Source organism: Acetobacter sp. (assembly GCF_052102375.1).
GTDB lineage: Bacteria > Pseudomonadota > Alphaproteobacteria > Acetobacterales > Acetobacteraceae > Acetobacter.
Genome location: NZ_JBQDXI010000011.1, coordinates 1 through 55,712 on the forward strand (window position 1 = coordinate 1; position 55,712 = coordinate 55,712).

General features: G+C 55.9%; 53 protein-coding genes (1 of these 53 running past the window's edge). 29 read left to right on the forward strand and 24 right to left on the reverse strand.

Going from position 1 to position 55,712, the window contains the following annotated elements; all coding sequences use genetic code 11:
- Positions 1-189 precede the first annotated feature (189 nt).
- Together ACTIDN_RS06565 and panC are read right to left on the reverse strand one after the other, a co-directional pair.
- Entirely contained in the window at positions 190-543 is a 354-nt protein-coding gene (locus ACTIDN_RS06565; RefSeq protein WP_441376435.1) for a RidA family protein, read from the reverse strand.
- Positions 544-577: 34 nt separating this feature from the next.
- Positions 578-1,417, reverse strand: coding sequence for a pantoate--beta-alanine ligase (panC, locus tag ACTIDN_RS06570; RefSeq protein WP_441376436.1), 840 nt, complete (start codon positions 1,415-1,417; stop codon positions 578-580).
- A 136-nt stretch (positions 1,418-1,553) separates the two neighbouring features.
- Here panC and cobG point away from each other — a divergent pair, with 136 nt between their 5' ends.
- The 4 genes from cobG to cobJ are packed head-to-tail and all read left to right on the forward strand — an operon-like array spanning position 1,554 to position 5,021.
- Positions 1,554-2,891 carry a precorrin-3B synthase gene (gene cobG / locus ACTIDN_RS06575; protein ID WP_441376437.1) on the forward strand — a complete coding sequence of 446 codons (1,338 nt, stop codon included), beginning with the start codon at positions 1,554-1,556 and terminating at the stop codon, positions 2,889-2,891.
- 3 nt (positions 2,892-2,894) lie between these two features.
- The gene (locus tag ACTIDN_RS06580; RefSeq protein WP_441376438.1) at positions 2,895-3,536 is read left to right on the forward strand and encodes a precorrin-8X methylmutase; all 642 of its coding nucleotides are present in this window, start codon (positions 2,895-2,897) and stop codon (positions 3,534-3,536) included.
- A 1-nt stretch (position 3,537) separates the two neighbouring features.
- Positions 3,538-4,263, forward strand: coding sequence for a precorrin-2 C(20)-methyltransferase (locus ACTIDN_RS06585; protein ID WP_415507634.1), 726 nt, complete (start codon positions 3,538-3,540; stop codon positions 4,261-4,263).
- Positions 4,260-5,021, forward strand: coding sequence for a precorrin-3B C(17)-methyltransferase (cobJ, locus tag ACTIDN_RS06590; protein ID WP_441376439.1), 762 nt, complete (start codon positions 4,260-4,262; stop codon positions 5,019-5,021). Before ACTIDN_RS06585 ends, cobJ begins: the two co-directional genes overlap by 4 nt.
- Here cobJ and ACTIDN_RS06595 read toward each other — a convergent pair.
- Complete coding sequence (locus tag ACTIDN_RS06595) at positions 4,991-5,788, reverse strand: cobalt-precorrin-6A reductase (protein WP_441376491.1); 798 nt, start codon at positions 5,786-5,788, stop codon at positions 4,991-4,993. The two genes, cobJ and ACTIDN_RS06595, sit on opposite strands and share 31 nt — an antisense overlap.
- Before the next feature lie 110 nt (positions 5,789-5,898).
- On the opposite strand from ACTIDN_RS06595, the gene cbiE reads away from it, so the two are divergent.
- The 3 genes from cbiE to cobM are packed head-to-tail and all read left to right on the forward strand — an operon-like array spanning position 5,899 to position 8,281.
- On the forward strand, positions 5,899-7,134 hold the full coding sequence (cbiE, locus tag ACTIDN_RS06600) for a precorrin-6y C5,15-methyltransferase (decarboxylating) subunit CbiE (protein ID WP_441376440.1): 1,236 nt from the start codon (positions 5,899-5,901) through the stop codon (positions 7,132-7,134).
- Positions 7,131-7,511: a cobalamin biosynthesis protein gene (locus tag ACTIDN_RS06605; protein WP_441376441.1), complete on the forward strand. Its 381-nt coding sequence runs from the start codon at positions 7,131-7,133 to the stop codon at positions 7,509-7,511. Before cbiE ends, ACTIDN_RS06605 begins: the two co-directional genes overlap by 4 nt.
- On the forward strand, positions 7,508-8,281 hold the full coding sequence (gene cobM / locus ACTIDN_RS06610) for a precorrin-4 C(11)-methyltransferase (protein WP_441376442.1): 774 nt from the start codon (positions 7,508-7,510) through the stop codon (positions 8,279-8,281). Before ACTIDN_RS06605 ends, cobM begins: the two co-directional genes overlap by 4 nt.
- On the opposite strand, the gene ACTIDN_RS06615 is transcribed toward cobM, so the two are convergent.
- Positions 8,250-9,356, reverse strand: a complete 1,107-nt coding sequence (locus ACTIDN_RS06615) for a cobalt-precorrin-5B (C(1))-methyltransferase (RefSeq protein ID WP_441376443.1) — start codon at positions 9,354-9,356, stop codon at positions 8,250-8,252. The two genes, cobM and ACTIDN_RS06615, sit on opposite strands and share 32 nt — an antisense overlap.
- Positions 9,357-9,476: 120 nt before the next feature.
- Between ACTIDN_RS06615 and dnaE the strand changes: the two genes are divergently transcribed.
- The 8 genes from dnaE (at position 9,477) to recO (ending at position 19,739) form a co-directional block, all read left to right on the forward strand.
- Positions 9,477-12,896 (forward strand): DNA polymerase III subunit alpha, encoded by a 3,420-nt coding sequence (gene dnaE / locus ACTIDN_RS06620; protein ID WP_441376444.1) that lies wholly within the window; start codon positions 9,477-9,479, stop codon positions 12,894-12,896.
- Positions 12,897-12,910: 14 nt separating this feature from the next.
- Positions 12,911-14,308: an aminodeoxychorismate synthase component I gene (gene pabB / locus ACTIDN_RS06625; RefSeq protein ID WP_441376445.1), complete on the forward strand. Its 1,398-nt coding sequence runs from the start codon at positions 12,911-12,913 to the stop codon at positions 14,306-14,308.
- Entirely contained in the window at positions 14,305-15,120 is an 816-nt protein-coding gene (locus tag ACTIDN_RS06630) for an aminotransferase class IV (protein WP_441376446.1), read from the forward strand. The genes pabB and ACTIDN_RS06630 overlap by 4 nt, the downstream gene beginning before the upstream one ends.
- A 67-nt stretch (positions 15,121-15,187) precedes the next feature.
- Positions 15,188-15,556, forward strand: coding sequence for a hypothetical protein (locus ACTIDN_RS06635; RefSeq protein ID WP_441376447.1), 369 nt, complete (start codon positions 15,188-15,190; stop codon positions 15,554-15,556).
- A 264-nt stretch (positions 15,557-15,820) separates the two neighbouring features.
- Positions 15,821-16,921 (forward strand): Rieske 2Fe-2S domain-containing protein, encoded by a 1,101-nt coding sequence (locus ACTIDN_RS06640; protein ID WP_441376448.1) that lies wholly within the window; start codon positions 15,821-15,823, stop codon positions 16,919-16,921.
- A 158-nt stretch (positions 16,922-17,079) separates the two neighbouring features.
- Positions 17,080-17,874: a 30S ribosomal protein S2 gene (gene rpsB / locus ACTIDN_RS06645; protein WP_048837975.1), complete on the forward strand. Its 795-nt coding sequence runs from the start codon at positions 17,080-17,082 to the stop codon at positions 17,872-17,874.
- Positions 17,875-17,997: 123 nt separating this feature from the next.
- Entirely contained in the window at positions 17,998-18,903 is a 906-nt protein-coding gene (tsf, locus tag ACTIDN_RS06650) for a translation elongation factor Ts (protein WP_048837976.1), read from the forward strand.
- Between the two features lie 23 nt (positions 18,904-18,926).
- Entirely contained in the window at positions 18,927-19,739 is an 813-nt protein-coding gene (gene recO, locus ACTIDN_RS06655) for a DNA repair protein RecO (RefSeq protein ID WP_441376449.1), read from the forward strand.
- Positions 19,740-19,742: 3 nt separating this feature from the next.
- Here recO and ACTIDN_RS06660 read toward each other — a convergent pair whose 3' ends face one another.
- Both ACTIDN_RS06660 and ACTIDN_RS06665 read right to left on the reverse strand, forming a co-directional pair.
- Positions 19,743-20,702: an alpha/beta hydrolase gene (locus ACTIDN_RS06660; RefSeq protein ID WP_441376450.1), complete on the reverse strand. Its 960-nt coding sequence runs from the start codon at positions 20,700-20,702 to the stop codon at positions 19,743-19,745.
- A gap of 171 nt (positions 20,703-20,873) precedes the next feature.
- The gene (locus ACTIDN_RS06665; RefSeq protein WP_441376451.1) at positions 20,874-21,179 is read right to left on the reverse strand and encodes a hypothetical protein; all 306 of its coding nucleotides are present in this window, start codon (positions 21,177-21,179) and stop codon (positions 20,874-20,876) included.
- A 236-nt stretch (positions 21,180-21,415) separates the two neighbouring features.
- Between ACTIDN_RS06665 and parC the strand changes: the two genes are divergently transcribed.
- Positions 21,416-23,626 carry a DNA topoisomerase IV subunit A gene (gene parC / locus ACTIDN_RS06670; protein ID WP_441376452.1) on the forward strand — a complete coding sequence of 737 codons (2,211 nt, stop codon included), beginning with the start codon at positions 21,416-21,418 and terminating at the stop codon, positions 23,624-23,626.
- A gap of 130 nt (positions 23,627-23,756) precedes the next feature.
- Complete coding sequence (gene arfB, locus ACTIDN_RS06675; protein WP_441376453.1) at positions 23,757-24,179, forward strand: alternative ribosome rescue aminoacyl-tRNA hydrolase ArfB; 423 nt, start codon at positions 23,757-23,759, stop codon at positions 24,177-24,179.
- A gap of 21 nt (positions 24,180-24,200) precedes the next feature.
- Here the strand turns inward: arfB and ACTIDN_RS06680 are convergent, their stop codons facing one another.
- The 4 genes from ACTIDN_RS06680 to ACTIDN_RS06695 all read right to left on the reverse strand — a co-directional run bounded on the left by ACTIDN_RS06680 (position 24,201) and on the right by ACTIDN_RS06695 (position 28,296).
- The gene (locus tag ACTIDN_RS06680; RefSeq protein WP_441376454.1) at positions 24,201-24,710 is read right to left on the reverse strand and encodes a hypothetical protein; all 510 of its coding nucleotides are present in this window, start codon (positions 24,708-24,710) and stop codon (positions 24,201-24,203) included.
- A 56-nt stretch (positions 24,711-24,766) separates the two neighbouring features.
- Positions 24,767-25,510, reverse strand: coding sequence for an arginyltransferase (locus ACTIDN_RS06685; RefSeq protein WP_415507616.1), 744 nt, complete (start codon positions 25,508-25,510; stop codon positions 24,767-24,769).
- 169 nt (positions 25,511-25,679) lie between these two features.
- Entirely contained in the window at positions 25,680-26,684 is a 1,005-nt protein-coding gene (gene hemB, locus ACTIDN_RS06690; protein WP_048837983.1) for a porphobilinogen synthase, read from the reverse strand.
- Between the two features lie 145 nt (positions 26,685-26,829).
- Positions 26,830-28,296, reverse strand: a complete 1,467-nt coding sequence (locus ACTIDN_RS06695; RefSeq protein WP_441376455.1) for an amino acid permease — start codon at positions 28,294-28,296, stop codon at positions 26,830-26,832.
- A 183-nt stretch (positions 28,297-28,479) separates the two neighbouring features.
- On the opposite strand from ACTIDN_RS06695, the gene glyA reads away from it, so the two are divergent.
- Both glyA and ACTIDN_RS06705 read left to right on the forward strand, forming a co-directional pair.
- Complete coding sequence (glyA, locus tag ACTIDN_RS06700) at positions 28,480-29,769, forward strand: serine hydroxymethyltransferase (protein ID WP_441376456.1); 1,290 nt, start codon at positions 28,480-28,482, stop codon at positions 29,767-29,769.
- Positions 29,770-29,985: 216 nt separating this feature from the next.
- Entirely contained in the window at positions 29,986-31,152 is a 1,167-nt protein-coding gene (locus ACTIDN_RS06705) for an acyltransferase family protein (RefSeq protein WP_441376457.1), read from the forward strand.
- Here the strand turns inward: ACTIDN_RS06705 and ACTIDN_RS06710 are convergent.
- Genes ACTIDN_RS06710 through ACTIDN_RS06720 form a run of 3 tightly spaced genes read right to left on the reverse strand, consistent with a single transcriptional unit; the run spans position 31,124 to position 33,672 of the window.
- The gene (locus tag ACTIDN_RS06710) at positions 31,124-32,170 is read right to left on the reverse strand and encodes a peptidase M14 (protein ID WP_441376458.1); all 1,047 of its coding nucleotides are present in this window, start codon (positions 32,168-32,170) and stop codon (positions 31,124-31,126) included. The two genes, ACTIDN_RS06705 and ACTIDN_RS06710, sit on opposite strands and share 29 nt — an antisense overlap.
- Positions 32,167-32,307: a hypothetical protein gene (locus ACTIDN_RS06715; protein WP_441376459.1), complete on the reverse strand. Its 141-nt coding sequence runs from the start codon at positions 32,305-32,307 to the stop codon at positions 32,167-32,169. The genes ACTIDN_RS06710 and ACTIDN_RS06715 overlap by 4 nt, the downstream gene beginning before the upstream one ends.
- Before the next feature lie 57 nt (positions 32,308-32,364).
- On the reverse strand, positions 32,365-33,672 hold the full coding sequence (locus tag ACTIDN_RS06720; protein WP_441376460.1) for a DEAD/DEAH box helicase: 1,308 nt from the start codon (positions 33,670-33,672) through the stop codon (positions 32,365-32,367).
- Between ACTIDN_RS06720 and ACTIDN_RS06725 the strand changes: the two genes are divergently transcribed.
- On the forward strand, positions 33,673-34,698 hold the full coding sequence (locus ACTIDN_RS06725; protein WP_441376461.1) for a mitochondrial fission ELM1 family protein: 1,026 nt from the start codon (positions 33,673-33,675) through the stop codon (positions 34,696-34,698).
- Between the two features lie 22 nt (positions 34,699-34,720).
- Here the strand turns inward: ACTIDN_RS06725 and ACTIDN_RS06730 are convergent, their stop codons facing one another.
- Both ACTIDN_RS06730 and serB read right to left on the reverse strand, forming a co-directional pair.
- The gene (locus ACTIDN_RS06730) at positions 34,721-34,915 is read right to left on the reverse strand and encodes a hypothetical protein (protein WP_048837987.1); all 195 of its coding nucleotides are present in this window, start codon (positions 34,913-34,915) and stop codon (positions 34,721-34,723) included.
- Between the two features lie 10 nt (positions 34,916-34,925).
- On the reverse strand, positions 34,926-35,813 hold the full coding sequence (gene serB / locus ACTIDN_RS06735; protein WP_441376462.1) for a phosphoserine phosphatase SerB: 888 nt from the start codon (positions 35,811-35,813) through the stop codon (positions 34,926-34,928).
- Between the two features lie 28 nt (positions 35,814-35,841).
- On the opposite strand from serB, the gene miaA reads away from it, so the two are divergent.
- From miaA to sodC, 6 genes are all read left to right on the forward strand, one after another.
- Entirely contained in the window at positions 35,842-36,861 is a 1,020-nt protein-coding gene (miaA, locus tag ACTIDN_RS06740; RefSeq protein WP_441376463.1) for a tRNA (adenosine(37)-N6)-dimethylallyltransferase MiaA, read from the forward strand.
- A 37-nt stretch (positions 36,862-36,898) separates the two neighbouring features.
- Positions 36,899-38,713: a biosynthetic-type acetolactate synthase large subunit gene (ilvB, locus tag ACTIDN_RS06745; protein ID WP_441376464.1), complete on the forward strand. Its 1,815-nt coding sequence runs from the start codon at positions 36,899-36,901 to the stop codon at positions 38,711-38,713.
- 71 nt (positions 38,714-38,784) lie between these two features.
- Positions 38,785-39,303: an acetolactate synthase small subunit gene (gene ilvN, locus ACTIDN_RS06750; RefSeq protein ID WP_048837991.1), complete on the forward strand. Its 519-nt coding sequence runs from the start codon at positions 38,785-38,787 to the stop codon at positions 39,301-39,303.
- Between the two features lie 50 nt (positions 39,304-39,353).
- Positions 39,354-40,373, forward strand: a complete 1,020-nt coding sequence (gene ilvC, locus ACTIDN_RS06755; RefSeq protein WP_441376465.1) for a ketol-acid reductoisomerase — start codon at positions 39,354-39,356, stop codon at positions 40,371-40,373.
- 134 nt (positions 40,374-40,507) lie between these two features.
- Entirely contained in the window at positions 40,508-41,488 is a 981-nt protein-coding gene (locus ACTIDN_RS06760; protein WP_441376466.1) for a threonine ammonia-lyase, read from the forward strand.
- Between the two features lie 173 nt (positions 41,489-41,661).
- Positions 41,662-42,189 (forward strand): superoxide dismutase[Cu-Zn], encoded by a 528-nt coding sequence (gene sodC, locus ACTIDN_RS06765; protein ID WP_415507604.1) that lies wholly within the window; start codon positions 41,662-41,664, stop codon positions 42,187-42,189.
- A 57-nt stretch (positions 42,190-42,246) separates the two neighbouring features.
- On the opposite strand, the gene ACTIDN_RS06770 is transcribed toward sodC, so the two are convergent.
- The 5 genes from ACTIDN_RS06770 to ACTIDN_RS06790 all read right to left on the reverse strand — a co-directional run bounded on the left by ACTIDN_RS06770 (position 42,247) and on the right by ACTIDN_RS06790 (position 48,230).
- On the reverse strand, positions 42,247-43,530 hold the full coding sequence (locus ACTIDN_RS06770; protein WP_441376467.1) for a lipoprotein pyruvate-formate lyase: 1,284 nt from the start codon (positions 43,528-43,530) through the stop codon (positions 42,247-42,249).
- Positions 43,531-43,690: 160 nt separating this feature from the next.
- Complete coding sequence (gltX, locus tag ACTIDN_RS06775; protein WP_415507602.1) at positions 43,691-45,028, reverse strand: glutamate--tRNA ligase; 1,338 nt, start codon at positions 45,026-45,028, stop codon at positions 43,691-43,693.
- A gap of 100 nt (positions 45,029-45,128) precedes the next feature.
- The gene (locus ACTIDN_RS06780; protein WP_415507601.1) at positions 45,129-45,545 is read right to left on the reverse strand and encodes a hypothetical protein; all 417 of its coding nucleotides are present in this window, start codon (positions 45,543-45,545) and stop codon (positions 45,129-45,131) included.
- Entirely contained in the window at positions 45,542-46,744 is a 1,203-nt protein-coding gene (locus tag ACTIDN_RS06785; protein WP_415507600.1) for a nicotinate phosphoribosyltransferase, read from the reverse strand. The genes ACTIDN_RS06780 and ACTIDN_RS06785 overlap by 4 nt, the downstream gene beginning before the upstream one ends.
- 106 nt (positions 46,745-46,850) lie before the next feature.
- On the reverse strand, positions 46,851-48,230 hold the full coding sequence (locus ACTIDN_RS06790; RefSeq protein WP_441376468.1) for a class II 3-deoxy-7-phosphoheptulonate synthase: 1,380 nt from the start codon (positions 48,228-48,230) through the stop codon (positions 46,851-46,853).
- A 403-nt stretch (positions 48,231-48,633) separates the two neighbouring features.
- On the opposite strand from ACTIDN_RS06790, the gene ACTIDN_RS06795 reads away from it, so the two are divergent.
- Complete coding sequence (locus ACTIDN_RS06795; protein WP_415507598.1) at positions 48,634-49,041, forward strand: hypothetical protein; 408 nt, start codon at positions 48,634-48,636, stop codon at positions 49,039-49,041.
- Positions 49,042-49,091: 50 nt separating this feature from the next.
- Here ACTIDN_RS06795 and ACTIDN_RS06800 read toward each other — a convergent pair whose 3' ends face one another.
- A complete protein-coding gene (locus ACTIDN_RS06800; protein WP_441376469.1) occupies positions 49,092-49,697 on the reverse strand; it encodes an IMPACT family protein in 606 nt (201 codons plus the stop codon).
- 133 nt (positions 49,698-49,830) lie between these two features.
- Between ACTIDN_RS06800 and uraD the strand changes: the two genes are divergently transcribed.
- Positions 49,831-50,352, forward strand: a complete 522-nt coding sequence (gene uraD / locus ACTIDN_RS06805) for a 2-oxo-4-hydroxy-4-carboxy-5-ureidoimidazoline decarboxylase (protein ID WP_415507596.1) — start codon at positions 49,831-49,833, stop codon at positions 50,350-50,352.
- 133 nt (positions 50,353-50,485) lie between these two features.
- Positions 50,486-50,884 (forward strand): hypothetical protein, encoded by a 399-nt coding sequence (locus tag ACTIDN_RS06810; protein WP_415507595.1) that lies wholly within the window; start codon positions 50,486-50,488, stop codon positions 50,882-50,884.
- A gap of 55 nt (positions 50,885-50,939) precedes the next feature.
- On the opposite strand, the gene ACTIDN_RS06815 is transcribed toward ACTIDN_RS06810, so the two are convergent.
- The 3 genes from ACTIDN_RS06815 to ligA form a co-directional block, all read right to left on the reverse strand.
- Complete coding sequence (locus ACTIDN_RS06815; protein WP_415507594.1) at positions 50,940-51,767, reverse strand: pyruvate, water dikinase regulatory protein; 828 nt, start codon at positions 51,765-51,767, stop codon at positions 50,940-50,942.
- Positions 51,768-51,816: 49 nt separating this feature from the next.
- Positions 51,817-54,492 carry a pyruvate, phosphate dikinase gene (gene ppdK, locus ACTIDN_RS06820; protein ID WP_415507593.1) on the reverse strand — a complete coding sequence of 892 codons (2,676 nt, stop codon included), beginning with the start codon at positions 54,490-54,492 and terminating at the stop codon, positions 51,817-51,819.
- Positions 54,493-54,683: 191 nt separating this feature from the next.
- Positions 54,684-55,712: the end of an NAD-dependent DNA ligase LigA gene (ligA, locus tag ACTIDN_RS06825; RefSeq protein ID WP_441376470.1), read on the reverse strand. It continues 1,080 nt past the right edge of the window; 1,029 of the gene's 2,109 nt are visible here — the last part of the coding sequence; the start codon falls outside the window, past its right edge; the stop codon is at positions 54,684-54,686.

Sequence of the window (55,712 nt, forward strand, 5' to 3'; positions counted from 1 at the left end):
AGCGACTGTTAATCGCTGGGTCGTAGGTTCGAGTCCTACTTCGGGAGCCAGCCTTATATTTCCTAAAAAATTTTCAAATTGCCTTGTTTCTGGTTGCAGCTTTCTGTTTCCAGTTTTTGGCAGGCCCTTTACGGTTTGGGCGGATGCAGGCCGCGCTGCGGCAGGCCTGCATGTAGAGTGCTGCCTTTGTTAGCGTAGTGCTGCAATGCCAGTCAGTTCAACCTTCCATGCAGGATTAGCCAGCTTGGCTTCCACAGTGGCGCGGGCAGGTTTGTTGGCGCGGTCAAGCCACGCATCCCATGCACGGTTCATGCCCGCCATGTCGCTCATGTCAGCCAGAAAAATCTGAACAGACAGCAGGCGGCTTTTATCTGTGCCAGCTTTAGCCAGCAGGGCATCTACCTGCCGCAAAATATCGGCCATCTGCCCTTCTGCATCCAATGAGGAATCGTCAGCAATCTGGCCAGCAAGATGAACCAGGCCGTTGTAAATAACAGCGCCGGTCAGGCGTTCTTCCGGGTCAAGGCGGGTAATGTCACTCATTTTACAAGGTCCTTTTTGAAACGGGGCTGAGGTGTCAGGCCAGTGGCATATTATCAATCAGCCTGATGTCGCCAAGGCTTGCGGCAACAAACAAGCGGGCAGTCGGGTCAGAGGCTTGGGTGGGCTGGAGCGTGCTGCCAGACCGCAGGTCCAGATAATGCACCACAAAACCGGCCTGCTTCAGGGTATTTGCACATACGCCAAGCGCAGCTTCTACGGTGCCACCTTGTTTCATGGCCGTAATGCAGGCTTTCAGTGCTGTGGGGAGCGCTACAGCCTGCTGCCGCTGTTCAGGGCTTAACCGCTTGTTGCGGGAAGAAAGGGCAAGACCATCCGCTTCGCGCACGGTGGGTACGGGTAGAATGCTGACCGGTAGATCAAGGTCCTGTATCATACGGCGAATAATACAGAGTTGCTGGAAATCTTTTTCCCCAAAAGCTGCGATATCTGCGCGGGTTTGCAAAAGAAGCTTAGTTACAACGGTTGCTACACCATCAAAATGGCCGGGCCGGTCTGCGCCACAGAGCATACTGTCCAGACCGGACACCATAACGCGTGTGGCAAAGCCGGGTGCGTACATCTGGCTGGCATCTGGCGCATACAGCACATCAACGCCGCCTGTTTTTTCCAGAAGTGCAGCATCTGCCTCCAGCCCTCTTGGGTAAAGGCGGAAGTCATCGGCATTGTTGAATTGTATGGGGTTTACAAACACCGTCACAATTCGGCGCGTCACTTTGCCATCCAGCGCTTTTACCAGTGTCAGGTGGCCGGTATGTAAAGACCCCATGGTGGGCACAACACCTATTGTCTCTCCGTCACGGTGCCAGCTTGTGACACAGTCGGTCAAATCCTGCCGGGTTGTAATAAGTTTCATGAGACTGTCCGATTGTAGAAAAAGAAAGCGGGAGCCACGGCTATAAATGTGGCGTGAGCATGTGCTCTGTTTAAAAGGTTTTGGACCACGCGGCCAGTTGGCTCCCTTATTGTCCGGCAGCAGTCCATGACGCAGCATGAACGTTAAACTAGAAAAAACAGGTTTTTCATCATGGTCAGGTGTTTTGACACCCGCCATGCGGCCTGCTTTACAGGCTGGGTTTGTAGCCCGCAGAACAAAGAAAGGTGAGACCATGAACACCCTTTCTGAAGCGCCAGTTGTTAAAGGTTGGTGCCCCGGTCTTTATGCCCCCATGCAGGCGGCAGACGGCTGGCTTGTACGTGTGCGGCCGGAGTTTGGGCGGCTGACGGCGGCTCAGGCCCTGTGTCTTGCACAGGAGGCCGAGCAGCACGGCAACGGGCAAATGACCCTGACAAACCGGGCTAACCTACAATTACGCGGGTTTTCGCATGGGCAGGCGCTGGCTTTTCCCGCACGGATGCTGGCTGCGGGACTGGGTTTACCCGACCCGGCGCAGGAAAAACGGTTGGCTTTGCAAATCACGCCCCTTGCCGGATTAGATCCCGCATGTGCGGATGACACACTGATATGTGCGCATTTGCTTAAAACCGGGTTGCTTGAGCGGGACCGTCTGTCCGGGTTGCCGGATAAGTTTGGTTTTGCCGTAGATGGCGGCGGTATATGCCCGGTGGGGGCTTTGAAGGCTGATATTCTCTTGCAAGCGGACAGGGGTGGATGGCGTGTCGTGTGCGGTGCAGCGCGTAGCCTGCCACTTAATGGCCCTCAGGCTGTGCAGCTTGCATTGCGGTTGGCGGAAGCGTTTGTGGTGCAGGGTGAAACCCAGCGTCCAATGCGGCACCCGCGGTGCGGAGCACGGTTGTTTGCCGCCTGTGATCAGGGGGCTGAGAACAATGCAGATCGCCTTTCGTCTGTACCACCGCCCGTTCTGGTGGGGCAGATAGTGCCCGCGCTCTATGGGGTGGGTGTGCCTTTGGGGAGCCTCACTGTCCCTATGCTGAGGGCCTGCGCCCACAGTGCAGCTAATGGTGATGGTTGGCTTTATCTGACCCCATGGCACAGCATTGTTCTCGCAGGCCAAAAAACGCAGCCACTTCTGGATGGGTTTGTGACAGACCCGGCGGACCCGCGCTTGCGGGTATTTGCCTGTCAGGGTGTGAAGGGCTGTGCACAGGCGACAGTTGATGTGCCTGCGCAGGCTCTGCAACTGGCGGCCGATATTCCTGAGACTATGGCGGTTCATGTTGCGGGGTGCCGCAAGGGCTGTGCCCATCCTGCTGTTGCGGATGTGAGTATTGTGGCCGGGTTACAGAGCTATGCCCTTGTCAGAAACGGCACGGCGGGCGATGAACCCACCTGTTATGAGTCCAGTTTTGATGCTGTGCGCACCCGTGTGCGGGCTTGGACAGCAGAGAATGCGCCAAAGGAAGGGTAGAGTATGACAGCCGCGATAGAAGAATATGAGTATATTCGTGATGGCGCGGCCATCTACCGTCAGTCTTTTGCGACCATCCGTGCAGAAGCTGACCTGAGTGCCTTTACGCCGGAGCAGGCCAAGGTTGTTGTGCGCATTATTCATGCCTGCGGTATGGTGAATGTTGCCCGGCATGTCCGTATGTCACCCGGTTTTGTTCAGGCTGCAACGCAGGCTTTGAAAAACGGAAAACCAATTTTATGCGATGCCCAGATGGTGGCGCATGGTATTACCCGCACACGCCTTCCTGCTGAGAATGAGGTTGTGTGCACTTTGCGTGACCCGCGCACACCAGCGCAGGCTCAGCAGATTGGCAACACACGTTCAGCTGCAGCATTGGACTTCTGGGGGGATAAGCTGGATGGCGCCGTGGTGGCCATAGGCAATGCCCCAACGGCCTTGTTTTATTTATTGGAACTTTTGAATGCTGGAGCCCCAAAACCTGCCGCCATTATCGGTTTGCCCGTGGGGTTTGTCGGGGCCGCAGAGTCAAAAACTGCTCTGTCCCATCGTACGGATGTAGCGTGGTTGATAGTGGAGGGTCGTCTGGGCGGTAGCGCCATGGCCGCTGCTGCTGTGAATGCGCTTGCCTGTGAGGCCGAGTAATATGGCACAGGGCACGTTACATATTGTGGGTGTTGGGCCGGGTGACCCGGAGCTATTGACAGTTCGCGCTGTTAAAACACTTCAGGCTGCCAAGGTGGTGGCGCATTTTTGCAGGCATGACAAAAAAGGACACGCCCGCACAATTGCAGACCCCTACATAACGCCCGGCACACAGGATGTGCGGCTTGCCTACCCGTTTACCATTGAAGTGTCGGTGGAGGATCCTGCTTATCAGCGTGATATACAGGGTTTTTACGATAGCTGTGCCGAAAGGTTGGCAGACAGTCTTGCTCAAGGGCAGGATGTTGTGTTGCTGTGTGAGGGCGAGCCTTTTCTGTATGGGTCCGCCATGTATCTGTTCGACCGGCTCAAGGGGCGTTTCCACACAGAAGTGGTGCCCGGTATTGCGGCCATGAATGGCTGCTGGTCACAGGCGCAATTACCCATGACACATGGGGATGATGTGTTATGCGTACTGCCTGCAACATTACCTGAAGCGGAACTGGCTCATTGGCTTGGTCAGACCGATGCCGCAGTTGTCATGAAGATTGGCCGTAACATGCCAAAGGTGCGCCGCGCTCTGGAGCAGTCTGGCCGTCTGGCAGATGCTCACTATGTTGAGCGCGGAACACAGGCTGGAAGTTTGACGCAGCCTTTTGAGAAATGTGCTGACACAGCACCCTATTTTTCTCTTGTTCTGGTACCGGGTCGAAAGGGTGCGCGATGAGGGGACGTGTTAGCATTATCGGGCTGGGGCCGGGTAATAGTGCGCAGCGGACACCGCAGGCCACGCAGGTTTTGGCACAGGTAACGGACCTTGTAGGGTACGGCCCCTATGTGCAGCGTGTTGATGCGCCAGCGCATGTGGTGCGCCATAGTTCCGACAACCGGGAAGAACTGGACCGTGCCCGCCACGCGTTAGACATGGCACAGGCCGGACGGCATGTCGGGGTTGTGTCCGGAGGGGATGCCGGTGTGTTTGGCATGGCCAGTGCCATTTTTGAAGCTATACAGAATGGCCCCGCAGTGTGGCGCAGTCTGGATATTGAGGTCATACCCGGTGTCAGCGCGGTTCTGGCAGTGGCTGCCAGACTGGGTGCCCCACTGGGTGGAGATTTTTGTGTCATCTCCCTTTCTGATAACCTGAAGCCGTGGCCTGTCGTTTTGCAACGCTTACAGCTGGCAGCGCAGGCGGGCTTTGTTATTGCCCTGTATAACCCGCGCTCAAAGGCACGCCCGTGGCAGTTGGGTGAGGCTCTGGCGCATTTGCGGCACTACGCCCCGGCAACTGCACCTGTTGCATTTGCGCGCGCCATTGGTCGTGCTGATGAAAGCGTTAAGATCAGCACCGTGGCCGAAGCAGATGCGGAGTGGGCAGATATGAGCACGCTTGTGCTGATAGGGTGTGCGGCAAGCCATGTCATAGAACGGCCAGATGGTCAGGAACCGTGGATTTACACGGCCCGAACGGTTGCAGCCCCCTGATGCTGCAACCACGTCATGGCCTCCTGTGCCGTTGCTACCGTCCGGGTAAGGGCGGCTGCTGGGCGGTTGATCATGATAACGGGAAGGCCACAGGTACGCGCCGCCTCAATTTTTGCAAAGGTGGCGCTACCACCAGAATTTTTTGTAACAAGGTGCGTTATGCCGTAGTGCCGGAACGTAGCAAGTTCAGCGGTCAGATCAAACGGGCCTTTCGCGGTTATAAGGGTGGTGATGGGTGGCAGCGCCTCAGGTACAGGGGCTTCAATGGAGCGCAGAATGTAATGGTGCTGCGGTGCAGCCTGAAACGGCTGCGTTTCTTTCCGGCCAGTTGTCAAAAAAACAGTCAGCGGAGTTTTACCCAGCCCGGCAGGGTCAGCCAGAGTACATGCCGCAGCCTGTATGGAGGGCACACGCTGCCAGTTATCACGCGCAGTCGCTTGCCACTCTGGGCGCGCAAGCCGCAACAGCGGAATGCCCAGTTCCCTAGCGGTCAGGCTGGCAGTGTGACTCATGGTGGCAGCAAAAGGGTGGGTGGCATCTATAATGGCCTGAACCTTGTTGGTATGCAGCCAGCATTGCAATCCGTCGCGGCTGCCAAAACCACCAATACGGTAGGGCAGGGTGGGGAGCGCCGGATTTTTGGTGACACCCGCCAAAGACAGGGTTGGTGCGAAAGCACTGTCGCCTTCAAGCATGTGGCACAGGGCGGTGGCTTCCGTCGTGCCACCCAGAATCAGAATACGCAAAGGGGCGGGCGTAGCAGGCATGAGCGCGGCTTTCAGGCTGAGGCACTTATCCTCAGCCATATCGCTGGATTGCAGGCCAAGGCAAGGTATGCAGCCGTTATGCCGCCCCGCGTCGTGAGGGGAGATGTGGCATGACAGAGGGCACGGCACAGGCACGGTGGCTCACTCTTGTGGGGGTGGGGGAAGATGGGCCTGATGGTCTGTCTCCGGCCGCACGCAGCCTGATTGAAAATGCGCCTTACGTTGTAGGGGGAGAGCGCCATCTGACATTGTGTCAGAGCCTGATAAAGGGAGAGGCGCATACATGGGAAAAACCGTTTTCCAGTGCCTTGAAGGCCGTTTTGGTGCGGCGGGGCCAACCAACGTTGCTTTTAGCATCTGGTGATCCCTTTTTGTACGGTGTTGGCGCATCGCTTGCTGCGCACATCACGCCGGAAGAGTTCTGGTGCGTACCGTCTGTGTCCTCTGTTGCTTTGGCGTGTGCGCGCATGGGGTGGGCGCAGCAGGCGTGTCGGGTGCTTTCGCTCTGCGGGCGGCCCAAGGAGCTTGTTATTCCGTATTTGCAGCCGGGTGCTCGGTTGTTGCTGCTTTGTGCAGACGAGCAAACGCCCGCAATGGTGCTCAACTGGCTGGCAGAGCGTGGGTTGGGGCAAGCCCAGTGGCACTGCCTGCAAGCCTTGGGTGGCCCGCAGGAACAGATAGTGAGCGGTCTTGTGCAGGATGGTGCGCCTGTAGCTGTAAACCGTTTGTGCATTCTGGCACTTCAAATTCCTGCTGGGGCGGTGGCCAATACCATGCCGCGTGTTGCAGGCCTGCCAGACATCAGCTTTGAGCATGATGGCCAGTTGACCAAGCGTGAAATACGGGCTGTCACGCTCTCCTCTCTTGCACCCAGAGCAGGCGAGTTGCTGTGGGATGTGGGAGGGGGCGCGGGCTCGGTAGGCATTGAATGGATGCTGGCGGACCCCGCCTGCCGGACCATAACACTTGAGCGGACGCCTGAGCGTGCGGCCCGTATTGCCCGCAACGCGCAGACGTTGGGGGTGCCGGACCTTCAGGTTATTACCGGGCAGGCTCCCACAGCATTTGAGGGTTTGCCAGCGCCGGACGCCATTTTTGTAGGCGGTGGTGCAAGCAATCCTGCGTTGCTGGATGCTGCGTGGTCAGCGCTGAAACCGGGGGGGCGTATTGTGGTCAACGGGGTTGTGCTGGAAACAGAGGTCCGACTGTTTGAGGCCATGCAAAAATGGGGTGGCAGCCTGACGCGATTAAATGTGGCACGACTGGATACAGTGGGAACATTGCACGGTTTTCGCCCAGCCATGAGTGTTACGCAGTGGGTGGCATGGAAGCCACGCCAGTTATGATAACCGTTGCAGGGCTGGGGTGGAACCAGACCGCAACGCTAGAGCAGGCTGTGCTGATAGTGCGTGCAGCCATGCAAACTTTCTCCATACAAGAGATTTCCAGACTGGCTGTGCCAGACTTTAAAAAGGCTGAGTGGCAGGACAAACTGGCGCAGGCTTTTCAGGCAGAGCTGGTTGCAGTGTCCAAGCCTGTGCTTATACAGATGCAGCCTTTATGCCTAACACACTCAGGTATTGTGGCAGCGGCAACGGGTGTTGCGTCTTCCATAGCGGAAGCCTGTGCCCTTGCCGCGGCTGGGCATAGACCGGTTTTATATGGGGCACGACAGGTTCAGGGTGGTGTTACCTGCGCTTTGGCCAAGGGAGAGGGATTATGACAGTTCATTTTATTGGAGCAGGCCCCGGCGCTGCTGACCTCCTGACCCTACGCGGGCGTGACATACTGGCCAGTTGCCCGGTTTGCCTGTACGCTGGCTCCATTATCCCGCCGGATATGCTGGCATTCTGTCCGCCGGATGCACGGTTGGTTGATACGGCTCCCCTCACGTTGGACCAGATTGAAGCGGAATATGTGAAGGCTCACGAGCAAGGGCAGGATGTTGCGCGTCTCCATTCAGGGGATCTGTCCCTCTATAGTGCAGTTGCTGAGCAGACGCGCCGGTTGGACCGGCTGGGCATTGCGTGGCGTATGGTGCCGGGTGTGCCTGCCTTTGCAGCTGCTGCGGCCACGCTAGGGCAGGAACTGACAGTGCCCGGTGTTGCCCAAAGCCTTGTGCTGACACGGGTGACAGGTCGTGCCTCTGCCATGCCTGAGCGTGAAAACCTGCCTGCGTTTGCTGCTACTGGTGCAACGCTGATTATTCATCTGGCTATTCATGCGCTAGATAAAATTGTTGCGCAGGTCATGCCTTTTTATGGTCAGGACTGCCCGGTTGCTATTGTGGCCCGCGCAACATGGGCGGATGAAGTGGTGCTGCGCGGCACTCTTGGCACCATTGAAGCCGAGTTTGCCAAAAACCCTATTGAACGCACGGCCCTTGTGCTTGTGGGGCCTGCTTTGGGGGAGAAGGATTTTCGGGAAAGTGCTTTATATAGCACAGACTATCATCGCCGTTTCAGGGGGCTGGATACGGCCCCCCAGCAGTAACCGGGTCAGTCTGGCCAACACACTGGCCTTTGCGGTCAAATACCATCACATCTACCCGGCAAGGCGTGGGGTTGAGTGTGTGAAGCACGGTGTGCAGTGCTGAATGGGCAATAAGGTTTCCCAATGGCGCCCCTCTTGTGCTCGCACTGAGAAAAGCCTCTGCCACGGTCTGGCTGCTGGCAATGGCATTGCATGTTGGGGCGTCTGCGCCCCCCTTACACGCCAGATCTGCCAAAGCCTGCATGTCTGCCTGCCCGCGCTTGGAGTGCAGGTCCAGCCTGCCTTGGCCAAGTTTGGTCATTTTTGCAATGCCGCCAGCAATGGTCAGGCGGGCTACGGGGTGGGTACGTACATATTTAAGTAGCCCACCAACAAAATCCCCCATTTCAATCAAGGCAGTGTCTGGCAGGCCGTAATGCTGCTGCACCGCTTTTTCCGAAACATTGCCGGTTGAACCAGCAATATGCGACAGACCTTCAGCACGGGCGACATCAATGCCACGGTGAATACTGTCAATCCATGCGGCGCAGGAGAAGGGCACAACAATACCTGTGGTGCCTAAAATGGAAAGCCCGCCAACAATGCCCAAACGGCTGTTGAGGGTGCGCTCTGCTAGCTTGGCCCCATTATGCACGGAAATTGTCACTTCCACATCCGGCAGGGTCGTATGCGCTTCGGTCAGGGCCTGACGGATCATAGCGCGTGGCACGGGATTGATGGCAGCTTCACCGGGGGGCAGGGGTAGACCGGGGCGTGTGACAGTGCCCACACCCGTTCCGGCCCGAAAAACAACACCGCTGCCCGCAGGAAGCATGCGCACCGTGGCGCGAATAACAGCGCCATGCGTTACGTCCGGGTCATCCCCCGCATCTTTAATAACCTCTGCATAGGCGGTGTCGTTCTCCTTACCGTGCTGGCAGAGTGCAAAGAACACAACCGCACCGTTTGGCAGTGTTATGGGTACGGTGGCTGGGGCAGTGTGCCCCTGTAGCATCAGCCACGCCGCCTTGGTTGCGGCTGTGGCGCAACTGCCGGTTGTCCAGCCGCGGCGCAGTGGTGATGTGTTCTGGTTCATGCTCCGGATAGTAGAGCAGGTGGGGCGCTTTGAGCAAAGCCAATGGCCGCAGGCCTGATGGGGAAAAGATTAAATTTTGCAAGAGGTGAGATTACCTCCCCCCTGTGTTAGAAGGCGCGTATGTCCTACGCAGATTTTGTTCACCTTCGGGTTCATTCCGCTTACTCCTTGAGCCAAGGGGCCATTCGTGTGCCGGAACTGGCCAAAATGGCGCAGGATATGCGTATGCCTGCCGTAGCCATTGCGGACTCCGGTAATCTGTTCGGGGCGCTGGAATTCTCTCAATATTGTGCCAAGGCCGGGGTGCAGCCCATTATTGGCTGCCAGTTGGGTTTGCCCTCACGCAATGACAAACCCGGTTCTCCGGCGGAGCCGATCGTGCTGTTGGCCCAGAACGAGATTGGGCTGACCAACTTACAATTTTTGTCCTCCAACGGGTTTCAGGAGTCTGACCCGTCTGACCCCATGGTAAGCCTGACAACACTGCGCGAGCGGTCTGAGGGGCTGCTGCTGCTGACCGGTGGCACCCGTGGGCCACTGTTTCAAATGTTGGCGGAAGGCCAGAAGGACGAAGCGGAACGTTGGCTGGCCCAGATGCACGAGGCTTTTGGTGACAGGCTGATTGTTGAACTGCACCGCCATAACCTTGCCGTGGAAAAGGCGGTAGAGCCGGGTGTGATAGCACTGGCAGACCGGTTTGGCCTGCCATTGGTGGCAACCAATGAATGCTTCTTTCCCAAGCGGGAAATGTATGAAGCCCATGATGCCCTCATCTGCATTGCTCAAGGCCGTACCATGGCTGAGCGAGACCGGTGGCGTGTAACGCCTGAGCATTGGTTCAAGCCACCTGAAGTGATGCGTGCCTTGTTTGCTGACCTGCCGGATGCCTGCGACAACACGCTGGAAATTGCCAAGCGCTGCGCCATCAAGGTGGAGACCCGCAAACCGCTGCTGCCTGTGTGCCCCAAAGTGCGAGAAGGGGCGACAGAGGATGAAACCCTGCGCGCCATGGCGTGGGAAGGGCTGGAAAAACGCTTGTCCGGCGTGACTATGGATGAGGAAACGCGCAAGACATACAATGAGCGTCTGGCGTTTGAGCTGGATATTATCTCCAAAATGGGGTTCCCAGGTTATTTCATGATCGTGGCGGACTTCATTCAGTGGGGGAAGCAGCATAATATTCCGGTGGGTCCGGGCCGTGGGTCTGGTGCAGGGTCACTGGCTGCATGGGCGCTGACCATTACCGATATTGACCCTATCCCCTTCAATCTGCTGTTCGAACGGTTTCTTAACCCCGAACGTGTGTCCATGCCTGACTTTGATATCGACTTCTGTCAGGACAGGCGAGACGAGGTGATTGCCTATGTGCGGCGCGAATACGGGGCAGACCGTGTGGCGCAGATTATCACCTTCGGTAAGTTGCAGGCCCGTGCTGCTGTACGAGACGTTGGGCGTGTGCTGGGGCTGCCTTACGGCATGGTCAACCGTGTTGCGGAGCTTATTCCCAACAACCCCGCCAAACCAACCACCCTGAAAGACGCCATTGCAGGCGAACCCAAACTTCAGGAAATGCGGGATAATGACGAGGCTTTGCGCAGGCTTCTGGAAATTGGCCAGCAGATTGAAGGCCTGTTCCGCCATGCCAGTACGCACGCCGCAGGGGTGGTGATTGGGGACCGGCCTTTAGTTGAACTGGTGCCGCTGTACCGAGACCCGAAAAGTGACACGCTGGTTACCCAGTATAACATGAAGTTTGTTGAGCAGGCCGGTCTGGTCAAGTTTGACTTTCTGGGTCTGACAACGCTGACCATTTTGCAAAGGGGCGTTGGTTTTCTGCGTAAAATGGGGATAGAGGTTGATCTGAGCCGTATTCCGCTGGATGACGCAGCAACCTATGAGATGCTGAGCCGGGGGGATACGGCAGGCGTGTTCCAGTTCGAAGGTGCAGGGATGCAGGACGTCCTGAAACAAATGCGGCCGACACGTCTGGAAGATCTGATTGCTGCCGTGGCCCTGTACCGCCCCGGACCTATGGCCAATATTCCGGATTATTGCAGGCGCAAACATGGGGAGGCCTGGGAGCCACCGCATGAGGAAATTCGGGAGATTCTTGAAGAGACCTACGGCATCATGGTCTATCAGGAACAGGTGATGCAGATTGCCCAGAAAATGGCAGGCTATAGCCTAGGTGGCGCAGACCTTCTGCGCCGCGCTATGGGTAAGAAAATTCGGTCAGAAATGGACACACAGCGCGAGCTGTTTACGGAAGGTGCCGTCAAACGCGGCATTGACCGTGACAAGGCCGTTGAAGTGTTCGACATCATGGCCAAGTTTGCTGACTACGGCTTCAACAAATCACATGCCGCAGCCTACGCTCTTGTTTCGTATCAAACAGCATGGATGAAGGCTAACCACCCGGTTGCGTTTCTGGCTGGTTGTATGTCCCTAGCACGGGAGCGAACCGAAAAATTGGCAGCGCTGCGGCAGGAAGCCGAGCGTATGGGCATTAAGGTTCTGCCGCCAGATATTAACAAGTCCGAAGCTGATTTCTGCGTTGAAACCCTGCCAGATGGCAGCAAGGGTATTCGGTATGCGCTGGCTGCGGTCAAGAAGGTTGGGTTCAGCGCCATGGAAGCCCTTGTGGCTACCCGTGGCGGCAAGCCATTTAAGGACCTGTCTGATTTTGCAGCACGGATTGACCCAAAACAGATCAACCGGATGCAAATGGAAAATCTGGCCAAGGCCGGTGCGTTTGAAAGTATTGATAAAAACCGTGCACGGGCCTACCGCTCTGCGGATACTATTTTGCGCCGTGCGCAAAGTCAGGCGCAGGAGGCGGCATCAGGCCAGATAGGTCTGTTTGGGGGCGCAGGACATGTTGAAACCCTGCGTCTTGTAGAAGGGGCCGACTGGCCAGAATTTGAGCGCCTTGCCATGGAGGCCGAGGCCATAGGTTTTCATATGACGGCACATCCGCTGGATGCTTATGGCCCGGTCTTGCGGCGTATGGGGGTCACTAAATCCTCAGCGCTGCTGTCTGCGGCGGAGGCCGGGGTGGGGCGAGTGAGCATTGCTGGGTGCGTGGTGGACAAAAAAGAACGCCCAACACGCACGGGAAATAAAATGGCGTGGGTTCGCCTGTCTGATGCTACAGGCGGGTGTGAAGTTACCGTGTTTTCTGAAGTGTTGAGCCGCGTGCGGGAAAGTCTTACCGCAGGCACAGCCGTTTTGGTGAAAGCAGACCTGAAGCTGGAAGGCGAGGCGCTACGTATTACGGCCAGTGACATCATGGAACTGGAACAGGCTGCGGCACAGAACCAGAGTGAGCTGCGTGTCTGGGTTGAGAAGGAAGACGCTCTTGCCCAGCTTTGCGACATTCTGAACAGCCAGCGCGGCGGCCCCGGCCGTATTACACTTCTGCCCGGTGTTGCCGATACCTGTGACGTGGAGGTCAGGTTAAAAGGCGGGTACAAAGTTACGCCGCTGCTGGGCCAACGCCTGAAGACCTTGCCCGGGATATCCCGTGTGGAGCAGGTATAAAAGGGGCTGGCATCATGTGGCACCTGTGGGCGCTGGAACTTCCATGGCTGGAGCCAGAGGCGGCGCTTGCTGCATGGGGGAGCGCACCATGGTGTGCTTTTCTGGATAGCGGTGGCCCTGTTGACGCACGAAGCCGGTGGCAAATTCTTGCTCTGCACCCGACGCATACAGTGTTTGTAGAGAACGGTCTGTTGCACAAAGATGGTACTGTACAGACAGAAAGTTCACCAGACGTCGTATTTTCTGCTCTGCGGCACGCTATGCCTGCCTTGCCACCGGACGCACTATATCGCCCTTATGACCTGCCATTCTACGGCGGCTATATCGGTTTTTTTGACTATCATTTTGGGATGCAGTGTGAGGCGATACCCTCTCGGCATACGAAACATGACCAGCCAGACTGTGCTTTTGGCTTTTATGAGCAGGTATTTGTCTGGGATAGGGTAGAGAAGAGAGCTTTTCTTGCGGGTTTTTCAGATAATGCAGAAGCTACGTTGGAAACCCAAAGACGATATCAGGGATTATGGAATACAATCAGGTGTGCAGATGTGCCTGCACCCGTGTCTGTGCCGCGCCTTGTCTTCACACCGGACCAGACAAGGGCAGCTTATTGTGCTGCTGTGGAACGAGCAAAACAGTATATTGCAGCGGGAGATATTTTTCAGGTTAACATAACCGGACGATATGCCGCAGAGAGCGAGGGTCCGCTTGAGGACTTAAGTCTTTACAGGGCCTTACGTCATGCTGCTCCGGCTCCTTTTGGGGCGTATCTACGGTGTGGCGAGGGCTATGCTTTGCTCTCCACCTCCCCAGAGCGCTTTTTGCAGCTTAATGGGCAGCGTTACACGTGCTCCCGTCCGATAAAAGGTACAGCTCCACGCGGAAAAACTGATGAGGATGACAGGATTTTTGCACAGTCTCTGGCGGTGGACGAAAAAGAGTGCTCCGAAAACCTGATGATTGTTGACCTGATGCGCAATGATATAGGGCGTGTTGCAGAAATTGGCAGCGTAACCGTGCCTGAGTTCTTGAAGGTGGAGCGCTTTACCCATGTGCACCATCTGGTATCCGAGGTGCGGGGCAAGCTTGCGGAGGGGCAGGATGTGTTTGACCTTTTGCAGGCAACCCTCCCACCGGGCTCAGTAACCGGCGCACCAAAACACCGTGCCATGCAGATTATTGATGAACTGGAAGCTTCTGCCCGTGGCGCTTACTGCGGCAGCATTGTTTGCATAGGCGTAGAAGGGCAGATGGAAAGTTCAGTGATTATCCGCACTCTTGTCCGGCATGGTAACAGCCTGCATATCGCTGCGGGAGGGGGCATAACCGCACTTTCTGACCCCGATAAGGAGTATGCTGAGATGTGCCTGAAAATAGCGCCTCTTTTGGCGGTCTTTGGGCAAGAACCATGACATCGGTTGTCTGGTTTAATGGGCGGATTTGTCCGGCAGAGCAGGCCTGTATAGACGTGGCGGACCGCGGTCTGACGCTAGGGGACGGTCTGTTTGAAACACTCCGGGTGCATGAGGGCCGGGTGCTTCGGCTGCCCCTTCATGCGGAACGGCTGCAAAATGGCGGTGCGGTGTTGCACTTGCCTGTACCGACACGTGCGGAGATGGAGCAGGCTACGCAAGAACTTCTGGCCGTGACAGAGTTACAGACTGGCTCCATGCGCCTTACCGTAACGCGCGGCGTGGGAGTGCGTGGCCTGTTGCCACCCCAGAGTGTTGATCCGACTGTTGTCATTACGGCAACCGAAGGCGCGCCTACCGTAGCGAATGTGCGTGTAATCACCAGTCGGCTTATCCGGCAGGATGAGCAGTCTCCCTTATGCCGCATGAAAAGTCTTAATTATTTGCCGCATATTCTGGCCCGGCAGGAAGCCGCGCGTGCTGGAGCGGATGAAGCGTTGCTGCTCAACACGCAAGGGCGCGTGGCAGAAACGACCATTAGTACGGTTGTGGTGCAGCGGGGAGGGGGCTTCATAACACCACCAGTGAGCGAGGGAGCCTTGCCGGGTGTCGCGCGAGCCGTGCTTTTTCAGGCTGGTTTGATAAAAGAGCAGCCGCTTACTGCTGCCATGTTGGTGGAGGCAGAGGCGGTCTATTTAATCAATAGTCTTGGGTTGAGGTGCGTAACATTTCTGGATGGATATCCCCTCTCCCTCAGTAAGGCGGGGGTAGAGCGTTTGTGTCAGGCGCTGACGCTGCCGCTGGAAAAATAAGGAACTTCCTTAAAGTTCTGTCGTTGGGGCTATGACAGTTCTGATTTTTGTTAAGGAAGCAGATAGCATGGCTTTACGTGTTCAAACTCTCGTTCTTGGTACAGCACTGCTGCTTGCACCGGGCTTTGCTCTGGCGCAGGAACAGCAGACACCAACAGCAGATTCAGCCGCAGCACAGGTTGGTAAGTCCCCCAAAGCGGCTCTGGATGAAAACGGCAAGCGCATAGAGCCGTCTGAAAAGCTCTGGAACAACCCGCGCACGAAGGCAGAGCAACCGGGTACGCAGCCGCCATCCAATGCAGCACCAGCAGACACCACCCCAACCTCTGGTCAAGCGTTGAAGGCTCCTCATGCGTATCAGCCGGGCAAGCATAAAACGGGCCACCACAAGAAGCAGAGCGTGACCTCACCCCACGAGGGCGCGAAGACCGACTGAGTTTAGTTCTTACTCTGTCTTCTCAGAGAGCCTACTAAAAAGCCGCCCTGCTTATCGTGTCATGATGCAATTTTGTGTCATGGCGCGGGCGGGCGGCTTTTTTAGTGCGTGTGCTTGGTCGTCCCTGCGATCGTGAACCTGACATGCAGCGTCATGGCTTGCTCCGTGCGGTGTTAGGGGTCAATCGTAACGCGATACGTTGAAGGGCGACTGCGCTCCCTTATGTGCGCCAACGCTCATGCACACTCAGGAGTTAAGCACGTTATGCTGGTGAAAGCCCCCGCTAACCAAGCGCCCCCCACGCAACAGACCGCAGAGTATGACCTGCGACAGATCGATTGCGACCCCAATTTCTGGTACCCTGTTGCATGGTCTCATAAGGTCAGACCGGGCAAGGCTTTTGCAGCCCGTTATGCAGGGCATCCTATAGCGCTTATTCGTCCTGAAAACGGGCCGGTTTATGCGCTGGAAGACCGGTGTGCACACCGGCAGGTGCCCCTGAGCAAAGGCCTTGTGGAAGGCGACTGCATAAAGTGCTGCTATCACGGTTGGGCGTTTGACCGCGCAGGCAAATGCGTGACGGTGCCTTACCTGAATCGGGAGGATGTTGGCCGACCAGTCAGGGCTTATCCCTGCCGTGAAAAATCAGGTCTTATCTTCATTTTCCCCGGTGATCCTGCGTTGGCGGAGAGTGTGCCCGTTCCCAAAATCGCGCAGGTCGGGAATCCAGACTACAAAACACGGCATTTCAGCCCACGTTTAAAGTGTCATTACACTTTCATGCACGAAAACCTGATGGATATGAATCATCAGTTCCTGCATCGCCGCCAGATGGGGTCCATTACCGCGCGTTTTCTGGGCCAGACCAAAGGCGAAAATTTTCTGGAAGCCCGGTACAGCTTTGCCCGCAAGGGCGGCAATCAGCCACTGGCTGAGGCGCTAATTTTTGGTAAGCATCATGATGACGGGCGGGAACAGCCTGTGGAGGAAGTGGTGTCCGTCCGGACCACCTATCCGTACCAGACCTTAAAAATTCACGATAAGGATGGTGATCTGATCATGGATCTGTGGGTGGTTTATGTGCCGCTGGGGGCAGACCAGTTGGGTACCCAGACCTTCGGGCTTCTATCTGTTAAAAAGCCGAAATGGGGCTTTTTGCTGGATCTGGCATGGCCTGCGCTGGGGCTTTTCACGCACCGTATTTTTGAAGAAGACCGTGAGATTGTGGAGCTTGAGCAAAAAGCATGGCGTGAGCTTGGGGGAGACCGCAACATAGAGGTCTTCCCTATTGTGAAGTCCCTGCGGGCACTTCTGGCGCGGGAAGGCGTGCCCAACAAGGCCGCCCAGCCGGTCCATAAAAGCTGAAACCATAGTTTCACTTGCATAAAGCCGTAAAAACGGCCATACGGGCCTCGCTTGGCCCAGGCCGGGACGACGCACGCGAAGCCTTTACACCTCTGGTGTCCTGCAAAACAGGGCAGCGCTTCGCGGAGGATTAACCAGAATGGTAGGATTTACGCCCGATGGCGATGCCCGATTTCACACTGCGCCAACTGCTTGAAGCTGGTGTTCACTTTGGTCACCACACACGCCGCTGGAACCCGCGCATGGCGCCGTACCTGTTCGGTGTGCGTAACCAGGTTCACATTATCGACCTGCAGCAGACCGTTGGTATGCTGGACCGCGCCCTTCAGGCTATCCGTAACACGGTAGCTGGCGGTGGCCGCGTTCTGTTCGTTGGCACCAAGCGCGCTGCTGCTGACCCGATTGCTGAAGCTGCAAAACGCTGCGGCCAGTATTATGTGAACCACCGTTGGCTGGGCGGTATGCTCACCAACTGGAAAACCATCACAGGTTCCATCAAACGTCTGCGCCAGATTGAAGAAATGCTGGACGGCGGCACGTCTGGTCTGACCAAGAAAGAAATTCTTGAGCTGACCCGCGACCGTGACAAACTGGAACGCTCACTCGGTGGGATCAAGGAAATGGGCGGTCTGCCCGACATCCTGTTCATCATCGACACCAACAAAGAAAAGCTGGCCGTTGAAGAAGCCAACAAACTGGGTATCCCGGTTGTGGCCATCCTCGACAGCAACTCTGACCCCAAGGGTGTAACCTTCCCAGTTCCGGGTAACGATGACGCCATCCGCGCTATCTCCCTGTACTGTGACCTGGTTTCTTCCTCTGTTCTCGACGGGATTTCCGCAGAACTGGGTGCATCTGGTCAGGACTTTGGTGCGTCTGAAGAACTGCCTGTTGACCCGGCTCTGGAAATTGCAGCTTCTGCTCCTGCAGAAGAAGCTCCGGCCGCAGGCTGATACTGACTGGGGCGGGTGGGCATTATGCCCACCGGCTTTCAGCTGAGATATGTGCCTGCGCGCAGGCATGATTACGGTGCGCGCCCCCTCAGGGCGCGTTCTGGTTTTTAAGGAGTGACAGACATGGCGGCCATTACCGCTGCATTGGTTAAGGAACTGCGCGAAAAAACTGGCGCAGGCATGATGGACTGCAAAAAAGCCCTCAACGAAGCCAACGGCGAAATTGAAGGTGCCATTGACTGGCTGCGCACCAAGGGTCTGGCTGCTGCTGCCAAAAAATCTGGCCGTACGGCTGCTGAAGGTCTGGTAGGCGTTGCGTCTGAAGACAAAAAAGCCGCTATGGTTGAAGTGAACGCTGAAACCGACTTCGTTGCTCGTAATGAAGCGTTCCAGAACTTCGTTGAAGCCGTTGCTCAGGTTGCGCTCAAGGTTGGTGAAGACCTTGAAGCCATTAAAGCTGCAACACTTGCCAGCGGCCGCACGGTTGCTGACGAACTGACGCACCTGATTGCTACCATCGGTGAAAACATGTCCCTGCGTCGCGCACGGGTGTTCACGGTGCCGTCTGGCGTTGTGGCAACTTACGTGCACGGCGCACTGCGTCCGGGCCTTGGTAAAATTGGCGTTCTGGCTGCTATTGAAGCACCGTCTGCCAATGAAGCTATCGAGCAGCTGGGCCGTCAGGTTGGTATGCATGTTGCTGCAACCCGTCCGTCTTCTCTCGATGTTTCCAGCCTGAATCAGGAAGAAGTTGAGCGTGAACGCGCTGTTCTGATTGAACAGGCTCGTGACTCCGGCAAGCCTGAAGCCATCATTGAAAAAATGATCGAAGGCCGTATCCGCAAGTTCTATGAAGAAGTTGTTCTTCTGGAGCAGGTCTGGGTGCATGACGGTGAAAACCGCGTTAAAACCGTTCTGGAAAAAGCTGGCGTCAAGCTGGTTGGTTTCGACCGCTTCCAGCTTGGTGAAGGCATCGAAAAAGAAGCTGACGACTTTGCTGCTGAAGTTGCAAAAGTGTCCGGCGTCTGATTTTTCAGGCTGATCGCTGACTAATGGACAAGGGCGGGACATCCCATGACTGGGAGGCTCCCGCCCTTGTGCTTTCTACCTTCCCGTTAGGGGAGACTAATGCCCGCGTGCATGTGCTGACAGAAGAGCACGGGCTATTGCACGGGGTTGCGTACGGTGCCCGTTCCCGCGCAGGCAGTGCCCTGTGGCAACCGGGCAATGTTGTTAAAATCCGTTTCCAAATTCGGTCCGCCGGCGCTATGCCGCGCCTGTCTGGCGAATTGCTTTACGGTTCCAGCTTCCGCTTGCTTGATACTCCCCTCGCACTTTCCATGCTGCAATCCGTTTGTGTACTGGCGGATACAGCTTTGCCGGAAGGCGAGCCATGCCCGGCACTGTTTGCTAAAACGCTCAAACTTCTGACATTTCTGGGTATTGACCCGCCATTATCGGAACGCGAGGGCCTGCCACAGGTTGTTCGGTGGGAGATGGCGCTTCTGGCGGACCTCGGCTTTGGGCTGAACACATCTTGTTGCGCCGTAACGGGTGCCACAACCGGGCTAAGCTATATCTCACCGCGTACAGGCCGTGCGGTTACAGACGAAGGTGCCGGAGAATGGAAGGACAGACTGCTCCCGTTGCCAGCCTTTCTGTTGAGCGATCAGGATATAGGCACTATGGTGGATTGGCTGGCTGGTTTACAGCTTACCAGATATTTTCTGGTGCGAGATGCCTACGGGCAGAGGCATGCACCCCTTCCTGCGGCGCGGGAGCGGCTGGAGGCGCGGGTTGTGCGAGTGTTAGAAGCAGAAAAGCAGACCAACCCTGATCCGGTACCCGACCCGTCTGAAAGCTGATTTCTAGACCGGGATCAGATGCCGTGTATGGAGCCATTTTTCGGCCAGAAGTGACCATGCTGTGCCTTTGTAGGGCTCGTTCAGGCTAAAGCCGTGCCCACCCGTCTCCAGCAGATAGCGCGTAACCGGCACGTGGTGCTGCACGCAGGCCTGCTGTAAAATTTCGGTTTGGGGCGCTTTGGCAATGCGGTCGTCTGCTGCATGCACAAGGAAAAACGGTGGGCTTTGGTCAGTAATATAGGTTTGTACGGACCATGCTTCCGCCTCAGCTTCCGTAGGGTGTGCACCCACCATGCTGCGCCGTGTCTGGGTTGTGTCGTACGGGGGGCACAGCGTTACCACAGGGTAGGCCAGCATGGCATAGCGGACCGTAAGCGGTAGGTGGTCGGCCTCATCAACCGGTGTGTAAGTTTGCCATGTGGGACGAGTGGCGCACATGCCCATCAGGTGTCCACCGGCAGAAAACCCCAACAGCCCCAATTGGTCAGGGTTTATGCTGTACTGGTGTGCATTGGATTTTATGAGCCTGATAGCGCGTTGTGCGTCCTGAAAAGGGGCGAGCCGCCCTGCATGCCATCCTTCGTCCGGCAAGCGGTAGGTCAGCACAAAAACGGTTACACCGAGCGTGGTGAGCCATGCAGTGGCGGGTACGGCTTCATGCCGCATGACAATCTGCCGGTAGCCACCCCCTGCTGCAAGCAGGATGGCGCTGCCATTTGGTTTCTGGGGCCGATACATCTGTAGCACTGGCGTTGAGATATGGGAGATGGAGCCATGTGGGGTCACGTACAATGCCTGATCTGCCGGGCCACCGCCGCCGGGTGGTACATCCGGCCAAAGCTTGAGTGTTAACGGCGCTTCTGCCACGTCTGGTTGAGGAAGAGAGGACGCGTGGCCCGTAGAAGCAAGCAGTGCGGAGCAGGAGGCTGTAGCCAGAAAATTACGGCGGGTGCACAGAGGCATGGCTATTCCTGAAGCAAGAAACACTCTCCAGTCTAGCAGGCTTTGAAGCGTGAAGCAGGGGTTATCATCACGCTACAAGTCTAACGTTTATCACGTTGTCGAGGTGAATTACGGCGCGTGACTGACAGGATACGTTAAGGCTGGCTACTTGAAGCAAGATTATGTCTAGGTTCAGTTCCCGGTTTCAACCTGTGTCCAGCCGTTACGGTACATACAGTCCTTGACCAGAATGCGGCGTTGGCTTTCGTTCGTATCACTGGAAGAATAGCTCGTATTCTTCGTGTTATATTTTTTGTTGAACGATGTGTATTTCCCGGTAATTTCGGTATTGGGCGGCAGGTCTCTGAGCGCCTGCGCCTTGCATTGAGTTTCAGCTATATCTTCTTGGTGTAAGTCAGCGCCGGGTTTGACCCACTGATAGCTGGTGCAGCCCGTTAGGCTGAGTGATACCAATAGTAATGCAAAAATATGTCTCATGGTGCTCACTCTATAATAGGGTAAAAGTCTACTGCCCATATTCCGGTAATTCGGGCGGACGCAAGAGCATAGCAGACGTAGTGTCATAAATGCATGCCGTGGCACGCTTGAAGTGGCACATGGTCTTGAGTGTGCCAGATGTTGGTTCAGGCTCTGTGTTGGGGCTAGAACAAAACGGCATCAAACGCTATGTGTGACCGTTGGGCACTAAGAGACACACGGTCCGGGAGCAGGAAATGAGCGAAACCCTTGAAGGCCACGTAGAAGAGACCAAGCTGGCGGATGCGCTCAGCGAGCGGTATCTGGCTTATGCGTTATCTACCATCATGTCTCGCTCCCTGCCGGACGTGCGGGACGGGCTTAAGCCCGTGCATCGCCGGCTTGTTTATGCCATGCACCAGCTCAAACTGGACCCGACCTCAGGTTTCAAGAAATGCGCCCGCGTGGTGGGTGACGTTATTGGTAAGTTCCATCCCCACGGTGATGCCTCGGTTTATGAGGCATTGGTGCGTCTGGCTCAGGATTTTGCAGCCCGCTACCCGCTGGTGGAAGGGCAAGGTAACTTTGGCTCCATTGATGGCGATAACGCTGCCGCAATGCGTTACACTGAAGCCCGCCTAACCGAAGTTGCCCGTGCCCTGCTGGACGGCATTGAAGATGATGCCGTTGATTTCCGCCCAACATACGATGGGGAGGAGCAGGAGCCGGTTGTTCTGCCCGCCGCGTTCCCCAACCTGCTGGCCAATGGCGCAGCAGGTATTGCCGTGGGTATGGCCACCAGCATTCCGCCTCATAATGCGGCTGAGGTCTGTGCAGCCGCAGCTTTACTGGTGCGTAAGCCCCAGAGCACAACGGCAGACTTGCTAGCACTTATGCCGGGGCCGGATTTCCCGACCGGTGGCCTGATTGTTGAGGATGAAGACGCCATTCTGCGGGCGTATGAAACAGGCCGTGGTGGTTTTCGAATGCGTGCCCGCTGGCAGGTTGAGCAGGGCCGGTTTGGAACGTGGCAAATTGTGGTTACGGAAATTCCGTATCAGGTGCAGAAGTCCCGTCTGATTGAGCAGGTTGCTGATCTGCTCGAACTGAAAAAACTTCCTCTGCTCGGTGATATTCGTGATGAGAGTACGGACGAAATTCGTCTGGTGCTTGAACCCAAGACCCGCGGTATTGAACCAGAAGTGTTGATGGAAACACTCTACCGCGCCACCCAGCTTGAAAGCCGCTTTGGCCTGAACATGAACGTGCTTGGGCCAAACCGGACGCCGGGCGTTATGGGCCTGAAAGCGGTGTTGCAGGCATGGCTGGACCATAGGCACGAAGTGCTGGAACGCCGTAGCCGCCACAGGTTGGATGCCGTGGAACGCCGCCTTGAAATTCTGGCAGGCTTTCTGGCGGTTTACCTCAATCTGGATGAAGTCATTCGTATCATCCGGGAAGAGGATGATGCCAAAGCCAGCCTGATGCAGACCTTTACCCTCTCTGACCTTCAAGCAGAGTCCGTGCTGAATATGCGCCTGCGGAGCCTGCGTCGGTTGGAAGAGCTGGAAATTAGGAAAGAGCACGACAAACTCTCAGCGGAGCGTGACGAGCTTTTGAAACTGCTGGCAGACCCTAAACTGCGCTGGAACCGCATTGGCCGGGAACTGGATGGCATGGTCAAACAGTTTGGGGCAGGCAAGCTGGGGCAGCGCCGCAGTACCTTACAGTCTGCGCCGGAACCGGTTGATATTTCCGTTATTGAAACGGTTGAGCGTGAACCCATTACCGTTATCCTCTCCCAGAATGGTTGGGTCAGGGCGGTCAAGGGCCATAGCGTTGATCTTGAAAACCAGAAGTTCAAAGAAGGGGACGGCCTGAAACTGGCAATCCCGTGCCAGACAACAGACAAGCTCTGCTTTTTTGGCACAGATGGCCGCGCCTTTACCCTGAAAGCCGGAGACCTGCCGCGTGGGCGTGGTGATGGCCAGCCGGTTCGGCTGCTGTTTGATCTGTCGAACGATGAAGATCTGGTTGCCGTTTTCGCCATCAAGGAAGGGGCCAAGCGCCTTATCGCGTCCAGCGCCGGACGTGGCATGTTGGTAGAAGAAGAGGCCATGGTGGCGGAAAAGCGGTCTGGCCGTCAGGTGTTGAACCTGAAGGAAGGTGAGTTCGCCCGCGTCTGTAGCCCTGCGGAGGGCGATCAGGTGGCCGTGGTGGGCGATAACCGTCGTTTCCTGATTTTCCCCTTGGACCAGTTGCCGGTTATGACGCGCGGTCTAGGCGTAGCCTTGCAGAAATATGTGGGTGGAGACGGCCTGCGCATGGCCGTCGTATTCTCGGAGCAGGAAGGGTTATTGTGGCCGGGGGCGGTACGTGTGCGCCAGTTTGCAGATCTGCAGGACTGGGTTGGGCGGCGGGCCTCCATGGGACGTTCTGCTCCACCGTGGGCAACCAAGAAAGCCTGATTTTTACCAAGAGGCATTGGGCGGCACCGCCCGTGCCTCTTGTGGTATCTGGATAAAAGCTGCCCCTTGTGGTGCGTTTTTAGAGCCAAAGCTGCTTACAGAGCACAGCTTGCCCTGTAAGAGGGGCGTTATGGCAATTTCAATTCTCCCTACCATTTCTCTGGCAGAGTCCGAGCTTGAGGTGACATATATTCTGGCTTCCGGTCCGGGCGGGCAGAACGTCAATAAAGTGGCAACTGCGGCCCAGTTGCGGTTTGATGTTGCGCGCTCACCGTCTCTTCCGGAGCGGGTAAGGGCGCGTTTACTGCAAATTGCGGGCAGCCGTCTGACGCGTGACGGGGTGATTGTCATTACTGCACGCCGTTTCAGAACCCAGATACGGAACCGTGAGGACGCGATAGAACGACTGGCGGAATTGATACGGGAGGCAGCCCACAGACCCGCTTTTCGTGTAGCAACCAGACCGGGCCGGGCGGCAAAACAACGCCGGTTAGATGGCAAAGCCCACCGGGCCGGAGTAAAGCGAAACCGCTCCGTGCGTCATGATGACTAAGTAGAGGGCAGACTAAAGGCGTTAAGATGCCTTGTTGCGATCTGCCTGTGCCGGAGGAGGCTGAGGCACGAGCTGGCGTGATGTCGCCTCTTGCTCTTTAGCATGCCGGGCGTCTGCTATTTTTTTTAGAACATGGCCCTTCGATTTGAAAAGAGCCGCTATCAAAATACGGTCCGCGCCGGTTTTGCGCACAACGAGCCGAATATGCGGCGGGAGCAAGTCCACCACTTTGTCTGCCAGTTTGCCAATAATCAGTTCATCCGTCAGCAGGCCTAACAGGGGTGAAGTTGCAATGGCTGTGATGGCTTTTTCAATATATGGCCAGTATTTTTCAAGAACTTTGGCTTCTTTTACCGAGAGGGCTTTGTTTTTTATAAACTGATAGGCCTGTTTATAATCTGTGTTGGTATAATAGGTCTTGACCACGTCTTTTGTCGTGCGGGCTTTATCCGACACAAAAGAAGCGCTCTTTACAATCAGGTTTTTGGCTTTGTCTTTTTTTGAGGGCAGGGACAATTGTTCATCAGGCATGGACTAAAGACTTTCAAAACACACTGTTGGGTTTGAGAGGCATCCTGCGTTGCAGACTACTCCGCCTCCAGAGGGGGGTGCTCAGGGTCTAACGTATGCCAAGTGCCATGGTTGAGAATTTCAGCAGGCCGATAACGGGATTTATAGGTCATTTTTGCACTGCCGCGTACCCAGTATCCAAGATACAGGTAGGGCAGGCCCAGCAGTTTTGTTTTTTCAATAAGGGCCAAAATAGCAAAACTTCCCAGTGAGCGCTCGGGCGCGTCTGGTTCGTAAAAGCTGTAAACGGCTGATAAGCCATCTTCCAACCGGTCAACCAAACTTACGGCCATCAGGCGGTGATCCGGCGTGTGAAATGTTACCAGCATGGTCTGCACGGGAGTATCTTCCACCATGGCGCGGTAGTCTTCGGCAGTCATGGCCGCCATTTCCCCATCTGCGTGGCGTGCGGCCTGATACCGGGCAAACAGCGCATAGTGCTCAGGCGTGGCATGAGCTGGAACAAGTGTTGCGCGCAGGTCTATGTTCCGGCGCACGGTGCGTTTCTGGCTGCGATCCGGGGTAAAATGATTAACGGGCAGCCGGATGGGAATACAGGCCATACAGCTTTCGCACATGGGGGCGTAAGCCAGTGTATGGCTACGGCGGAAGCCTGCACGGGACAGGCGGCTATGCAGGGCATCGGCCTCTGGCACAGCAAGGTCTGCAATAACCTTGCGCTCTACCCGGTCGGGCAGATACGGGCAGGGTTGCGGTGCTGTTGTGTAAAAAAACTGCGAATGGCGCAGTGAGGAAACCATGCGTCCTGTCCAGCAAGAAAAAGGCAAACTCTGGTACGGTTGATCTGTGCCCTAATGGATAAAGGCTGAAAAACCCGCCTGCTCAGTTTGCACCAGAGGGTAAGGTTATCCCCATGGTGCAAATGTGCAGGCGTTACGGGCCAGTATAACGTAATTCAGGACAGCAGGGTTATACGCCGTAAGTTTCTTTGATCTTTTCTGCGGCTTCAATGGCAAAATAGGTCAGAACACCGTGTGCTCCTGCGCGGCGGAAGGCCAACAGGCTTTCCATAATGGCGCGGTCACGGTCCAGCCAGCCGTTCTGAATGGCGGCCATGAGCATGGCGTACTCACCAGACACCTGATAGGCGAAGGTCGGGACGGCAAATGTGTCCCGCACCCGGCGGATAATATCAAGGTAAGGCATGCCGGGTTTGACCATGACCATGTCAGCCCCTTCGGCAATATCCATCTCAACTTCGCGCAGGGCTTCGTCGCTGTTGGCGGGGTCCATCTGGTAGGTTTTCTTGTCCCCCTTCAGCATGGAGCCTGAGCCCAGAGCATCACGGAACGGGCCGTAAAACGCACTGGCATATTTGGCCGCGTAGGACATGATGCGCGTGTTGACCAGGTCATTATCATCCAGCGCCATGCGCATGGTGCCAATCCGGCCATCCATCATGTCTGACGGGGCAATAATGTCTACCCCGGCAGCGGCCTGATTAACGGCCTGCTGGGTCAGGATCACCACGGACTCATCGTTCTGCACGTAGTCATCACGGACAATGCCGTCATGGCCGTGGCTGGTGTAGGGGTCCAGCGCCACGTCGCCAATCAGCCCGACATTGGGGAATTCTTTTTTCAGAAGGCGGGCGGCCCGGCACATCAGGTTATCCGGGTTCAGGGCTTCTGTGCCCTCTGCGTCCCGCACCTCGGTCGGGGTGACGGGAAAGAGTGCTACAGCAGGAATACCCAGTTTGGCGGCTGGTTCAACATGGGCTGCAAGCCGGTCCAGCGTAACACGCAATGCGCCGGGCATGGAGGCAACTTCTGTTACGGTGTTCGTACCTTCCGTAAAGAAAATTGGCCAGATGAGGTTGTTGATGCCCAAACTGTTTTCAGCAACCAGACGGCGCGTAAAGTCGTCAAACCGGTTGCGGCGGGGGCGGGTCAATGGGAAACGACCAGCCTTCATGGGCGCGATCTCCTTGCGTGTCAGCCGCCTGATGTGCCGCGCAAGGAAAAAGCGGAAGGCATCAGGGCGGGGGCTGACGGGGTGAATACTAAGCTGAGTATGCGCCCCTTGGCGTGTTATGCAACCCCGCCCGCAAGATGGCAGATCAGCCCTCGGACGGTTGGGCCAGTTTGCTGTGGTAACGGCCATACGCCATGTAAATAACCATGCCGATGGCAAGCCAGATGACAAGACGAACCCATGTCAGTGTGTCCAGAGCCACCATGACCGAACCACAGGAGAGGATGCCCAAGATGGGGATGATGTTGCCACCCGGCACCCGGAAGGCGCGTTTGGCGTCTGGCGCTTTGCGGCGCAGTACCATGACACCGGCGCACACCAGCACAAAGGCCAGCAAGGTGCCAATGGAGGTCATGTGCCCAAGGTCTGAAATGGGCAGGAATGCGCTGAGCAAACAGGTAATGACCATGAAGAACAGGTTGGATAACCACGGGGTCTGGTAGCGTGGGTGGGTCTTGCTGAACATGGGGGGCAGGAGCCCATCCCGTGACATGGCAAAAAACACGCGGCTTTGGCCGAGCAGCAGCCCCATGAGTACGGATGTAAACCCGCAAATAATCCCGATTTTAATGGCCAGTTGCAGCCAAGGGAAAGGGGTATGGTTAATGGCGGTTGCTACAGGTGCAGCATCCCCCACCATCTCCTTGTAATTCACCAGACCGGTCATGACGTAGGAGAAGCCCACATAGGCCAGCGTACACACCACAAGGCTTCCCAGAATGCCAATGGGCATGTCCCGCGCTGGGTTTTTGGTTTCCTGCGCTGTGGTGGACACGGCGTCAAACCCTACATAGGCGAAAAAGATTGTGCCAGCAGCCCGCATAATGCCCGACCAGCCGAAATGGCCAAATGTGCCATCGTTGGGGGGAATAAAAGGGTGGTAGTTGCTGGGGTTGATGTAGGAAAAACCAAACCCGATAAATGCCGCAATAATCAGCAGTTTGATGGTGACAATCACGCTGTTGACGATGGCAGACTGCGTAATGCCGCGAATAAGGATCATGGAGACAAAGCAAATGACCACCGCGGCGGGCAGGTTGACCAGACCGGAGGCCATGCTGCCATCGGGCATCATGACTGTCTCAAACGGTGAGGCCGTAAAGCGTGGCGGAAGCACCAAGCCCCAAGAGTCGAGCAGGGATACCACATAGCGGGACCAGCTTACCGCAACGGTGGCCGCCCCCACTGCATATTCCAGCACAAGATCCCAGCCGATAATCCAGGCAACCAGTTCGCCCAGTGTTACATAGGCGTAGGTATAGGCGCTGCCTGCAATGGGGATCATGCTGGCAAGTTCACTGTAGCACAGCCCTGCGAATCCGCAGGCAATGGCGGCTACCAGAAAGGACAGGATAACGGCAGGACCGGCATTTTCTGATGCGGCAATGCCGGTTAATGAAAACAGACCTGCCCCGATAGTTGTGCCTACACCCAAAGCGATGAGACTGCCCGGACCCAACACGCGCTTGAGGCCAAGCTTGGTTTCCAGCTTATCCAACGGCATACAGCGCGTGAACGGTGAGGCTGCGGAGGAGGCAGGCCTTTGCGACATTAAATTTTTCTCCTGTCAGAACCACGACGAAAACGGTAAAGGAGCGTCGTGGTGGTCTTGCTCTTATAGAGAGGGTAGAGTGCCCTTCGACGCAAGATGTGTTTTTAACGTAATGAAATCTGGCCCGGTGTCCATCAGGGCGGCACCATGGGCTGGTGAGTTGTAAAACCAAGGGAGCTCCTGATGAGCCAGACGGATCTGGATCGTTTTTTTCACGCACCGGTTACAGACGTTGATCCGGATGTTGCGGCCGCTCTGGCCAGTGAGCTGAAGCGCGAGCAGGACGGAATTGAACTGATTGCCAGTGAAAACATGGTGTCAGAAGCCGTGTTGCAGGCACAGGGCAGCGTGCTGACCAACAAATATGCCGAAGGCTATGCAGGCCGCCGTTACTACGGTGGGTGCTCTGAGGTGGACAAGGTTGAAGTACTTGCCATCGAGCGCGTAAAAACCCTGTTTGGCGCAGCATTTGCCAACGTACAGCCGCACTCTGGCGCAAATGCCAACCAGGCTGCCTTCATGGCGCTGGCAAAACCGGGCGATACCATTCTGGGCATGAGCCTTGCTGCGGGTGGCCACCTGACACACGGTGCGGCTCCCAACTATTCCGGCAAGTGGTTTAATGCAGTTCAGTACGGTGTGCGCCGTGAAGATGGGCTGCTTGACTACGAAGAAATGGAACAGCTTGCCCGTGACAACAAGCCGACCCTGATTGTGGCTGGTGGGTCTGCTTACCCGCGCGTTATTGACTTTGCCCGCTTCCGCCGTATTGCCGATGAAGTTGGTGCGGCCCTTATGGTGGACATGGCGCATTTTGCTGGTCTGGTTGCAGCTGGCCTGTACCCCAACCCGCTTGAGTATGCGGACATTGTGACCTCTACCACGCACAAAACTCTGCGTGGCCCACGTGGCGGTCTGATCCTGACCAACAATGAAGCGTTGGCCAAGAAGATCAATTCTGCCGTGTTCCCCGGCCTTCAGGGTGGCCCGCTGATGCATGTTATCGCCGGTAAGGCTGTAGCCTTTGGTGAAGCTCTGCGTCCGGAATTCAAAGAGTACCAGAAAGCCGTTAAGACCAATGCCAATGTACTGGCAGAAGTTCTGGTTGAACGTGGGTTTGATATTGTGACCGGTGGTACGGATTCCCACCTGCTGCTGGTTGACCTGCGCCCTAAAAAGGTGACTGGTAAAGCGGCTGAACAGGCACTGGAACGCGCTGGCATTACCGCCAATAAAAACGCTATTCCGTTTGATCCGGAAAAGCCTGCCATTACGTCTGGTATTCGGCTGGGTAGCCCGGCAGCAACAGCACGGGGTTTCCGCGAGGCAGAATTCCGAGCCATTGGTGAAATGATTGACGAAGTGCTGACCGCTCTTGCTGCCTCCGGCGGTGAAGGGGATGCCAAGGTTGAAAATGAAGTGCATGAACGCGTGAAAGCGCTGTGCGCCCGTTTCCCAATCTACACAAAATAACACCAGCTCAATGCGCTGGCGGGAAGGAGGGGGAAGGCTCAGGCCTTCCCCCTTTTTTTATTGCCGAAGCGTAGCGATGAAACTGCGGGAGAGAGGCGCAGACGTGAAAAATTGCAGGAGACTATAAAACCATAAAAAACATGCCACGCTCCCGCCGGAATTGCTGACTACTTCGTTTGGTATCGTAACAAAGTTATCATAGAGAGCAGGTGGTGAGTGGAAAACAGGATATCGGCAGCTTTGCCTGCCTTTGCAGGCCGTAATCCCGGCATAGACCTGCTGCGCGGCGTGGCTATTATTCTGGTGGTCATACACCATCTGGCCTTGCGTATTCCGCTCGCCAAAACAGGTTTGGCGGATTACGTCCCGCTCTTGGTGCTTAAAGCGCTCAGTTGGGATGGTGGCAAAGCAGTAAAGCTGTTTTTTGTTATTTCTGGTTTTCTGATTACGGACCATACTCTCCGCCGTTGGGGGAGTTTAGGCGGCATGCAGGCGCGTCCTTTTATGGCGCGGCGTTTCTGCCGCCTTATGCCATGCCTGTTGGTACTTCTAGCCGTGCTTTCTCTTTTTAAACTGGTAGGCCTGCCGGATTTTCAGTTTCATCATCCGGAACAATCCTTATCACGAGCGGTTTTTTCAGTCTTTTTCATGCATCTGAACCTGTATGAAACTGTAACTGGCTATTTACCTCCTAATTGGGATGTCTTGTGGTCCCTGTCGGTTGAAGAAGTGTTCTACACGGCTTTCCCGCTGGTTTGTCTGGTGTTGGCCCGCTGGCCCTCTGTTTTGGGTGTAGGGTTTGCCTGTTTGGCATTTGCACTGCCATATGCCGAATGGCTGATCCGGGATGCCAAGGATATCTGGCAGGATGAAGCTTATGGTCCGGGTTTATGCAGCATTGCCATGGGTGTTTGCGCCGCTTTGGTAGCGCATAAGTTTCCTTTTTCTGCCCGGAGCCGCACCGCGCAGTGCATGGGCGTGCTGGGCAGTATAGGCGTTGGGCTGTATCTGCTGGATGGGCATAGTGTGTCGAGTGTTTTGGGGTATTACTGTGCCCCACTATTTTATACGCTGAGTTGTGCCGCCCTCCTGCTGGCGTTTCAGGCTGGCTGGGGATGTGCAGCGGTTATGCGGCTTCCGGCATGGCCCCGGCGCTGGGGCCAGATGAGTTACGAAATTTATCTCACCCATATGTTTATTGTCATGCCTGCGGTGCATGGTTTCAAGGCAACCGGGCAGAACTGGCAACTGGGCTGGCTCTGGTTTTTTCCAGTGCTGCTGGGTGCGTATTATCTTGGGCTTGCTGTTGAGCGGTTTCTCTCCCGCCCTGTGGACAGAGAACTGCAAAAGGTGCTCAGGCTTCGGCAGGCCGCCCCAGCCTGACGGCCGTGTGCCCACGCATGGGGCGCAAATTGGGCATAACAAGCAGGCAGTTATCATAAGGGGTGCGGATTTCGTCCGCGCCATCCAGAGCCAGTACTGTCCCTTTTTTGGGAATAATATCGCCGCTGCAAAACGGCTTTATAAAAGCAAATTGTGCTGTGTGGGCCTGCACGCAGTGGGTAACCGTAGCCGTGCGTGGCATTTTGGGGGTGGGCAGCACGGCAAGGTCAGGTTGCGGTGTGATGATACCTGCCTGTTGTAAAAACAGACAGGCGGTTGTGTAAGCGACCAAATGGCTGTTGGGTAGCCAATGCTGCCCGGCTTCCAGAAGGCAGGCGGTGGCGCGTGTGCGGTTAGAAGCAAAATGCACATGGTCTATCAAACGTGGGCCGGTCTCGTGGCCTGCATCCTGCACAACCCACGGCGTACCCGGTTGAAACGCTGAAAGCGCTTTGGCATGTGCCAGACTTTTTGTGGTCAGGCCACTGAGCAGTACCGGGGGGGCGGGCCATAGCATGGAGTGAATATCCAGCAGCATGTCCGCTGTTTCTATAATCGGGCTGATGGCCCGAACACGCTCCATTTCCAGAGACGTGTGGCTAGAGCGTACCAACTCTGGGCACCACAGGCGGTTCATGTCCTCCTCTACAAAGCGGGAGAGGGTAGGACGCGCCGGATCAAAACGGGCAAAAGCCTGCATGTTGAGGAAAATAAGGCTCAAACGGCCGCGTATAGGGCGAAGTGAGCGGCTCAGCAGGGTGTCGAGCACACAGGCTCCGGCATATTCGTTGCCATGCATCAAGGCAGTGATAACGGCATGGGGGCCGGGCTGAGAGGCCTCAAAATGATGCACCCCCGCTATGCCGCAATTGCCATCTGCCCACCGCGTAATGTCGGGGGGCGGCAGGGTAATGTCAAAATGCGGCAATGGCTGCCGTGGTGGAGGAAGAACCTCCGAAAGGGTGCGCACCCGCACACTACCCCGCTCGGCCTCAGGGCGGCGGAATGCGCAGCTCATGTGCCCGAAAGCCTGAGTGCAGTATCGGAAATGCTGTCAGAGCAGGAGAGAAACACACCCATCAGACCATCACTATGATCTGGCTTTTCAGGGTGTGCAATCCCCCGGCGCAGGCCCGTGAGGGATTGTGATAACATGCACAGACCGGCTACCACCCTAAAACTTGGCGGGTAAGCACGGCCCAGACGACACGGCTATTTTCTGGGTTTGGCTTTCTTCTCATCAAGAAGTGTTGGCAAAGCCTGTTCTTCCGTCAGAATACGCAGCTTGACCTCTGCTCCCACTTCAATCTGCCTAATTTTCTTACGGTCCGTCATGCTGCACAGCGTCAGTGCGGTACCGCTTTTGCCCCCGCGCCCGGTACGGCCAATGCGGTGTAGGTAAATATCAGGCTGTTCTGGCGGCTCAAGGTTAATGACCGTACGCACATCAGGTACATCCAGCCCGCGTGCGGCAATATCGGTCGCGACCAGAATAGGGGTGCGGCCTGCGGTAAAACTTGCCACCGTTGCGTTGCGCTGGGCCTGTGTCAGGTCTCCATGCAAAGGGGCTGCGGCCATACGAATTCTCCGCAGGCTGTTGGTAAGTTGATCTGCATCCGCTTTGGTTTTCGTAAAAATAATGGTTCGGCTGGTACGGTCACGGTTAAAAAAGGCTTTCAGGAAGTCAAACCGCTGGGTGGGTTCAATAAAGAACACGCCTTGGCGGATAGGGCCGCGTTTTTCAGGGGCCTTTTCAACCCGAATTTCCACTGGTTTATGCAGGAGTTTTTGCAAGAGCGGCGTAAGAGACTTTGGTAGCGTTGCAGAGAAAAGCAGCGTTTGCCGCTCTTCAGGCAGGCTTTCAATCAGCGTGGCGCTTTCTTCAAAAAATTCTGGTGCAAACAAGCGGTCGCCTTCATCCAGCACCACGCGGGTGCAGGTCGCGGGGTCAAGTTCTCCCAGATGCACAAAATCCAACAGGCGGCCGGGGGTGGCAATCAGCACACGGGGGCCATTGTGATTCAGGCTGGCCGCCTGCTGCTCACGGTCTCCGCCGCCATACAGGGTAATAATGCCCGGTGTGCCAGATTTGTGGCGTGTATTTTTAGGGTCCAGCCCCAGACAGGTACGGAAAACCCCGGCAACCTGTAAAACCAGTTCGCGGGTGGGCACCATAATCAGCACATCATGAGCGCGGCGTACGCTCATAAGATGGTGCAGAAGGGGCAGGGCATAGGCGGCAGTTTTTCCCGTGCCGGTAGGCGCTATGGCCAGAACATCCTTCCCTTCCAGGACGGCGGGAATGGCCTGTTCCTGAATGGGGGTAGGGGTGGCCATACCTGCCTGTGCTGCATGAGCACATAAGGACGGCAGAAGGCCCATTGCCTCGAAGCTGTTGGACATGCTGATTTTATCCGCCTTGACCGGGGTGAAAAACTGGCTTTGCATAGCGGCATAATGGCACGCTGCCCAGAGGGCATGGTGCCGCACACACGCATGAAAAGCGGGGAATTGCGCCATATGGCTGACCTTTTATATGCGGGAATGTCACAGGTTTCAAATTCTGTAGCATCCGGCGGCCAGCCTGTTCCTGCCCTTGTGGTGGGGGAAGACTTTGCCGGTATGCGCTCTCAGGCGCTTGGTCTGGCGGAACGGGCTGGGTGGCAGGGAGTCTTTCATCCTGTCAGGCCATCCCGGTTGGCCCGGCTGGCACTCCGGGGGCCAAAGCTGCTGCACTCACCGTTTTTGCTGGATCAGACTGGCCAGCCTTTGCAGAGCGCAGCAGAACATGCGCGGGTTGTTATGAGTATTGGCGGCAAGGGCGGCGCTGTAGGTGCTGCCCTGCGCACGGCGTCTCGTCCTGTGGTGCAGATACAAAACCCACGGCAACCACTCTCCCGCTTTGATCTGATTATTGCCTGTGTGCATGACGAGATAGCGGGTGGAAATGTGCTGCTTGGGCGCACGGCCCTGCATGGCCTGACCCCTGACGTCTTGGCGCAGGCCAGAGCGGAGTGGGCACCACGTTTTGCGCATTTGCCCAGACCCCTGATTGCAGGGCTTGTTGGTGGGGCGAATGGGCGCTTTGAACTGGGTGAGAAAGAAGCTGCCAGATTGGGTGTTATTCTGGCAGACGCAACCAGGCGGCAAGGAGGAAGCCTGATTGTAACGCCTTCCCGCCGAACAGCCCCCGCCGCGCAGGAAATTCTGAAAGACGTTGTGGATGCCGTTGGCGGCACAGTATGGGATGGAACTGGAGATAACCCATACAAAGGGCTAATTGCCTGCGCTGACCATCTTGTGGTGACCATTGACAGTGTGTCCATGGTGTCAGAGGCCGTGGCTGGAAATGCCCCTGTTTCCGTTTTTCCGCTTCCCGGTAAGTCCCGCCGGATTACCCGCTTTATTCAGGAGCTGGAGCAGGCGGGACGTGTGCGCGTGCTTACAGAGCATTCGAAGTTTGAAAAGCTGGAGCCGTGGCCGGTTGAGCCGTTGGACGATACGCCAGACCTTGTGGCGGAAATGCACAGGCGGCTGGGGTTTTAGTTCTCCTGCCGGAGGGGCGGCGTCACACCCAGATTGTGCCGAGTAAAATAACTGTGCCGACAATCAGGGCGGCCACATGGCGCATGACATGCTCAGGGGAATCCGGCGGCAGTGTCAGGTAATATTGAAAGCAGTAAAACAGCAGCCCGCACCCGATAAGCGCCAGCACAATCCGTGTCACAGGAATGGAGGACAGGCCTCTGGGGTCGAGCTGCATGGTATTCCCTTTACTCGCCTACAAAGTGAGATGTGGCATAGCCCTGTGCAAACAACGCCGTGCGCAGGGATGTATGGTTGATTTGGGCCGTAACGGCCTGCCGGACAATGGGTTTTGCAAAGAAGGCCAGGCCTAGGCCGGCTGCCTTCAGCATAGGCAGATCGTTTGCGCCATCACCAATAGCCAGCGTTTGTTCCGGGGCAAGGCGATGCTGCTGGGCAAGAGTGGTGAGCAGTTCCAGTTTGGTTTCTGGTCCCAAAATGGGCTGGCCTGTCTGGCCGGTCAGCAAACCCTGTGCTGCCAGCAGAGTATTGGCGTGGTTTGTCTGAAAACCACACAGTTCTGCCACGCGGCTGGTGAAAAAAGTGAAGCCTCCAGAAACAAGCGCCGTGTAGGCCCCATTGGCCCGCATGGTTTGCACCAGAGTTCTCGCTCCTTCATTCAGCTTCACATCCTGCCATGCTTTTTTAAGCAGAGAGTCTGGCAAGCCTTTCAGCAGAGCGACACGTTCTTTGAGAGCCGTTGCAAAATCAAGCTCGCCATTCATGGAGCGCGCCGTGATGGCGGCAATTTTTTCACCAATGCCAGCATGAGTTGCCAGATCGTCCAGCGTCTCATTGTCTACAATCGTGCTGTCCATGTCTGACACTAACAGCAGTTTGCGTCGGGCTGCCTGATGTGTCAGGACCGCATCAACCGCTTTCCCAGCCAGTGCATCCAGCAGGGCGGGTAGGCGGCTGGCCGCATCAGCGTTGCAAGGCAGGTCCACCGCTTCTTCTGGGGACAGAACAGTGTGGGGGTGGGTGCTTTCCACGCACTCGCGTGCCAAAGCAATCGTGGCGGCATCAAGGGTGGTGGTGTCGCGTCGCGCGACAAGGGTCAGAACGAGGCTCATCATTTTTAAAGGATGTGACAGGAATACTGGCATGAGGCAAGCAGCAGAGCAGGGTGTCAGCACTGAAAAACACGCGCAGCCCGCAGCCCTTATTGTGGCCGGGCCAACTTGCTCGGGTAAATCCGCCCTCGCCCTTATGTTGGCGCAAAAGCTTGCGGGCACGGTTATCAATGCAGATTCCATGCAGGTCTATGCTGACCTACCCGTGATAACGGCGCGTCCCACACCGCAGGATGAAGCAGCAGTACCGCACAGGCTTTACGGTGTTTTGCCTGCGGCCCAGAAAGGGAGTGTGGCTTGGTGGCGTGAGCAGGCGTTGGCCGCCATGCAGGAGGCATGGGATGCTGGCCGTCTGCCCATTTTGTGTGGCGGGACAGGCATGTATATGCGCGCCCTGACGCATGGTTTGGCTGAAATACCGGAATGTGGTGCAGAGGCACGACAAGAAGCCCGAGATTTTGTGGCGCAGCATGGGCCGGAAGCTCTGCATGAGCGTTTGGCCGAGGTGGACCCGGAAATGGCTGCCCGCCTCAAACCCGCCGACTCCCAGCGTATCAGCCGTGCGTGGGAGGTCTGGCGTGGCACGGGGCGCAGCTTGGCTTGGTGGCAGCAGCAACCCGGTCTGCCGCCTGCTGCCTGCCGGTTTACTGCTGTGCGTCTGCTGCCACCCCGGCCGGAATTGCGTGCCCGCATAGCCCTGCGTTTTGCTGACATGATGCGGAATGGTGCTGTGGCGGAAGTGGAAAAACTGCTGGCTCAGAACCTTGATCCGACCTTACCCGCCATGCGTGCACATGGTGTGCCGGAGCTGGCTGTCTTTCTGCGTGGTGAAATGACAGAAGCAGAAGCTGTAGAGCGTGCCGTGCTGGCCACGGGGCGTTACACCCGCAGGCAAGCAACATGGTTTGCCCACCATGACGTGTCAGAGCCGGGGCGCACATATGATCTTGATATGTGCACGCCGCCAATTGAGCAATTTTTGGAAAGAAAACGACACGAAATTATTTCTTTTATTCTTTCCGGGATTGACGCTGAGCGTTTGCTTCCTTAAAGATGCCGACCAACCCAATTTTGGGAGATAGGACGATATGACACCGAAAACAGCCTCCGCCCCACAGGCCGCACAGACCCTCGCACCTCTTTCTGGTGCAGAAGTCCTTATGCGCGCTCTTGTCGAGCAGGGCGTAGAGGTTATTTTCGGCTATCCGGGCGGGGCCGTACTGCCTATTTATGATGCCCTGTTCCGCCAGAAGGAAATTCGGCATATTCTGGTGCGCCACGAGCAGGCCGCCGTTCACGCAGCAGAAGCCTATGCCCGCTCAACCGGTAAGGTTGGTGTTGTTCTGGTGACCAGTGGCCCCGGTGCGACCAACGCCGTTACCGGCCTGCTGGATGCGCTGATGGATTCCATTCCGCTGGTCTGTTTATCTGGTCAGGTGCCAACAGCGCTCATCGGGAATGATGCGTTTCAGGAAGCGGATACAACGGGCATCACCCGACCGGTCACCAAATATAACTATCTGGTCCGCCGCCCGGAAGATCTGGCCAAAACAGTGCATGAGGCCTTTGCCATTGCGCGTTCTGGCCGTCCCGGTCCTGTTCTGGTTGACCTGCCAAAAAATATTACTGTGGGGAATGCGCCTTATAAAACGGCGGATCAGGATAAGCCCCGCACCAGCAAAGTACGGACCGAGCCTGCCCGTGACGCCGTGGCAAAAGCCGTTGTCGCCCTGAAGCAGGCGCGCCGTCCACTGTTTTATACGGGTGGTGGGATCATCAACTCCGGCCCGCAGGCCTGTGACGGGCTGCGTAAGCTGGCACGTATGACCAATTTTCCGGTAACATCTACCCTGATGGGCTTGGGTGCTTTCCCCGGTACGGATAAGCAGTTTCTTGGCATGTTGGGAATGCACGGAACCTATGAGGCCAATCTAGCCACCCACGGATGCGATGTACTGGTTGCCCTCGGTAGCCGGTTTGATGACCGCGTAACAGGCCGGCTGGATGCGTTCTCGCCCGACTCTTTCAAGATCCATGTTGATATTGACCCCTCCCAGATCAACAAGATCATTCATGTCGATCTGCCGATTGTGGGCGATGTCGGCCGTACAATTGAGCTAATGATTGAAGAGTGGGAAAAGCAACCCGCGTACGAACATGGCGCAGAGCTGGATGCCTGGTGGCAGCAGATTGAAGCTTGGCGTGCGCTGGACTGCCTGCGCTTCAAGCAGGATCAGGCGGCTGATGCGGTTATTAAACCACAACAGGCTATTCAGCGCATTTACGAGCTGGCGCTTGAAACCGGGCGTGACACCTATGTCTCGACCGAGGTGGGGCAACACCAGATGTGGGCTGCCCAGTATTTCAAGTTTGATGCGCCAAACCGTTGGCTGACCTCTGGTGGTCTGGGCACCATGGGCTATGGTTTGCCCGCAGCCGTTGGGGCTCAGGTTGCACATCCGGATGCTCTGGTGCTGGATGTTGCTGGTGAGGCCTCAACCCTGATGAACATTCAGGAACTTGGTACCATTGCGCAATACCGCCTGCCGGTAAAACTGTTCATCATCAACAACCACTATATGGGCATGGTGCGCCAGTGGCAGGAACTGCTGCATGGCTCACGCTATTCCGAAAGTTATAGTGATGCCCTGCCAGATTTCATAAAGCTGGCAGAAAGCTTTCATGCCAAAGGCCTGAGCGCCACGCGTCTGGATGAACTGGATGGTGTTATCCGTGAGGCACTGGCGCACGATGGTCCGGTGGTGGTTGATCTATGCGTGGCCGAAGGCGAAAACTGCTTTCCTATGATTCCATCCGGGGCAGCCCATAATGAGATGATTTTGGGGCCAGAGCAGGAAGAGCGCGGCGCGGAAGTAACGCGTGAAGGGATGATGCTGGTTTAAACCGCATCTCTCAATAAGTCCGTGGCGTGGCAACACGCTGTTTTTAAAGCGTGAGTTCAGGAAGTTTTACAATGCAGCAGGAAGCTCCCGGTTCTGCGGTTATCTCCCTTCTGGTAGATAACGAAAGTGGTGCGCTGGCCCGCATTATTGGCCTGTTTTCTGGCCGCGGATACAATATCCGCAGTCTGACCGTGGCCCCGGTGGATGAGCATGGCCTCGTCTCCCGCGTGAATATCGTGACCACAGGCACCCTGGCTGATATCCGCCAGATCAAAGCCCAGATTGAACGGCTTACCCCCGTTTCCCGCGCAGTGGATCTTTCCTCCGCCGGGCCGCATGTTGCGCGTGAAATGGCGCTTATCAAGGTTGTGTCCTCCGGAGAGCCACGGACGGAAGCGCTGCGTATTGCAGATGCTTTCCGGGCGCGGGCAGTGGACACCACAGCCACTTCTTTTGTGTTTGAACTGACCGGTTCAAGCGACAAGCTAGACAGTTTCATCGAGCTGATGCGTCCGCTCGGGTTGGCCGAAGTCTCCCGCACGGGGATAGCCGCCATATGCCGTGGACCGCAGACGATTCAGACCCCCTGACGGTGAAGTAAGGCGACCGCAAAGGCCGCCACAATAATGGAGAAAGACCAATGCGCGTTTATTATGACCGCGATGCAGACGTTAACCTGATCAAGTCCAAAAAAGTTGCGGTTATCGGGTACGGCAGCCAGGGCCACGCCCATGCCAACAACCTGAAAGATAGTGGCGTTAAAGACCTTGTTATTGGTCTGCGTGAAGGTTCTTCCGCTGTACAGAAAGCAGAAGGCGCTGGCTTTACGGTCATGACCCCGGACAAAGCTGCTGCCTGGGCCGATGTTGTGATGGTGCTGACACCTGATGAAGGTCAGGGCGCACTGTACAAGGCCTCTCTGGAAAAGAACCTGAAGCAGGGTGCTGCTCTGGTGTTCGCGCATGGTCTGTCCATCCACTTCCGTATCATTGAAGCACGCCCTGATCTGGACGTATTCCTGATCGCACCAAAAGGCCCTGGCCACACCGTGCGTTCTGAATATCAGCGTGGCGGCGGCGTGCCTTGCCTTGTTGCTATTGCACAGGACAAGTCTGGTGCGGCTCTGGAAATCGCGCTGTCTTACGCATCCGCCATTGGTGGTGGCCGTGCAGGCACCATTGAAACCAGCTTCAAGGAAGAAGTTGAAACCGACCTGTTTGGTGAGCAGGCAGTGCTCTGCGGCGGTCTGGTTGAACTAATCCGCGCTGGTTTTGAAACGCTGGTTGAAGGTGGTTATGCGCCGGAAATGGCGTATTTTGAATGTCTGCACGAAATGAAGCTGATCGTGGATCTGATCTACGAAGGCGGCATTGCCAACATGAACTACTCCATCTCCAACACGGCTGAATATGGTGAGTACGTGTCCGGCCCACGTGTTATTACGCCTGATACCAAAAAAGCCATGAAAGAAATTCTGACGGACATCCAGAACGGTACGTTCGTGCGGAACTTCATTCTGGAAAACCAGTCCGGCAATGTTGGCTTCAAAGCCACTCGCGCCATTAACGATGCCCACCAGATTGAAGCTGTTGGCGAAAAACTGCGTGGCATGATGCCATGGATTGCAAAATCCCGCATGGTTGACAAAACCAAGAACTAATCTGGTTTACCAGACTGGTCTGCAAAGCCCTGCCGTGTAATGCGGCAGGGCTTTTTTTGTTTTTGCCTTGCTACAAAAGCGCACAGGCTTTCTGATGGGCAAAGGCAGCAAATAAAAATAGGTGAGCGTCTGGCATGAGTGGTTTTGTTGTGACCTACAAGGACGTTAAGCGTGCGGCCAAGCAGATAGAGGGTGTGGCAGTGCGCACACCCGTGCTGGAATTTGCCGCTTTAAATGCACGGGTGGGGCAAAGAGTGCTCGTAAAGTTTGAAGGGGCTCAGCGCACCGGGTCTTTCAAGTTTCGAGGGGCCTATAACAGGCTGTCCCGTTTAACGGAGCAGGAGAGGAAGGCCGGTGTTGTTGCATGGTCTTCCGGCAATCATGCGCAGGGTGTTGCGGCGGCTGCCCAATTACTTGGCATGCCCGCAGCCATTGTTATGCCTGTCGATGCACTGACTATTAAAATAGCCAACACGCGTGCCTATGGCGCGGAGGTTGTGCTGTATGATCGGTACACCCAGTCACGGGAAGAGATAGCCACAAAGCTTGCACAGCAGCGTGGTGCTATTTTGGTGCCATCATTTGATGACCCGCATATTATAGCAGGGCAAGGCACTGTCGGGCTTGAGATACTGCAACAAAGTACAGCATTGGGCGCTGAGCTTGACCGTGTTTTGGTGTGTTGTGGCGGGGGCGGCCTGCTGGCTGGCACTGCCACGGCCATTAAGGCAACCCATCCGGAAATCCAACTCTATAGCGTGGAGCCAGCAGACTTTGATGATACGGCCCGGTCCCTGCAAACTGGCCAACGCGAGCACGTAAAGGCAGGCGCGCGGTCCATCTGTGATGCTCTGCAAGCTCCGTCTCCGGGTGAGCTGACGTTCCCAATTAATCAGGCGCTTGTCAGTGCAGGCCTGACTGTCACGGATGATGAGGTGCGGGCCGCAATTCGCTTTGCTTTTGCAAGCATGAAACTTGTGGTTGAACCCGGCGGTGCAGTGGCCCTGGCAGCTTTGCTAGCGTCTAAACTGCCAGTTTCAGAGAAAGCCTGCGCTATCGTTATTTCTGGTGCCAATGTTGACCCCGGCCTTTATTCCGCACTCCTGATTGAATAAGCGCGTTCTTGCTTCTAATGGGCGGGTAGACGAGGTGCGTAATAAGATCACATTTTAGTGTAATGCATCTTGTAGGCATCATGCACGTTGGGGAATGTGTGTCACAGCTATACAGTGCAATTCATACTCATTCTCTCTAAACCCTGAGTTTCGATTAAAAAGGATAGAAAATAATGCGAGCACGCTTCAAGCAAGTAGCAGCACTGGCAGTTGGTGCACTGCTTCTTCCCTCTCTGGCATGTGCGGCGACTGCGGGTGGAGACCTGCTGGGGCAGGACGGTGCGTCTCATGGCCATGTTGAGGTTACAGCAGCGCCCAAAGGCGTTATTGTGCGCGTAGAAGCTAAAGGCCTGACACCGGGTTGGCACGGTGTGCATTTTCATGAAAAAGGGAGCTGTGAAGCCCCAAAATTCACAAGTGCAGGTGGCCACGTTCATACGGTTAAACCCGTAACCCATGGCCTGCTGAACGAAAAAGCCAATGACTCAGGTGACCTGCCAAATATTTACGTAGCGGCAGATGGAACGGCAACAGTGGAACTCTACTCCACTCTTGTTGGTCTTAACGCAGAGTCCACAGTAAAGCCCGCCCTGCTGGATGCGGACGGTGCGAGCCTGGTGATTCACGCTAACCCAGACGATTATAAATCTCAGCCCATTGGTGGCGCGGGTGATCGTGTGGCCTGTGCTGTTCTGAAATAAGTTTTTACGAGCATAGCGGGAGAGGGGGAGTGCCACAGATGGTGGCGCTCCCCCTTTTTATGGGAGTGACGGTGTTGTTTTGCCCAGCAGAATGCTTGCCTCGCTAGGGCGCCATTCTCCGGTATTTTCATCACGGCCCTGTAAAACAAGGCGTGGTGTCTCAAGCGTTTGCATTTCTGCTGCCTCCTTTAAAAAAGGCATCATGGCATCAGACTGTTTGCGGTTTATCAGGCAGCATAACGGGGTTTCGGGAAACGCTTTAATAAGGTCTGCCGTACTATCCTCACCGGCAAAAATCATCAGCGGCGGCCCCTCGCGCTTAGTGACCATATAGCGTTTGATGATTGCCGTTTTACCGCGCTCATACGGGAAAGGATGATCAACAGCCTCTACCGGTTGAAGCACTTTCTTACGTGTTTCAAGGCGCGCTCCAAAAATGTGCTCACGCGGAATATTGTAACCATATTCGGAAGATGTTGCAAAAATTGCTGTACATTCTTCTAAAGATGACGTGCAGATAACCGGGTCTATGCCGTGTTCCTGCATAATCTGGAACAGGTCTGCTATTTCAGGGGTCAAACGCAGGCTTTGCGTGACTGTTACGGCTACAGCGCCACCTTTGCCAGCGCGTTCTGCCGGGCAGCGCCATGTTATGGTGTCAATGGACTGGCCGAGATAGAATTCGTTAGCAGCCCGTGCCATAGCGACAATATCAGTCAGGGTTTGTCCCGCTGCCAGACTTACCAGCCAGCGTTGTGCAACCTCTCCCCCATGGGTGGCGCGTAGCATGTGGTGGTAGAATGCCATGCGCGCACGGAAGGCCAGTAGCGTGGGATCCTGCAACAATTCTTCACGCGGTAGCGGGTGAGGGCGGTGGCCGTAACGCGCGAGAAGCGCCCTGTAATCTTCCAGAATATCCTGCACCAGCGCATGCAGGCTCAAGGGTTTGCCCTCTATTGTTGTAAACGGGGCAGGCAGCGTCTGGTTGGGGCTATGTGCATGCAGCAGGGCCTGAAATTCATGGGCGGGAAGCAAAAATGCAAAATGCTCCAGCATGTAATGGAAAAACGTAAACTGAACATTGCCGACTATGGCGGTTTCATCCCAGTCAAACACCACATAGGGGCGCTGGGTGGAGGAATAGGAGCCGGAATACTGGCCGTGCGCCGTTAAAAGAGCCTGAATGGCCCCCCGTGTTTTTGGTGCCCACTTCAGGGTTTCCAAAGTTGGGGGCGGTAGGTCTGAGGGGTCATAGTTATGAGCGTAGGCACGCGCTGCGGGCGTGCTGACCAAAGCAGCAAGCCCAAGGCTGAAGGAACGGCGTGTCAGAAACAAGGGCATGATCGGCCTATGGCTGATGGTGAAGCGAAGACGATGCCTGATTGATCTACTGAAGAAGCGACCGCAGTGTGTGAAATTTTTCTGATAATTTAAAGAGGAAAGCAGCAGAAATAAAAAACCTGAAAAACGCAGGTTGTGCGCTTTTCAGGTTCTGCAAATGTCAGGCTGCGGAGCCCGGCACAAGTCGGGAGAGCACTCGTGTTCTGCCCATAAGGGGTAGCAGGTCACGCAGTTCCGGCCCATGCTCCTCGCCAGTCAGGGCAAGGCGTAGGGGGAGGAAAAGAGCCTTGCCAGACTTGCCTGTTTTCTCTTTCAGGGCAGCCGTCCATGTTTTCCAGGTTGTTGTGTCCCACGGTTCTGCTGGTAGCAGGGCTGCGGCTTCTTTCAGGAAGGCGTCAGTCCCTTCTTCTTCTGCCGGGGGTACAATGTCACCATACACAACTGTAAACCAGAGTTTGGCTTCGGACAGCATGTCGATATTGGTGCGGATGGCGTGCCAGAAGTCTTCTGTAGCACCTTCTGGCAGGCGGTCAGCAACTGCGGCAAAGGGCAGTTGGCCTAGCAGTTTGTGGTTCAGCCCCAGCAACTGGCGTGTATCAAACCGTGCGGCAGATTTTGAAATATGGGAGATGTCGTACAGTTTTGCCTGCTCATCAAACGGGACCAGCACGGGGTCATCAGAGCTGCCAAGGCGGGCCAGATAGGCGACCAGAGCCTCAGCTTCCACACCGTCCTGACGCAGGGTGCGGAGGGACATGGCATCAAACCGCTTGGACAGTTTGCCCCCATTTTCATCCAGCAGGAGCGGCAGATGCGCAAACCGGAAATGGTCCGGGTGCGCGCCAAGGGCTTCAGCAATGTCAATCTGCACGCCAGTGTTTGTAACGTGGTCTTCCCCACGGATAATGTGGGTAATGCCTGTTTCCAGATCATCCACAACCGAGGCAAGGGTGTAGAGCACTGTGCCATCGGTCCGCACCAGTACGGGGTCAGACACGGACGGCAGTTTAACCTGACAGTTGCCCATCACCAGATCACGCCACTGGATAATGCGGTCTGAAAGGCGGAAGCGCCAGTAAGGTACCTTACCGTTGGCTTCTGCCTGCCTGCGCTGCTCTGGGGTCATTTTCAACATGGCGCGGTCATAAACCGGGGCGCGGCGCTGGCGGATCTGTGTTTCACGTTTGGCAGCAAGCTCATGCTCGCTTTCAAAACAGGGGTACAGGCGGCCTGTGGCCTTCAGTTTTTCAATGGCTGCGGCGTAGCGGTCCAGCCGTTCTGTCTGGCGGAACGTTTCTCCCCAGCTAATGCCAAGCCAGTTCAGGTCTGTCCGGATGGCCTCAACATGGCTTTCCTTCGAGCGGCCCGTGTCCGTGTCATCAATGCGCAGTTGGAAGGTGCCGCCGTTACGGGCAGCAAAAAGAGCATTGGCAATAGCAAGGCGGGCATTACCGACATGCAGCATACCGGTGGGGCTGGGCGCGAACCGAAGTTTCATGAAATCTCTATATTAGTCAGAAGGGTCATAGTCTCAGGAGAGCATTAGCGCATTTTGGCACTAAAAAGAACGCCCCGCATTTGGCGGGGCGACACTTTATTCAGTGGTGCGTGGGGCCATCTTCGTCTTCTTCCGCCATAGCGGAGAAGGCGAGTTCCTCTTCCTCGTCAATCAGGCGGCGGGGGTCGAGGGCGCGCCAGTCACGCTCCATGGGTGTTGCGCGGGTTGAGGTAAAGTCATCCAGCTCGTTGGCGGAATGCCAGCCATCATCTCCGGCGTCGGCAACTTCAGCGTTTTCACCAAAGGCAGCCCAGGCCTGAAGCACATCTTTGGCAGAGGCACCGGGTACGCGGCACCGCTCAACACTATCCCGCACATACGCACGCGCAAAGGCGTTGGCATGTGCCAGATCATGAAAGCCGCGTACTTCTTCCACAGTGTCTTCTTCAGCGCCACCGGAGAGGTCAAGAATGCGTACGCACCATGTCTTGTCTTCTGTGGTGGGGTTTTCTGTCATTCAGAAGGGCCTTTCTGTTCGGCACGTGCGGAGGGCAGCAGGAATTCGCGCCCAATCTTCACACGTTCAATACCATTATAAGAGACGATGTCAGCGGTGGCATAGGTTTCGTTCCACAGGTCGGGAATGAAGGAGCCTGTGCCAACCACATCAATTGGGGCGTGGGCATCCGCCATGCAAGCGCATTTGGTCACGCCAAAGCCGGACGAGGCAATAATTTTCACCTGCGGGAAACCGGCCTCATCCAGCGCATCGCGCATGCGCCATATGGCAGCGGCAGAAACACCTGTGCCGATAAGGTAGCGCAGTTCACTGTCAGAGCGATACCGCCGCAAAGCTTTAGGGGCATGGCGGTCAACAACCGCGTAGGATTCCTGCGGGTTAAGACCCTCCAGAAAACGGCCGCCATGTGTATCAAGCCGCATGGCCAGTCGGCCCTTGGCTGCGAGTTCGGGAAAACGACGGCAAACAGCCAGTGCGTCGGTTATCTCTTTGCCAAAATAATCCACCAGAACGACCAGATCCGTCTCCGGGTACATCTCGTGGAACATTTCCGCAGCACGGACGGTAGAGCCAGCATACCCGATCAGAGCATGGGGCATGGTGCCATAGCCTTGTTCCGTCTCAAAAAACGGAGCCACAGCATCATTAGCGGTGCCGACAAACCCTATGGCACCATCACGCTGTGCGGCGCGACCACCGACAGACGCCGCATAGGCCATAAGTTCCTGCATTTCATACCCGGCGCAATGGCGGGCATCCATGGCCAGAAAACGGGTTTGCGGGAGGGAGAGAGCAATCTGGTAGGCGCGGTGGGCCGCCACGCAAGGGCTGCCCAACTTTTGCAGGAGCAAAGTTTCCAGATCTGCCAGGTGCGTGAAGGAACCGGTGATATAAACCAGCGGCTCACCCGCACCCACCCATTCGCCTTCCGGGTGCACAACCTCGACCGAATAAGGCGCATTACGCTGGGCCATGACGTTTTTCAGCCATTCCAGCATGAGGCCAGGAGCGGAGATAACAGGGCGGCGTATGAAAAACGCGTACGTTACCTCGCAGTCGCCAAAGTGGGAGACAATCTGCTTGGTGCGGTTGAAGTAGGAATCTGTACGGGCCGTGATAACGGCATCAGGAAGCGGAGACGCTGAATACGCACCGGCTACACCGGGCGTTTTTGAGCCGTGAGAAGGCTGCACCATCCTTGTATCATCTCCATTCCAGTTCGGACTGACTGGATGATGGGGGTTCCGGGCGGCGCGGTAAAGCCACCCCCCGGTTCTGTGATGTCAAAAAAACCTGACAGGCTTAGCGTTTGCCTGTCAGTTCTTCCGCCATAAGGAACGCCAGTTCCAGAGACTGCTCCGCGTTCAGGCGCGGGTCGCAGAATGTTTCGTAACGGTCAGCCAAATCAGATTCAGTCAGGCAATGGGCACCGCCCACACATTCGGTCACATTCTGGCCAGTCATTTCAATATGAACACCGCCAGCATGTACGCCTTCAGCCGCACAGGCATCAAAGAAGCCTTTGACCTCTTTCATGATGGCGTCAAAGGAGCGCGTCTTGATCTTCTGATCAGTAGAGATGGTGTTGCCGTGCATGGGGTCTGTCAGCCACGTGACCGTGCGGCCCGTGTTTTTAACAGCCCGCATCAGCGGTGGCAGGCTGTCTGCAATTTTATCTGCACCCATGCGGGAGATAAGCGTAATGCGGCCTGCCTCGTCGTTGGGATTGATGATTTCCAACAGCTTTTCAAGGTCTTCCACCTTGGTGGTTGGCCCAACTTTAATACCCAGCGGGTTACGCACGCCGCGCAGGAATTCAACATGGGCTCCATCAGGCTGGCGAGTCCGGTCACCAATCCAGATAAAGTGGGCGGAGCAGTCGTACCATTCACCTGATGTGGAATCGACTCGTGTCAGCGCCTGTTCATAAGGCAGCAGCAGAGCCTCGTGAGAGGTATAGAACTCAGTTTCGTCAATCTGTGGTGCGGAGGCTGCATCAATACCGCAGGCCTGCATGAAAGACAGGGTCTCGCCAATTTTTTCGGCCATGACACTGTAGCGGTGAGCAAGCGGAGAGCGCTCAACAAAGCCCAGATTCCAGCGGTGAACCTGATGCAGGTTGGCGTAGCCGCCGCGAGAGAAGGCGCGCAGCAGGTTCTGGATGCCGGCAGACTGAAAGTAACCCGTTTCCATCCGAACAGGGTCAGGAATACGGGCTTCTGCCGTGAATTCCGGCCCATTGATGATGTCACCGCGGTAAGACGGCAGGGTAACACCGCCCTGTGTTTCTGTATCAGAGGAACGGGGTTTGGCGAATTGCCCTGCCATACGGCCCAGTTTGATAACCGGAACTTTGGCACCAAAGGTCAGCACAACAGCCATTTGCAGCAGAACACGGAAGGTATCCCGCACCACATCGGCTTTGAATTCACTGAAGCTTTCTGCACAGGCACCGCCCTGCAGAACAAAGGCCTGCCCTTTGGCCGCTTGGGCAAGCTGAGCCCGCAGGCGGCGTACTTCACCTGCAAAAACCAGCGGCGGATAACTGCTCAGCCGGGCTTCAACCGCGTTAAGGCTGTCTGTGTCTGGATAAGTCGGTAGCTGTTTGACTGGAAACGAACGCCAGCTATCCGGCATCCAGGTCGTAGACGTCGGGCGAGGCTGAGCGGGCGAGGCAGTCATGGACTTGATCCTGTCAGTTTGGTGCTGGTCTTGAAAAATAAGATGGCAGAGTTGAAGAAAACATGACCCATGCAGCCAGAACGGCGCAGGGGGATGTCTTTATGTCCAAAATAAGAGTGATACGCAAATTTTGTTCCTGCAATCGCGCTCTGCGCGCAACGGATGGATACGGAATGCGTTGCGGTTCTATGCGGTCTGTTTGTCAAACATGGCAGGGTCTGTTGTTTTCTTTTTGAAATAAAGTGCTTTGAATCAATCTGTTAAAGCCTGCCTTGGTGCAATTGATGCAGGGGGGTAACGGTCATTGGATTTTTTCGTGAGTTGGTGCGATAGTAACACTCTGAAGTATTCATACTGTCTGACAGTGTGAATTGGGTTCCTTTTTCTCGCGGGGTAACGCGCAATGGCGCAACTGCGTAAACCAGCATTTCTGCTTTTGGTCGGGTTAAGTTTCGGCACTGCACTTGTCTCTAGCGCGCCGGGTCAAGCTGTGGCTGATCCCGCCCTGACGCCAAGCGGCAACATCTCCTTTGGGGAAGGGTCTGCTAATTATGACCCGGATGGTGCCAACAGCAAAACAGCAGAAAAAAAGACCGTGCATGGGCACCGTAGCCTGCCGCCGGGGTATCAGGATGCACCTTCCATGGAGTTCAACCATGGGGATGATCCAGACCATCTGGCAAAAGTGCATCGTGATAAAATGACCGGCACTGATCTTTCCCGTTACGGCACGGCTTATCAGGAAAACGGCCCCATGGGTTCAGGCCAGATGGGTGACGCAACAGGGAATGGCTGGGTAACGCCACGCTAAAACTCAACGGTTGCGTCTAACTCCGTATATGGAAGAAGCTGGGTGCCCCGTCAGGCTTCTGCTTCTTCTACAACGCTGACAACAGTCTGGCCACTGGTCAGATCCATAAGTCTGTGGCTCACATCCTGTTGCTGTTCTAGCGGAATGGTCAGTACAAATTGGGCCCCTGTTGCCGTGAAATCTGGCTGTGCCGCCTCTATTCCCCAGTCCTGCAAACGCGCCTGAATGAGGGATAAGAGAGAAAACGGGGCATGGAATGTCAGTTTGACCCGTTCAATAATCGGTTCTTTCGGGGCTTCCCGTAAACATTCTGCTGCAGCACCGCTATAGGCCCTAATAAGGCCTCCGGCTCCCAGCTTTATGCCGCCAAACCATCGGGTTACCACAACAGCTATCAGATCTAGCTTCTGTGCCGTTATAACCTGCAAAATAGGGCGGCCAGCAGTACCGGACGGCTCTCCTGCATCGTGGCAACGGCAATGCGGGCCAAACTGCCATGCCCAGCAATGGTGCGTTGCCTCAGGTTCGGCCTGAGCAATAGCGTGGATAAAGGCTTCGGCGTCTTCAATAGATTTGATGGGCGTTGCACGGGCCAGAAATCGGCTTTTGCGAATTTCCAACTCACGCTCAAATGGGCCGATGAGTGTTTCTGTCATGATTGCCGCAGAGTAACAATTTGCTGCTCATTGCGCAAAGTGCAGCAATTTTTTGCGATGTGAGACGGAGCGGAACTCCAGAGCCTGAAGTGCGTTAATGTCGCGCAAACAGGCCAACATTCGGAGAAACCCTATGACCGAAGTGACAATGCGCACAATCAACGATATGGGCTCCAAAGAGTTTATTCAGCGCTTTGGCGGCGTTTATAAAAACGCTGAGTGGGCGGCTCAAGAGGCCTATGAATGTCGCCCGTTCGCTAGTCTCAAATCTTTAAGCACAACTCTGAGCGCCATGGTGCGCGCAGCACCTCATGATGCACAGCGGCGCGTGTTACGGTCCTACCAAGGTTTGGGTGGCCTGATCTCAGTGGCATCCCCCGCGCCTCAGACTGGAGGGGAGGCCATTCCTGCAGGGTTGGATCGTCTTTCTCCGGAGGAATTTGCACAGTTCCGTTCGATGAATAAATCGTACGAGGAACGGTTCGATATTCCCTTCGTGATAGATTTCTCTGGCCTTTCCAAAAATCAGGTCATGGCTGATCTGGAGCGGCGGTTACGACATGAGCCGGAAGTGGAGCTTGGCGTGGCGCTGCTGGAGGTTGGTAAAATGGCCGATCGGGCGTTACTGGACTTATATGTTGAGCTGAAGCCCTGACACGATAATCCGGTAGCCCTGCCATTACAGCCTAACCCTGTGCAGTGGGGTATGCCGGATTGCTTCCCGACTCAAAAAAGGGCAGAAGTGAAGGGTATTTAGTTTTTGTAAAAGCTGGGAAGGTTTACGCAGCATGGCGCACCGGGTCCGTACAGGATACCTTCTTCTGGCAGGGCTGTCCGTAGCGTCCCTGTCTTCTTTCCACACCATTCACCCCGCTATGGCACAGGATGCAGATGCTGGCGGTGGTGGCGGCGATGAGGATGAAGAAGGCCACAAGGGGCCGGATATGCATAAGCTGGCAAAGAAACCTCCTTTGCCACGTGCACACAAGGACTTCAGTAAATTTCGCTATATTCCGGCTGGCGATAAGGTTGTTGAGGAAGCTGACAAGAACCGCCTTTTCTTCTGGACTAAAGAAGGTCAGCCAGACGGTTATGCGCAACGCCGGGGCGACAGCATTATTTATTATAATGCCCAAGGTCAGGCGATGAGGGTCCAGCGCCTAGAACCCAACGAACTCGTTGACTGAAAAAGTCTGTGGTCAAAAAACCTCCTGCCAAATGGTCAGGAGGTTTTTTTGTGGCTTAAGGTACGTCTATCAGGTCCAGAATAGAGGCTGACGTCTCTTCAATGGAGCGTCGGGTTACATCAATAACCGGCCAGTTATGGTGCCTGCACAGGCGCCGTGCCCAGCGCAATTCTTCCTGAACTTTCTCCAGATCAATATAGGCATAATCTGTTGTGTGCTCAGCGTGGCGGCCAGTTGGCATCATTTGTGTCAGCCTAGTCCGACGGATCTCTATGAGCGTCTCTGGGTCTATGGTTAGGCCGATAACGGGGCGTTTAATATCAAACAGAGCACGCGGGGGTTCAATACCCATGACAAGCGGTACGTTGGCTGCGCGGATGCCTCTGTTAGCCAGATAGAAACAGGTTGGCGTTTTGGAAACGCGGGAGACACCAACCAGCACAACGTCAGCCTCATCCAGACCGTTTGTTTCCTGCCCATCATCATGCGCCAGAACGTAATGCATGGCCTCAATGCGCTGGTAATAGTTTTCATCCATAATGTATTGGCCACCTGGATGACGGGTGGCTTCTTCCCCTGTCTCCTCAGACAGAAAGACCATGGCGTTATGCAACACATCCAGTAGTCGGACCTGAAGGCTGGTGCACCCTGCTTCCATATCGGCCTGCAAGGCCGGGTCTGTAAGGGAGGACATGACAGGCCCTCTATCCAGAGCAATATGGCGTAGCACGCGCCGTAATTGCAGCCGGGAACGAATAAGGTTCCAGTGGCGCAGGCGCACTTCCGTATTAGGGAACTGTGCAATGCAGGCACGGGCAACGGAGTCCAGTGTCTGGCCTGTGGCTTCAGACACAAGATGCAGGGTAAGGATTTTCTGGTTCATGATCGCTTGATTTAAAAAAGGCCGCCCCCGAGGGAGCGGCCTCTTAATTTTAGGCTTCTACCGCTTTGTTGCGGCGTGCTGCGAGGGCTGCCTGAGCACTTGCAAGCCGGGCAACCGGCACACGGAAGGGCGAGCAGGATACATAATCCAGCCCGACTTCTTCAAAGAAGGTGATGGAAAGGGGGTCGCCCCCATGCTCACCACAGATACCAAGCTTCAATTTAGGTTTGGTAGCACGGCCTTTTTCAACGCCCATGCGCACCAATGCGCCTACGCCCTCACGGTCGATAGAAATGAAGGGGTCCTGAGGCAGAAGCCCTTTATCAACATAAGCAGGCAGGAAAGAGCCAGCGTCATCGCGTGATAGACCAAGGGCGGTCTGTGTCAGGTCGTTCGTGCCGAAAGAGAAGAAGTCTGCGCTTTCAGCAATTTTGTCAGCAGTGATGGCGGCGCGTGGCAGTTCGATCATGGTGCCGATCAGGTAGGACAGTTCTGCACCCTGTTCTTCAAGCACGCTTTTAATCACGGCTTCACAAGATTTACGTACCAGATCCAACTCGGCTTTCGTGCCAACCAGTGGGATCATGATTTCAGGAATCACGCTTTTGCCGGTTTCTTTGGAAATGGCCAAAGCGGCTTCCGCAATGGCACGCACCTGCATGGCATAGATTTCCGGATGGCTGATACCCAGACGGCAACCACGATGGCCAAGCATCGGGTTGGCTTCAGACAGAGCAGAGCGGCGGGCACGCAGGGCTTCAACATTCTGCCCCAAGGCGGCAGCAACATCTTTCAGTTCGGCTTCCCCATGCGGAAGGAATTCATGGAGCGGCGGGTCAAGCAGACGGATGGTGACTGGCAGCCCGGCCATGATGCGGAACAGGGCCGTAAAGTCATCCCGCTGGAACGGCAGCAGCGCATCAATAGCGCGGGTGCGGACCTTCGGGTCTTCAGCCATGATCATCTGGCGGACATGACCAATGCGGTCTGGCCCGAAGAACATGTGTTCGGTCCGGCACAGGCCAATGCCTTCTGCACCAAAGCGGCGTGCAGTTTCTGCATCTTCAGGTGTTTCTGCGTTGGCGCGAACACCAAGGCGACGGACAGAGTCGGCCCAGCCCATAAGGGTTGAGAAGTCACCAGAGAGAGAAGGCGGAATGGTCGGAACGCGGCCCAGATAAATAGCGCCGGTGCCACCGTCCAGTGTCAGCCAGTCACCCGCTTTCAAGGTGTGACCGTTTACGCTCATGGTCTGGGCTTTGTAGTCGACCGTAATGCTGCCAGCACCGGCCACGCACACACGGCCCATACCACGGGCTACCACGGCAGCGTGAGAGGTCATGCCGCCACGGGTTGTCAGCACACCACGGGCTGCGTGCATACCGTGCACGTCTTCCGGAGATGTCTCGATACGCACCAGAATGACGTCTTCACCTTTGGCGGCCAGATCTTCAACATCTTCAGCAGAGAAGGCGATGATCCCGGTCGCTGCGCCAGGGGAGGCGGGAAGGCCGCGCGCAAGCTGTGTCCGTTCGGCTTTGGGGTCCAGCACTGGGTGCAAAAGCTGGTCAAGGGAGGACGGAGGAACGCGCGTAATAGCTTCTTCCTGCGTGATCAGGCCTTCCTGCGCCATATCAATGGCAATGCGCAGAGCAGCAGCTGCTGTGCGTTTGCCGTTACGGGTTTGCAGCATGTAGAGCTTGTTGCTCTGCACGGTGAACTCAATGTCCTGCATGTCCTTGTAGTGGCGTTCAAGCAGGTCACGGACACGCAGCAGTTCCTGATAAGCACCGGGAAGGGTCTTTTCCATCGGGCTCTGGTCAGGTGTTGCACGGTCAGCAGACATGGGCTGCGGCGTGCGGATACCTGCCACAACGTCTTCACCCTGCGCGTTGATCAGGTATTCACCGTAGAAAATGTTTTCGCCGGTTGACGGGTCACGGGTGAAGCAGACGCCGGTTGCGCAGTCCGTGCCCATGTTGCCAAACACCATGGACTGCACGTTGACGGCAGTACCCCAGCTTGCGGGAATATCATGCAGTTTGCGGTACGTGTTGGCGCGTGGGTTCATCCAAGACCCGAACACGGCACCGATAGCACCCCAAAGCTGGTCTTTAGGCTCTTCAGGGAATGGCTTGCCGGTTTCGTTCTGAACAATGCTTTTGTAGTCTTTTACAATAAGCTGCCAGTCTTCTGCTGTCAGGGCTGTATCGTCTTCCTTGTCCAGCTCGCGCTTGGCCTGTTCCAAAATATCTTCAAAGCGGTGGTGCGGTACGTTCAGCACCACGGAACCGTACATCTGGATAAAGCGGCGGTAGCTGTCCCACGCAAATCGTGAATCACCGGAGGACTTGACCAGTCCTTCCACAGTAACATCGTTCAGGCCCAGATTCAGGACGGTGTCCATCATACCTGGCATGGAAACGCGGGCGCCAGAGCGGACAGAGACAAGAAGAGGAGCGTTTGCATCGCCAAAACGCAGGCCCATGGCGGATTCAACCTGCGCCATGGCAGCTTCAAGCTGTTCGGACAGATCCTGAGGGTAAGCCCGGCCATTGTCATAAAAAGCGGAACAGACTTCCGTGGTAATGGTAAATCCGGGAGGCACAGGCAGGCCGATATTAGCCATTTCCGCCAGGTTGGCGCCTTTGCCACCGAGGAGATTGCGCATTCCGGCGTTGCCTTCGTTATGGCCTGCGCCGAAACTGTAGATCCACTTGGTCATGTTGCCGTTCACTTCATTAATGCGAACGCAGAATCCGGCCCATACCCGCGCGAGGGGATGGAAAAAGGACGGAGTAACAGGCCGATCTGCGAACGGATTTTATTTTTATTTTGAGACGACTAAATCCACCCCTTCGAGGTAAACGAGAATGACGCGTTTTGGCTCCCTCGGCAATCACTCTTTTTAGAGCGTTAGCTATTCGGTTCAGGCAATACTCCGCCGGTTGCACAAAATGTGGCCCAACCAGATTCGTCGAGGGTTGGAATGCCAAGCTCCACAGCTTTTTTGGCCTTTGAGCCTGCTTTCTCTCCCAAAACAACCAGATCTGTTTTTTTGGAAACCGAGTCTGACACTTTCGCCCCCAACCGCTCTGCCATGGCGCGGGCCTCCTGCCGGGTAAGGGTGGTCAGGCTACCGGTGAATACAACCGTTTTGCCGGTCAGGCTGCCGCCAGCATTTTGCTCTTCTTCCGTAATTGTCAGGAAGTGGTGGAGGTCTTGCAAAGTGGTGCGGTTATGGTCTTCACGCATAAAGGCAACAAGGTCATCCGCAATCACGCAGCCAATGCCAGTAATGGAGCCAAGCTCCAGCCGTTCGTCAGACCCCACAAGTGCGGCTTTGCGAAGCTGCTCGACCCAGTTGTCGTAACTGCCATAGTGGCGGGCTAGAAGGCGGGCATTACTGATGCCAATACGGCGGATACCCAATGCAAAAATAAACCGCGAGAGGCTAATGGTGCGGCGTGCTTCAATGGCGTTCAGCAGGTTGCGGACGGATTGTTCGCCCCAGCCATCCCGTTTGGTGATCTGCTCTGCATGATGTGCCAGCCTGAAAATATCTGCCGGAGTGCGGATCAGGCCTTCTTCGTAAAATTCGCGGATAGAGCGGTCGCCCAGTCCTTCAATGTCAAAGGCATTGCGTGACACAAAATGAATCAGGCGCTCCACAATCTGCGCGGGGCAGGTTAGTCCTCCGGTGCAGCGGCGTACGGCTTCGCCCTCATCCCGCACAGCCAAAGCTCCACAGGCAGGGCAGTGGTCTGGGAAATGAAATGGCTCAGACCGAGGTGGCGCATTTGGTGCAGGGGGGACGACAGCCAGAATTTGCGGAATGACGTCTCCCGCACGCTGGATCTGCACTTTATCGCCTACGCGTATGTCTTTGCGGCAAATTTCGTCTTCATTATGCAGCGTAGCGCGCGCAACCAGCACACCACCGAC

What these genes read in the sequence shown, in the direction of transcription:
- ACTIDN_RS06565 (WP_441376435.1), bottom strand. Translation starts at nt 543, where the DNA reads ATGAGTGACATTACCCGCCTTGACCCGGAAGAACGCCTGACCGGCGCT.
- panC (WP_441376436.1), bottom strand. Translation starts at nt 1,417, where the DNA reads ATGAAACTTATTACAACCCGGCAGGATTTGACCGACTGTGTCACAAGC.
- cobG (WP_441376437.1), top strand. Translation starts at nt 1,554, where the DNA reads ATGAACGTTAAACTAGAAAAAACAGGTTTTTCATCATGGTCAGGTGTT.
- ACTIDN_RS06580 (WP_441376438.1), top strand. Translation starts at nt 2,895, where the DNA reads ATGACAGCCGCGATAGAAGAATATGAGTATATTCGTGATGGCGCGGCC.
- ACTIDN_RS06585 (WP_415507634.1), top strand. Translation starts at nt 3,538, where the DNA reads ATGGCACAGGGCACGTTACATATTGTGGGTGTTGGGCCGGGTGACCCG.
- cobJ (WP_441376439.1), top strand. Translation starts at nt 4,260, where the DNA reads ATGAGGGGACGTGTTAGCATTATCGGGCTGGGGCCGGGTAATAGTGCG.
- ACTIDN_RS06595 (WP_441376491.1), bottom strand. Translation starts at nt 5,788, where the DNA reads ATGCCTGCTACGCCCGCCCCTTTGCGTATTCTGATTCTGGGTGGCACG.
- cbiE (WP_441376440.1), top strand. Translation starts at nt 5,899, where the DNA reads ATGACAGAGGGCACGGCACAGGCACGGTGGCTCACTCTTGTGGGGGTG.
- ACTIDN_RS06605 (WP_441376441.1), top strand. Translation starts at nt 7,131, where the DNA reads ATGATAACCGTTGCAGGGCTGGGGTGGAACCAGACCGCAACGCTAGAG.
- cobM (WP_441376442.1), top strand. Translation starts at nt 7,508, where the DNA reads ATGACAGTTCATTTTATTGGAGCAGGCCCCGGCGCTGCTGACCTCCTG.
- ACTIDN_RS06615 (WP_441376443.1), bottom strand. Translation starts at nt 9,356, where the DNA reads ATGAACCAGAACACATCACCACTGCGCCGCGGCTGGACAACCGGCAGT.
- dnaE (WP_441376444.1), top strand. Translation starts at nt 9,477, where the DNA reads ATGTCCTACGCAGATTTTGTTCACCTTCGGGTTCATTCCGCTTACTCC.
- pabB (WP_441376445.1), top strand. Translation starts at nt 12,911, where the DNA reads ATGTGGCACCTGTGGGCGCTGGAACTTCCATGGCTGGAGCCAGAGGCG.
- ACTIDN_RS06630 (WP_441376446.1), top strand. Translation starts at nt 14,305, where the DNA reads ATGACATCGGTTGTCTGGTTTAATGGGCGGATTTGTCCGGCAGAGCAG.
- ACTIDN_RS06635 (WP_441376447.1), top strand. Translation starts at nt 15,188, where the DNA reads ATGGCTTTACGTGTTCAAACTCTCGTTCTTGGTACAGCACTGCTGCTT.
- ACTIDN_RS06640 (WP_441376448.1), top strand. Translation starts at nt 15,821, where the DNA reads ATGCTGGTGAAAGCCCCCGCTAACCAAGCGCCCCCCACGCAACAGACC.
- rpsB (WP_048837975.1), top strand. Translation starts at nt 17,080, where the DNA reads ATGGCGATGCCCGATTTCACACTGCGCCAACTGCTTGAAGCTGGTGTT.
- tsf (WP_048837976.1), top strand. Translation starts at nt 17,998, where the DNA reads ATGGCGGCCATTACCGCTGCATTGGTTAAGGAACTGCGCGAAAAAACT.
- recO (WP_441376449.1), top strand. Translation starts at nt 18,927, where the DNA reads ATGGACAAGGGCGGGACATCCCATGACTGGGAGGCTCCCGCCCTTGTG.
- ACTIDN_RS06660 (WP_441376450.1), bottom strand. Translation starts at nt 20,702, where the DNA reads ATGCCTCTGTGCACCCGCCGTAATTTTCTGGCTACAGCCTCCTGCTCC.
- ACTIDN_RS06665 (WP_441376451.1), bottom strand. Translation starts at nt 21,179, where the DNA reads ATGAGACATATTTTTGCATTACTATTGGTATCACTCAGCCTAACGGGC.
- parC (WP_441376452.1), top strand. Translation starts at nt 21,416, where the DNA reads ATGAGCGAAACCCTTGAAGGCCACGTAGAAGAGACCAAGCTGGCGGAT.
- arfB (WP_441376453.1), top strand. Translation starts at nt 23,757, where the DNA reads ATGGCAATTTCAATTCTCCCTACCATTTCTCTGGCAGAGTCCGAGCTT.
- ACTIDN_RS06680 (WP_441376454.1), bottom strand. Translation starts at nt 24,710, where the DNA reads ATGCCTGATGAACAATTGTCCCTGCCCTCAAAAAAAGACAAAGCCAAA.
- ACTIDN_RS06685 (WP_415507616.1), bottom strand. Translation starts at nt 25,510, where the DNA reads ATGGTTTCCTCACTGCGCCATTCGCAGTTTTTTTACACAACAGCACCG.
- hemB (WP_048837983.1), bottom strand. Translation starts at nt 26,684, where the DNA reads ATGAAGGCTGGTCGTTTCCCATTGACCCGCCCCCGCCGCAACCGGTTT.
- ACTIDN_RS06695 (WP_441376455.1), bottom strand. Translation starts at nt 28,296, where the DNA reads ATGTCGCAAAGGCCTGCCTCCTCCGCAGCCTCACCGTTCACGCGCTGT.
- glyA (WP_441376456.1), top strand. Translation starts at nt 28,480, where the DNA reads ATGAGCCAGACGGATCTGGATCGTTTTTTTCACGCACCGGTTACAGAC.
- ACTIDN_RS06710 (WP_441376458.1), bottom strand. Translation starts at nt 32,170, where the DNA reads ATGAGCTGCGCATTCCGCCGCCCTGAGGCCGAGCGGGGTAGTGTGCGG.
- ACTIDN_RS06715 (WP_441376459.1), bottom strand. Translation starts at nt 32,307, where the DNA reads ATGTTATCACAATCCCTCACGGGCCTGCGCCGGGGGATTGCACACCCT.
- ACTIDN_RS06720 (WP_441376460.1), bottom strand. Translation starts at nt 33,672, where the DNA reads ATGGCGCAATTCCCCGCTTTTCATGCGTGTGTGCGGCACCATGCCCTC.
- ACTIDN_RS06725 (WP_441376461.1), top strand. Translation starts at nt 33,673, where the DNA reads ATGGCTGACCTTTTATATGCGGGAATGTCACAGGTTTCAAATTCTGTA.
- ACTIDN_RS06730 (WP_048837987.1), bottom strand. Translation starts at nt 34,915, where the DNA reads ATGCAGCTCGACCCCAGAGGCCTGTCCTCCATTCCTGTGACACGGATT.
- serB (WP_441376462.1), bottom strand. Translation starts at nt 35,813, where the DNA reads ATGATGAGCCTCGTTCTGACCCTTGTCGCGCGACGCGACACCACCACC.
- miaA (WP_441376463.1), top strand. Translation starts at nt 35,842, where the DNA reads ATGAGGCAAGCAGCAGAGCAGGGTGTCAGCACTGAAAAACACGCGCAG.
- ilvB (WP_441376464.1), top strand. Translation starts at nt 36,899, where the DNA reads ATGACACCGAAAACAGCCTCCGCCCCACAGGCCGCACAGACCCTCGCA.
- ilvN (WP_048837991.1), top strand. Translation starts at nt 38,785, where the DNA reads ATGCAGCAGGAAGCTCCCGGTTCTGCGGTTATCTCCCTTCTGGTAGAT.
- ilvC (WP_441376465.1), top strand. Translation starts at nt 39,354, where the DNA reads ATGCGCGTTTATTATGACCGCGATGCAGACGTTAACCTGATCAAGTCC.
- ACTIDN_RS06760 (WP_441376466.1), top strand. Translation starts at nt 40,508, where the DNA reads ATGAGTGGTTTTGTTGTGACCTACAAGGACGTTAAGCGTGCGGCCAAG.
- sodC (WP_415507604.1), top strand. Translation starts at nt 41,662, where the DNA reads ATGCGAGCACGCTTCAAGCAAGTAGCAGCACTGGCAGTTGGTGCACTG.
- ACTIDN_RS06770 (WP_441376467.1), bottom strand. Translation starts at nt 43,530, where the DNA reads ATGCCCTTGTTTCTGACACGCCGTTCCTTCAGCCTTGGGCTTGCTGCT.
- gltX (WP_415507602.1), bottom strand. Translation starts at nt 45,028, where the DNA reads ATGAAACTTCGGTTCGCGCCCAGCCCCACCGGTATGCTGCATGTCGGT.
- ACTIDN_RS06780 (WP_415507601.1), bottom strand. Translation starts at nt 45,545, where the DNA reads ATGACAGAAAACCCCACCACAGAAGACAAGACATGGTGCGTACGCATT.
- ACTIDN_RS06785 (WP_415507600.1), bottom strand. Translation starts at nt 46,744, where the DNA reads ATGGTGCAGCCTTCTCACGGCTCAAAAACGCCCGGTGTAGCCGGTGCG.
- ACTIDN_RS06790 (WP_441376468.1), bottom strand. Translation starts at nt 48,230, where the DNA reads ATGACTGCCTCGCCCGCTCAGCCTCGCCCGACGTCTACGACCTGGATG.
- ACTIDN_RS06795 (WP_415507598.1), top strand. Translation starts at nt 48,634, where the DNA reads ATGGCGCAACTGCGTAAACCAGCATTTCTGCTTTTGGTCGGGTTAAGT.
- ACTIDN_RS06800 (WP_441376469.1), bottom strand. Translation starts at nt 49,697, where the DNA reads ATGACAGAAACACTCATCGGCCCATTTGAGCGTGAGTTGGAAATTCGC.
- uraD (WP_415507596.1), top strand. Translation starts at nt 49,831, where the DNA reads ATGACCGAAGTGACAATGCGCACAATCAACGATATGGGCTCCAAAGAG.
- ACTIDN_RS06810 (WP_415507595.1), top strand. Translation starts at nt 50,486, where the DNA reads ATGGCGCACCGGGTCCGTACAGGATACCTTCTTCTGGCAGGGCTGTCC.
- ACTIDN_RS06815 (WP_415507594.1), bottom strand. Translation starts at nt 51,767, where the DNA reads ATGAACCAGAAAATCCTTACCCTGCATCTTGTGTCTGAAGCCACAGGC.
- ppdK (WP_415507593.1), bottom strand. Translation starts at nt 54,492, where the DNA reads ATGACCAAGTGGATCTACAGTTTCGGCGCAGGCCATAACGAAGGCAAC.